Genomic DNA, 56,310 nt, shown 5'->3' on the forward strand with positions numbered 1-56,310 from the left:
ATGTCGCGCGCGCCCGGGGTGTTGTGGTCGTCCTTCTCCGGCAGCACGGTGCCGAGCACGGACACGCCGGTGCGCATCACGTCCATCGGGTGGGCGCTGGCGGGCACCCATTCGAGTGCGGCCTTGACGTTGGCGGGCAGGCCGCGCAGGGCCTTGAGCGTGGCCTTGTAGCCGGCGAGTTCGGCGCGGGTGGGCAGCTTGCCGTGCACCAGCAGGTGCGCGATCTCTTCGAACTCACAGGTCTCGGCGATGTCGAGGATGTCGTAGCCGCGGTAGTGCAGGTCGTTGCCGGTGCGGCCGACCGTGCACAGCGCGGTATTGCCGGCGGTAACGCCCGACAGGGCGACGGATTTCTTCGGCTTCGGGGTGTGCTGCTGGACCGGTTGCTGCTCTGGCATCGCGTCTCCTGTCTGGTCTCGTACCCGCGCCCGGCACGGGCTCGGCCCTGTGTCATGCGGCTGTGTCATGCGGTGCTATTCCTGGCGCATCGTGCAAACCGCGCGAAATGCAATCCAGGCGGCGTTCATGCAAAGAAGCGCTCCAGCACGTTGCCCGGCAGGGCGGCGCCGGTCGCATGCGCGCGCTGCAGCAGCGACCAGTAATAGCGATAGCTGGCGCGGTCGTGCAACTGGCCCTGGTGCCGGATCGGCGCCCAGCTGTTCTCATAGGCGGCCAGCAGGATCTCGCTGGCCGCGCCGATCTCCGTGCCGGCGGGGCGGAAGGCCGCCACGATCGGCTGGATCTGGCTCGGGTGGATGCTCCATTTGCGCAGGTAGCCGAATTCGGCGCGGGCCCGCATGGCATCGTCCCCGGCGCGCGCCGGCTGCTCGATATCGGTGCTGACATTGTGCGAGGGCACCTTGCCGTGACGATGGCAGGCAGCCGAAATCTCCAGCATGGCGCGCCGGATCAGCGGCTGTTCGAACTGCTGCGGCGAACGCATGGCCTCGCCCGGAATGGCGCCGTGGTGCGCGGACACGAAATCCATCAGCCCGAAGCTGAGGCATTCCACTTGCACCAGGCGGGCGATATCGAACACTTGCTCCAGTGCGGCGTGCGTCTCTATCAGCACATGAATCGGAATGTGGCGGGCGATACCGGCCGCGCGCGCGGCCTGGTTGACGCGATCGGTGACGCGCGCGACCTCGACCACATCGGTCACCTTGGGCACGACCACGTAGGCCAGGCGCGCGCCGGCGCTGCCGACCAGGATGTCGATGTCCTCGCGCCAGCTGGCATGGGTGGGGTCGTGGATGCGGACGCCGACGCGGTTGTAGCGGTTCAGCGGGCCGTTGATCAGGCGCGTGCACAATTCGGCGTGATCGCGCTCCAGGCCCACGGCAGCACCGTCTTCGCAGTCGAAGGTGATATCGAATACGGGCCCAAGCTCTTGCTGCAGGGCAAGCGATTTCAGCATCAGCTTTTCGCTGCCGGCATAGTGGTCGCAAACCGGCAACTGGGCCGGTATGGCTTCGCCCTGGAACAAGATCTCGGAAGGATGCACGTTTATAGGATCGGGTAGCGGTGGGAGGGCAGGGCGGCGGCGCGGCCATGAAAAAAGCCGGAGCCCGCGCCGATTCGTGAATCGTTGCGAGGCTCCGGCTTCATCATTGGCGCTTGCCTGGATCAGCCGAGCAGATGCTGCACGCCGGCACGCTCTTCTTCCAGTTCCTTGAGCGTGATGTTGATCTTCTCCTGGCTGTAGGCGTCGATTTCGAGGCCCTTGACCATTTCATACTTGCCGTTGGCGGTGGTCACCGGGAAGCCGAACATGGTATCCACGGGGATGCCGTAGGAACCGTCCGACGGGATGCCCATGGTGACCCACTTGCCGTTCGTACCCAGCACCCAGTCATGCACGTGGTCGATGGCAGCGTTGGCGGCCGAAGCCGCCGACGACAGGCCACGGGCCTCGATGATGGCGGCGCCGCGCTTGCCGACGGTCGGCAGGAACACGTCGTTGTTCCAGGCGTGATCGTTGATCATGTCCTTGACGCTCTGGCCGTCGACGGTCGCGTAGCGGTAGTCGGCGTACATGGTCGGGCTGTGGTTGCCCCACACGAACATCTTCTCGATCGCCGCAACCGGCTTGCCGGTCTTGGCGGCGATTTGCGACAGGGCACGATTGTGATCCAGGCGCAGCATCGCGGTGAAGTTTTCCTTGGGCAGGCTCGGCGCCGATTTCATGGCGATGTAGGCGTTGGTATTGGCCGGGTTGCCGACCACCAGCACCTTGATGTCGCGGGCGGCGACTTCGTCCAGTGCCTTGCCCTGCACCGTGAAGATCTGGGCGTTGGCTTCGAGCAGGTCCTTGCGCTCCATGCCCTTGCTACGCGGACGGGCACCGACCAGCAGCGCGACGTTGGCGTCCTTGAACGCAACCTTGGGATCGTCGGTGATCACCACGCCAGCCAGCAGCGGGAATGCGCAATCTTCCAGTTCCATCACCACGCCCTTGACGGCGGCCTGGGCTTGCGGGAGGTCGAGCAGCTGGAGGATGACCGGCTGGTCTTTGCCGAGCATGTCGCCATTGGCAATGCGGAACAGCAGGGAGTAGCCGATCTGGCCAGCGGCGCCGGTGACTGCGACGCGCATTGGGGCTTTAGCCATGAGTAATTCTCCGAACAAGAAGAGGGGGAAACTGGGCGGTGGCGAGCCGGACGGGGGTCCGGACGTCACCGGGTGCGGATTTGTCGCCACGGCGGCAGGCGGCAATCCACCGGCGCGCTGCTAGCGGTACCGACTGGAGAGAGCCACAACGGTTCATGGGGTGCGACAAGGTGTAAGTCTACTGCGAAGAGGGGTGTCGTATCCAGAGTGGATGCCGGCGTGTGAAACCTGCGGGAGTGTAGGCCGGCACCAATGTATTGTCAATTCATATGTCTTATATAAGACATAAGACGTTTGATGCCGGGCTGGACGCCCTTTGCCGTTTTGTGGTGAAATTCGTTTATGTCATCCCTGCCCCCGTCCCTCGCCGGCACTGCCGTTGCTGCAGTGCAGGAAAACGGCGCCGCCGCGCCCGGCGCCGGGACGCGGCCGTCCGCGATGCCGGCAGCCTCGCCGACCTTCAGCCCGCTCTACCAGCAGATCAAGGCGCTCATCACGCAGAGCCTGCAGTCCGGCGAATGGAAGCCGGGCGACATGATCCCCAGCGAGATGGACCTGGCGGCCCGCTACAAGGTCAGCCAGGGTACCGTGCGCAAGGCGATCGACGAGCTCGCGGCCGAGAACCTGGTCGCGCGCCGGCAAGGCAAGGGCACCTTTGTCACGACCCACCACGAAGATGGCGTAAAGTTCCGCTTCCTGCGCCTGGTGCCGGACGAGGGCGAGCCGCACTATGGCGCAAGCCAGGTGCTGGAATGCAAGCGCCTGCGCGCGCCGGCCGAGATCGCGCGCTTGCTGGACATCCGCACCGGCGATAGCGTGGTGCAGATCCGCCGTGTGCTGTTTTTCTCCGGCGAAGCCACCGTGCTGGACGAAATCTGGCTGCTGGGCACCAACTTCAAGGGCCTGACGGCCGAGAAGCTGACCGAATGGAAGGGTCCGATGTATGCGCTGTTCGAGGCCGAGTTTGGCACGCGCATGATCCGGGCCAGCGAGAAAATCCGTGCCGTGGCCGCCGATGCCGCCACCGCCGCGCTGTTGTCCGTAAATGCCGGCACGCCACTTTTGTCCGTCGAGCGCGTCTCGTTCACTTATGGCGACCGGCCCGTCGAGGTCCGGCGCGGGTTGTATGTCACCACCCGGCACTATTATCAGAACGATTTGAGTTGAACTGCCGTGTGGGAATCCTGGGGGATAATTGCTGGCGCCGTCCCGGCTGGCCTTGCCGTTGCGAAAAGCGGGGGAATATCCCCGCCCGGCATGATTGCGTGCGATTGTCGGGCACGCCATGTTGGTGCGCGATAGCAGAAAATTATTGGTGCGCCGCGCAACAAAGGCGCTAAAATTATCGGGATTTGCTCCGGCTGCATTCATTTGCATCCAGAGTGCTCAGTAGTTTCGTTTTTTGTTTACCGCAAAATGGGGTCTCGCATGGCTGAAGCCAAACAAGCCAGGCCGGAGTTCCGGAACATCCATGTGACGCAGCTGGCGCGTTACAGGTTGCCCTGGGCCGGCAAGGTGTCCATCCTGCATCGCGTAAGCGGTGCGATGATGTTTCTCCTCCTTCCTTTCGTCCTGTATCTCTTCGAGCAGAGTGTCACCTCCGAACTGAGTTTCGCAAAGTTCTCGGCGCTGCTGTCCGGTGGCTTCGTCAAGCTGGTTCTGCTGGCCCTGATCTGGGGTTACCTGCACCACTTCTGCGCTGGCATCCGTTTCCTGCTGCTCGACGTGCACGTCGGTGTGACCAAGCCCGCTTCGGCCAAGTCCGCCGTTGCAGTGCTGGTCATCAGCCTGTTGCTCACCGCGGTGTTCGGCCTGAAGCTGTTCGGCCTGTTCTGAGGAGAGAGTCAAGGTGGCAAATAATAATATCGGTCCCAAGCGTCTGGTCGTCGGTGCGCACTACGGTCTGAAAGACTGGCTCGCGCAGCGCGTCACCGCTGTCATCATGGTGGTCTTCACCATCGTGCTGGCAGTCGCCTTCCTGCTCTCGAACGGCGCTTCCTACGAAGCGTGGGCAGGTCTCTTCGCCAACCAGTGGATGAAGATCATCACGTTCCTGACCATCCTGTCGCTGCTGTATCACGCCTGGATTGGCGTGCGCGACATCTGGATGGACTATGTGCAGCCGATGGCCGTGCGTCTCGTGCTGCAAGTTCTTACGATTCTGTGGCTCGTCGGTTGTGCGGGCTACGCAGCTCAGATTCTCTGGAGGGTGTAATAAATGGTCGCAGTCAAGACAGGATTGCCGCGTCGTCGCTTTGACGTGGTCATCGTCGGGGCGGGCGGCGCCGGGATGCGCGCATCCCTCCAGCTCGCAGAGGCCGGCCTGAACGTTGCCGTGCTCTCCAAGGTTTTCCCGACACGCTCGCACACCGTGGCGGCGCAGGGTGGGATCGGTGCCTCGCTCGGCAATATGAGCGAGGACAACTGGCACTATCACTTCTACGACACCATCAAGGGTTCCGATTGGCTGGGCGACCAGGACGCAATCGAATTCATGTGCCGCGAAGCCCCCAAGGTGGTCTACGAGCTCGAACACTTCGGCATGCCGTTCGACCGCAACCCCGACGGCACCATCTACCAGCGTCCGTTTGGCGGCCACACCTCCAACTACGGCGAGAAGCCGGTCCAGCGCGCCTGCGCCGCGGCCGACCGTACCGGCCACGCACTGCTGCACACGCTGTACCAGCGTAATGTGCGGGCCAAGACGCACTTCTTCGTCGAATGGATGGCGCTGGACCTGATCCGCGACGCCGACGGCGACGTGCTCGGCGTGACCGCGCTGGAAATGGAAACCGGCGAGGTCTATATCCTCGAAGCCAAGACCACGCTGTTCGCCACCGGTGGCGCCGGCCGCATCTATGCCGCTTCGACCAACGCCTTCATCAACACGGGTGACGGCCTGGGCATGGCAGCGCGCGCTGGCGTGCCGCTCGAAGACATGGAGTTCTGGCAGTTCCACCCGACCGGCGTGGCCGGCGCGGGCGTGCTGATCACCGAAGGCGTGCGCGGCGAAGGCGGTATCCTGCGCAACAAGGACGGCGAGCGCTTCATGGAGCGCTATGCGCCGACGCTGAAGGACCTGGCGCCGCGCGATTTCGTCTCGCGCTCGATGGACCAGGAAATCAAGGAAGGCCGCGGCTGTGGCCCGAACGGCGACTATGTGCTGCTGGACCTGACGCACGTTGGCGCGGACACCATCATGAAGCGCCTGCCGTCGATCCGCGAGATCGGCGTCAAGTTCGCCAACGTCGACGCGATCAAGGAACCGATCCCGGTCGTGCCGACCATCCACTACCAGATGGGCGGTATCCCGACGAACATCAATGGCCAGGTGGTGGCGCCGAAGAACGGCAACCCGAACGAGGTCATCAACGGTTTCTACGCGATCGGCGAGTGCTCGTGCGTGTCGGTGCACGGCGCCAACCGCCTGGGCACCAACTCGCTGCTGGACCTGGTGGTGTTCGGCCGCGCGGCCGGCAACCACATCGCCGCAAGCGCGATCAAGCAGAAAGAGCACAAGCCGCTGCCGGCCGATGCCGCCGACCGCGCCATGTCGCGCCTGGCCAAGCTGCAATCGTCGACCTCGGGCGAGTACACCCAGGACGTGGCCAACGACATCCGCAAGAACATGCAGTCGCATGCGGGCGTGTTCCGTACGCAGGCGCTGATGGACGAAGGCGTCGAGCGTATCCTGGAGGTCACCGAGCGCGCCAACAATATCCACCTGAAGGACAAGTCCAAGGTCTTCAACACCGCGCTGGTGGAAGCCCTGGAAGTGGCCAACCTGGTGGAAGTGGCGAAGGCGACCATGATCTCGGCCGCTGCCCGCAAGGAATCCCGCGGTGCGCACGCGCATAGCGATTTCCCGAATCGCGATGACGAGAGCTGGCTCAAGCACTCCCTGTTCTACAGCGAAGGCAACCGCCTCGATTACAAGCCGGTGAAGATGAGCCCGCTGACGGTGGAAAGCGTGCCGCCCAAGGCCCGGACCTTCTAAGCACCGCCGTAGACGACCCACAGGACCCACAAAAATGAAGCGTATTTTCGAAGTCTACCGCTACGATCCGGACAAGGATGCTGCCCCCCGCATGCAGACTTACGAGGTCGAGCTCGACGGTCATGAGCGCATGTTGCTGGACGCGCTGGTCAAGCTGAAGAAGCTGGACGAAACCATCTCGTTCCGCCGCTCCTGCCGCGAAGGCGTGTGCGGTTCGGACGCGATGAACATCAACGGCAAGAACGGTCTGGCCTGCCTGACCAATATGCGCGAGCTGCCGGACCGCATCGTGTTGCGTCCGCTGCCCGGCCTGCCGGTGGTGCGCGACCTGATCGTCGATATGACGCAGTTCTTCAAGCAGTACAACTCGATCAAGCCGTACCTCATCAACGACGAGCCGCCGCCCGAGAAAGAGCGCCTGCAGTCGCCCGAGGAACGCGACGAGCTGGACGGCCTGTATGAGTGCATCCTGTGCGCAAGCTGCTCGACATCGTGCCCGTCGTTCTGGTGGAATCCGGACAAGTTCGTCGGCCCGGCCGGCCTGCTGCAAGCCTATCGCTTTATCGCGGACAGCCGCGATCAGGCGACCAGCGAGCGCCTGGACGACCTGAACGACCCGTACCGCCTGTTCCGTTGCCACAGCATCATGAACTGCGTCGACGTTTGCCCGAAGGGGTTGAACCCGACCAAGGCCATCGGCAAGATCAAGGAGCTGATGGTTCGCCGCTCGGTCTGATCCGTGCGGTAGATGCAGTAAGAAGCGGCGCGTCAGTCCGGGTGATCGCACTCCATACCCGACCGGCGCGCCGGAAGCAGGTACCTATGACCGAAAGTGTTTCCCCCAGTTTCTCCCACCAGGCCGATCCGCACCGGCGTGCGCGACTGCGCTGGCGCGCGCGGCGCGGCCTCCTGGAGAACGACATCATCGTCGAACGTTTTTTCAACCGTTATGAAGAAAGCCTCTCCGACCAGGATGTGGCCGCGCTCTCCGAGCTGTTCGAGCTGAGCGACAACGAGTTGATGGACCTGCTTCTTGCGCGCAAGGAGTTGGACGGTGAGCTCGACACGCCCCCGATGCAGCACGTGATTGCCCTGCTGCGTTCGGTCTGAGTTTCGTCAACATTATTAGTCTGCATTAGAAGGAACCGACATGACGCCGTCCGATGTGAAAGCCACGCTATCGTTTTCCGATGGTTCCCCCAGCGTCGAGCTGCCGATTTACACGGGTACCGTTGGCCCGGATGTGATCGATATTCGCAAGCTGTACGGACAAACCGGCAAGTTCACCTATGATCCCGGTTTCATGTCGACGGCTTCGTGCAATTCGAAGATCACCTATATCGACGGCGACAAGGGCGAGCTGCTGTACCGCGGCTACCCGATCGAGCAACTGGCGACCAAGTGCGACCACCTGGAAACCTGCTACCTGCTGCTCAAGGGCGAACTGCCCAACGCCAAGCAGAAGGAAGAATTCGTCGGCGCCGTGATGAACCACACCATGGTTCACGAGCAGATGCAGTTCTTCCTGCGCGGCTTCCGCCGCGATGCCCACCCGATGGCCGTGCTGACGGGCCTGGTGGGCGCCATGAGCGCGTTCTACCACGACGCCATGGACATCGACGATCCGCACCAGCGCGAAATCTCCGCGATCCGCCTGATCGCCAAGATGCCGACCCTGGTCGCCATGGCCTACAAGTACAACATCGGCCAGCCGTACATCTATCCGCAGAACGACCTGTCCTATTCGGGCAACCTCATGCGCATGATGTTCTCCACGCCGTGCGCCCCGTACAAGGTGAACCCGGTGCTGGAGCGCGCGCTCGACCGCATCTTCATCCTGCACGCTGACCACGAGCAGAACGCCTCGACCTCCACGGTGCGCCTGGCCGGCTCCTCGGGTACCAACCCGTTTGCCGCCATCGCCGCCGGCGTGGCTTGCCTGTGGGGCCCGGCCCACGGCGGCGCCAACGAAGCCGCCCTCAAGATGCTCGAGGAAATCGGCAGCGTCGACAACATCACCGAGTTCATCAAGCAGGTCAAGGACAAGAACTCGGGCGTGCGCCTGATGGGCTTTGGCCACCGCGTGTACAAGAACTACGACCCGCGCGCCAAGCTGATGCGCGAAACCTGCTATGAAGTGCTGAACGAGCTGGGCCTGCACAACGACCCGCTGTTCAAGCTCGCCATGGAACTGGAAAAGATCGCGCTGGAAGACGAATACTTCGTCAGCCGCAAGCTGTACCCGAACGTGGACTTCTATTCGGGGATCGTGCAGCGCGCGCTGGGCATCCCGACGTCGCTGTTCACCTGCATCTTCGCCCTGGCGCGCACCCCGGGCTGGATCTCGCAGTGGGAAGAAATGATTACCGATCCGGAGTACAAGATCGGCCGTCCGCGCCAGCTGTTCAACGGTGCGGCAAGCCGCAACGTGCCGGATATCGGCACGCGTTGAGCTTTTCGCCGCCGGGGCCTGGCCCCGGTGAGCGGCGCAGCAATACCAGACGCCCCGGCCCGCCGGGGCGTTTGCCGTTCTGGCCGGGCAGGATTTGTGCATCGCGGAAGAAAAGTTGCGTGAAAGGTGGCGAAGACGTCAGTTTTCGATGATTTGTGCCGTATTACTGCCAATTACATCCGCATTTGTTGTGCAAAATTGCCATCCGGCGCGGAGTTTGACCCTATAATGCGGGCTGCTTTGCCGACAGCAGCCGGGCCACCCTTCCGGACTGCGTTGAGGCGAGCGGGGCAGGCGAATCACCTGCGCAATTGAGAACGCATCAACGTTGTCATTCCGAACCAAGGTCCTCCGTTTTTTTGGAGGGCTGGCACATGCCGGGCCCCGCACACGCTTCAAGTCTTGCAGGCCCGTCTTCCGCGTCTCGGGCGTCTTTCAGGTTGTAGCTCGCGGGTGTTGTTCGATTGCGCAGGTCATGCCGCCTCAGCCCATGACCAAACCATATCGAGGAGCTCCTGATGACGCTGTCCCGTCTTACGTCCATCTCCCTGGCCACGGCCCTGGTTGCCTTCGGCGCCACCGCCAACGCGGAGACCATCAAGATTGCCATTGCCGGCCCCATGAGCGGCTCCGTTGCCCAGTACGGCGACATGGTCAAGGCTGGCGCGCTGACTGCCATCGAGCAGATCAACGCCGCCGGCGGCGCGGGTGGCAACAAGTTCGAAGTGGTGCTGATGGACGATGCCTGCGAACCCAAACAGGCCGTGGCGGTAGCCAACAAGATCGTCAGCCAGAAAATCCATTACGTGATCGGGCACGTGTGCTCGGGCTCGACCATCCCCGCCTCCGACATCTACGAGAACGAAGGCATCGTGATGGTGACCCCGTCCGCCACCGCGCCGCAGTTGACCGAGAACAAGAAGCGCAAGTTCATCTTCCGCACCATCGGCCGCGACGATCAGCAAGGCCCGGCCGCTGCCCAGTACATCATCACCAGGATCAAGCCGAAGAAAGTCGCGATCCTGCACGACAAGCAGTCGTACGGCCAGGGCATCGCCTCCTCGGTGAAGAAGGACCTGGAAGCCGCCAAGATCCCGGTGGCCGTGTTCGAGGGCGTGAACGCCGGCGATTCGGACTACTCCGCCGTGATCACCAAGCTCAAGTCGCAGGGCGTGGACTTCGTCTACTTCGGCGGCTACCACCCGGAAATGGGCCTGCTGCTGCGCCAGGCGCGCGAGCAGGGTGTCAAGGCGACCTTCATGGGTCCCGAAGGCGTGGGCAACAAGGACGTGACGGCCATCGCCGGCGCATCCTCCGAAGGCATGCTGGTGACGCTGCCGGCCGACTTCTCCGCCGATCCGTCCAACGCGGCACTGGTCAAGGCCTTTGCCGACAAGAAGCGCGATGCCAACGGCCCGTTCCAGATGCCGGCCTACGCCGCGGTGCAGATCATCGGCGACGCCATTGCTGGCGCCAAGAGCACGGATCCGGCCAAGGTCGCGGCCTATATGCACAAGAACGCCTTCCAGACCCCGATCGGCAAGGTTGAGTACGACGCTCAGGGCGACCTGAAGTCGTTCAAGTTCGTTGTGTTCACCTGGCACAAGGACGCCACCAAGACCGCTGCCAACTAAGCCGCACTCCGGCTTCGCACGCCCCGCTTCCGGTTTGAGCGGGGCGTTTTGGTATCGGGGTCCGGTTGCCTGGCCGGCGCGGCTTGTCCGCCACGTCCGGGGCCTGGGCACTTCCGGCAGAGAGGGGTTGGCCCGGCGCTCGCGCATTTCCTGCGGCGCCGGCTTCTCCAGCTTCAAAGTTATGGGGCTTCCCGCATGAACGAGTTCCTTCCACAGTTCACCCAGCAACTGGTCAACGGCCTGACGCTGGGTGCGATCTATGCGCTGATCGCCATTGGCTACACCATGGTCTACGGCATCATCGGCATGATCAATTTTGCCCACGGCGAGATCTATATGATCGGCGCCTACGTGGGCCTTGTGACGCTTACCGCGATCGGTGCAAGCGCCGGTTATCCGCTGCCGCTGGTGCTGGGCGCCGCCTTGCTGGTCTCGGTGCTGGTCACCGGGCTTTATGGTTTCGCGGTGGAGCGGGTGGCCTACCGGCCGCTGCGCGGCGGGCCGCGGCTGGTGCCGCTGATCTCCGCCATCGGCATGTCAATCTTCCTGCAGAACTATGTGCAGATCGGGCAGGGCGCGCGCGACATGTCCGTGCCGGTGCTGATCTCCGGCGCCATCGAGTTCCAGATGGGTGGCGACTTCACCGTGACCATGCCGTATTCGCGCCTGCTGATTGTCGGCGTGACGCTGGTGCTGATGATCGCGCTGACGCTGTTCATCGGCCACTCGCGCATGGGCCGCGCCTGCCGCGCCTGCGCCGAAGACATGCGCATGGCCAACCTGCTCGGCATTGACACCAACCGCGTGATCTCCTTCACCTTCGTGCTGGGCGCGATGCTGGCGGCGGTGGGCGGCGTGCTGATCGGCCTGACCATCGGCAAGCTCAATCCCTATATCGGCTTCGTGGCGGGTATCAAGGCCTTTACCGCGGCCGTGCTGGGCGGCATCGGCAGCATTCCCGGCGCCATGCTGGGCGGTGTGCTGCTGGGCCTCGCCGAGACCTTTGCTTCCGGCTATATGCCGGCCGAGTACAAGGACGTGGTGGCCTTCGGCCTGCTGGTGCTGATCCTGCTGTTCCGCCCGACCGGCCTGCTGGGCAAGCCCGACGTTGAAAAGGTGTGAGGACGCCATGACACAAGCTATTTCCACCCCAATCACTGTGGCGCAGGGCGCCCCGGCAGGGGAGACCCTGAAGAACGCCATCGTCGCGGCCGTGATGACGGCCATCCTGACCATTCCCGTGCTAGGCCTGCAGCTCAAGCTGGACGGCTACAAGGTGGTATTCGAGCCGCACTGGAAGCCGGTCTGGCTGGCGGTAGGCGCGGTCTTCCTGTTCCAGTTGTTCAAGCCCCTGTTCGTGCGCGCCACCGCCGGCGTCAAGGTGCCGAGCCTGCCCGCGCTGGGCGCCGGCCAGCAACGCAAGGTGATCTGGCTGCTGCTGGCGGTTGGCCTGGTGTTCCCGTTCTTCAGTTCGCGCGGCGCGGTGGACGTGGCCACGCTGGCGCTGATCTACGTGATCCTCGGGCTGGGACTGAACATCGTGGTGGGCTATGCCGGCCTGCTGGATCTGGGCTACGTCGGCTTCTACGCGGTCGGTGGCTATACCTACGCGCTGCTCAACCAGTACTTCGGCCTGACCTTCTGGGAGTGCCTGCCGATCGCCGCGTGCATGTCGGCGGCGTTCGGCTTCGTGCTGGGCTTTCCGGTGCTGCGGCTGCGCGGCGACTACCTCGCCATCGTCACGCTGGGCTTCGGCGAGATCATCCGCCTGCTGCTCAACAACCTGACCAGCCTCACCGGCGGCCCCGATGGCGTCTCGGGCATCCCGAAGCCGACCGTGTTCGGCATCGAGATGGCGCGCAGCGCCAGCGTGGAGGGCGTCAAGACCTTCCACGAGCTGCTGGGCTGGGACTACAGCGGTGCGCACATGGTGATCTTCCTCTACCTGCTGGCGCTGCTGCTGGTGGGCTTCACGCTGTTCGTCACCAGCCGGCTGATCCGCATGCCGATGGGACGCGCCTGGGAAGCCCTGCGCGAGGATGAAATCGCCTGCCGTTCGCTGGGCCTGAACCCGACCCGCATCAAGCTGTCGGCCTTCACGCTGGGCGCGGCCTTCGCCGGCCTGGGCGGCGCGTTCTTTGCAGCGCGCCAGGGCCTGGTCAATCCCGAATCGTTCACCTTCATCGAGTCCGCGCTGATCCTGGCGGTGGTGGTGCTGGGCGGCATGGGCTCGCAGCTGGGCGTGATCCTGGCCGCCATCCTGCTGACCGCGCTGCCGGAAGTGGCGCGCGGCTTTGCCGAGTACCGCATGCTGATTTTCGGCCTGGTGATGGTGCTGATGATGATGTGGCGTCCGCAGGGCCTGCTGCCCGCGAGCCGCCCCCATGTGGAGTTGCCGCAATGAGCCAAGTTCAACCAGCGGAACTGCTGAAAGTCTCCGGCCTGCAGATGCGCTTCGGCGGCCTGCTGGCGGTCGACGGCATTGATTTCGACGTGCGCCGCGATGAGGTCTTCGCCATCATCGGACCCAACGGCGCGGGCAAGACCACGGTGTTCAACTGCGTCGGCGGCTTCTACAAGCCGACCGCCGGCGAGGTCTCGCTGGACGGGCATTCGATCGCCCGACTGCCGAGCCACCAGGTGGCACGCCGCGGGCTGGTGCGCACCTTCCAGAACATCCGCCTGTTCAAGCAACTGACGGTGGTGGAAAACCTGCTGGTGGCACAGCACCTGCAGGTGCGCTCCGGCTTGCTGCACGGCCTGTTCGCCACGCCGGCCTATCGCCGCGCCGAGCGCGAGGCGCTGGAGCGTGCGTCGGCGTGGCTCGAGCGCATGGGGCTGCGCGGCGTTGCCAACCGCGAGGCGGGCACGCTGTCGTACGGCCACCAGCGCCGGCTGGAGATCGCGCGCTGCATGATCACCAACCCGCGCCTGCTGATGCTGGACGAGCCGGCCGCCGGTCTCAACCCGCAGGAGAAGGTTGAGCTGTCGCAGCTGATCGACCGGCTGCGGCGCGAATACAAGATCTCGGTGCTGTTGATCGAGCACGACATGAGCCTGGTGATGGGCGTATCCGACCGCATCCTGGTGATGGAGCACGGGCGCCCGATCGTGATCGGCAAACCAGCCGAAGTGCGCAACGATCCGCGCGTGATCAAGGCTTACCTGGGAGAGGACTGATGCTGAAGCTGGAACAGGTCCATACCCATTACGGCGCCATCGAAGCGCTGTCTGGCGTATCGATCGAAGTGAACAAGGGCGAGATCGTCACGCTGATCGGCAGCAACGGCGCCGGCAAGACCACGCTGATGATGACGGTGTGCGGCTCGCCGCGCGCGTCGAGCGGGCGCGTGATGTTTGAAGGGCAGGACATCACGCGGCGTCCCACGCACGAGATCATGCGTCTCGGCATGGCGATCTCGCCAGAAGGGCGGCGCGTGTTTCCCAGCCTGACGGTGCTGGAAAACCTGAAGATGGGCGCCTTCTTCGGCAAGCGCGACGAGATCGAGGCGGGCATCGAGCACGTCTACAAGCTCTTCCCGCGGCTCAAGCAGCGTTCCGCGCAGCGCGCCGGCACCATGTCCGGCGGCGAGCAGCAGATGCTGGCGATCGGCCGCGCGCTGATGAGCCGGCCCCGGCTGTTGCTGCTGGACGAGCCTACGCTCGGGCTGGCGCCGCTCGTGATCGCGCAGATCTTCGACATCATCCGGACCATTCGTGACGAAGGCGTCACTGTGTTCCTGGTCGAGCAGAACGCGAACAAGGCGCTGGGCGTGGCCGATCGGGGTTATGTGCTGGAGACGGGGCGCGTGGTGCTGGCGGACAGCGGCGCCAATCTGCTGGCCAACGACCGCATCAAGAGCGCTTACCTGGGCGGTTAGCTGCCCCAAGAACGGGCCGCCGATTTATCTGCCCGTTTTTGCATTTTTTCCTATTGTTTGACACACTCCTACTTATTGAAAAACGCTCAGTAGCGAGAGGAAAATGATGGGCACCAAAACCATAGACACGCCGAACGCTCGCCGGCTGGTCGAGGCCGCCGCCGTTCGGGGCGCGGCCATCATCGGCCAGCCTGGTGGCTGGTGCGTCATGTTGAAGATCGGCATGCAGGAAACCCCGCTAGGCACTCAGCGCACCGACAAGCCGCGCACCTGGCGCAGCTTGGATAGCTGCATGGAATACCTGCGCAAGGAGCTGCACATTGTCCGCATCGACGGCATCGACGGCAGCAACTACAGCGAAGCGGCCGTGCATCGGTCGCGCCGGCAGGATGCCGCCGAGCGCATGAAGGCCGCGCACGAAGCCGCCGCCTACAAAGATTGGCTGACGAAGGAAGTACAGGAAGCCATCGACGACCCGCGCCCATCCATTCCCCATGCCGAGGTCAAGGCCGAATTTGCCGAGCGCCGTAAGGCCCTGCGGCAGCGGATCGCGAAGCACGGGGGTAACGCTTGACGCTGGCGCTGCACTGGAAACCGAAGGCACGCGAGGATCGCGCCCGGATCATGGACTGCATCGCCCAGGACAACCCGGCCGCCGCGCTCGATCTAGATGAGCTGGTCGAACAGAAGGCCGAGACATTGCAGTTGAACCCAACAATAGGACGCATCGGCCGCGTGAAAGGTACGCGCGAGCTGGTGGCCCATCCGAACTACATCCTGATTTACCGAATTGTCGGCAAGGTCGTGGAAGTGCTGCGCGTCAAGCACGCAGCGCAGAAAAGGTCCTGACAAAAGCGAACGGCAAGGGGGGCTAGGCCCATCCTTGCTCCCGCTCGCCCGCGTGGCGGGGCGAGCGGGAGAAAGCCCACGGCCCAGGGTATTCCTCTCCCTTTTCGCCATCGGCGAAATCCCCCTTTCGCCAATCACATTACATTCCCGCCGCCGCGCGGCCCGGGCAGGGCCTGGCCGCGCACAATCGCTGTGGCATAATCGATTGCGAAGTCAAGCATCGCAGCAAGCCGCAGTGCATTGCCCGCATTCCGGCGAAAAAATCCCCGCAAACTACCGCGCGACGCCGCCAGCCGTGCAGTTCCTGAACGGTCCCGGCCCGCCCCCCCCTGCATCATGGCCAAGACGCTCTACGACAAACTTTGGGATGACCACACCGTGCACGTCGAGGAAGACGGCACGACGATGCTGTACATCGACCGGCACTTGCTGCACGAAGTCACCAGCCCGCAGGCGTTCGAAGGCCTGAAGCTGGCGCAGCGCCCGGTCTGGCGTATCAGCGCCAACCTGGCGGTGTCGGACCACAACGTGCCGACCACCGATCGCAGCCAGGGCATTTCCGATCCGGTGTCGAAGCTGCAGGTGGACACGCTGGACAACAACTGCGACGCGTACGGCATCACCCAGTTCAAGATGAACGACCTGCGCCAGGGCATCGTGCACGTGATCGGGCCGGAGCAGGGCGCCACGCTGCCGGGCATGACGGTGGTGTGCGGCGATTCGCATACCAGCACGCACGGCGCGTTCGGCGCGCTGGCGCACGGCATCGGCACTTCCGAAGTGGAGCACGTGCTGGCCACGCAAACGCTGCTGGGCAAGAAGGCCAGGAACATGCTGGTGCGCGTGGAAGGCAAGCTGCCGCGCGGCTGCACCGCCAAGGACATCGTGCTGGCCGTGATCGGCAAGATCGGCACCGCGGGCGGCACCGGCTACACCATCGAGTTCGCCGGCTCGGCCATTCGCGACCTGAGCATGGAAGGGCGCATGACGGTGTGCAACATGGCCATCGAGGCCGGCGCGCGCGCGGGCCTGGTGGCGGTGGACGAGGTCACGCTCGAATACGTCAAGGGCCGCCCGTTCTCGCCGCAGGGCGTGGAGTGGGAGCAGGCCGTGGGCTACTGGCGCACGCTGCATTCGGACACCGGTGCGCATTTCGACCACGTGGTCGAGCTGCGCGCGGAAGATGTCCGTCCGCAGGTGACCTGGGGTACCTCGCCCGAGATGGTGGTCAGCATCGAGGACCGGGTGCCGGATCCGGAGAATGAAAAAGACCCGAACAAGCGCAACGCCATGGAGCGCGCGCTGGAGTACATGGGCCTGCAGCCCAACGTGCCGGTGGACAGCATCAAGATCGACAAGGTCTTCATCGGTTCCTGCACGAACTCCCGCATCGAAGACATGCGCGCCGCTGCGTGGGTCGTGCAGAAGCTGGGTCGTCGCGTGGCGTCCAACGTGAAGCTGGCGATGGTGGTGCCGGGCTCGGGCCTGGTCAAGGAACAAGCCGAGCGGGAAGGCCTGGACAAGGTCTTCAAGGCCGCCGGCTTCGAATGGCGCGAGCCGGGCTGCTCGATGTGCCTGGCCATGAACGCCGACCGCCTGGAAGCGGGCGAGCGCTGCGCGTCCACCTCGAACCGCAACTTCGAAGGGCGCCAGGGCGCGGGTGGCCGGACTCACCTGGTGAGCCCGGCGATGGCGGCAGCGGCTGCCATCGAAGGCCATTTCGTCGATATCCGCCAGCTCGGCTGATTCGCGCGCAAGCCCATCATGAAACAAGCCCTGATCCTCATGCTGGCATGCCTTGGCATGCTGCAGCTGGCCGGCTGCAATACGACGGCCGGCCTTGGCAAGGACACTCAGGCCGCCGGCCGCTCGCTTGAGAGCGCGGCACGCAAGTAAGGAACCGACCATGGACAAGTTCACTGTACACAGCGGGCTCACGGTGCCCCTGGACCGCGAGAACGTCGACACCGACGCCATCATCCCCAAGCAATTCCTCAAGTCGATCAAGCGCACCGGCTTCGGCCCCAACCTGTTCGACGAATGGCGCTACAAGGACGTCGGCGAGCCCGGCCAGGACAATGCCAAGCGTCCGCTGAACCCGGATTTCGTGCTGAACCAGCCGCGCTACCAGGGTGGCTCGATCCTGCTGGCCCGGCGCAACTTCGGCTGCGGCAGCTCGCGCGAGCACGCGCCGTGGGCGCTGACGCAATATGGCTTTCGCGCCGTGATCGCGCCCAGCTTCGCCGACATCTTCTTCAACAACTGCTACAAGAACGGCCTGCTGCCGGTGGTGCTGACCGAATTGCAGGTCGACCATCTCTTCAACGAGACCAACGCGTTCAACGGCTACAAGCTGACGGTCGATCTCGACAAGCAGCTGGTGATCACGCCGGGTGGCGACAGCTACGCGTTCGATATCGCGCCGTTCCGCAAGTACTGCATGCTCAATGGCTTCGATGATATCGGCCTGTCGCTGCGCCATGCGGACAAGATCAAGGCTTACGAAGCAGCGCGCGTGGCCAGGATGCCATGGCTGAACAATCGCGTGGTTGGCTGAGGCTGGCTGGAACGCCGAGACACAACAAGGAAGACAAGCATGAAAATCGCAGTCCTGCCGGGTGACGGCATCGGTCCCGAGATCGTCGAGCAGGCCGTCAAGGTCCTGAACGCGCTCGACGAAAAATTCGAGCTGGAAACCGCCCCGGTGGGCGGCGCCGGCTACGAGGCCAGCGGCCATCCGCTGCCCGACGCCACGCTCAAGCTGGCCAAGGAAGCCGACGCCATCCTGTTCGGCGCCGTGGGCGACTGGAAATACGACAAGCTGGATCGCCCGCTGCGTCCGGAGCAGGCCATCCTGGGCCTGCGCAAGCACCTGCAGCTGTTCGCCAACTTCCGTCCGGCGATCTGCTATCCCGAGCTGACCGGCGCTTCCAGCCTGAAGCCCGAACTGGTGGCCGGCCTGGATATCCTGATCGTGCGCGAGTTGAACGGCGACATCTACTTTGGCCAGCCGCGCGGCATGCGCGAAGCGCCGGACGGTCCGTTCCAGGGCGCGCGCGAAGGCTTCGACACCATGCGCTACAGCGAGCCGGAAATCCGCCGCATCGCGCACGTGGCCTTCCAGGCCGCCGCCAAGCGCGGCAAGAAGCTGTGCAGCGTGGACAAGGCCAACGTGCTCGAGACCTTCCAGTTCTGGAAGGACGTCGTGATCGATGTGCACAAGGAATATCCGGACGTCGAGCTGTCGCATATGTACGTGGACAACGCGGCCATGCAGCTGATCAAGGCGCCCAAGAGCTTCGACGTGATCGTCACCGGCAATATGTTCGGCGACATCCTGTCGGACGAGGCCGCCATGCTGACCGGCTCGATCGGCATGCTGCCGTCGGCTTCGCTGGATGCCAATAACAAGGGCCTGTACGAGCCGTCGCACGGTTCCGCGCCCGATATCGCCGGCAAGGGCGTGGCCAATCCGCTGGCCACCATCCTGTCGGCGGCGATGATGCTGCGCTTCTCGCTGAATCGTGCCGAACAGGCCGACCGCATCGAGAATGCCGTCAGGAAGGTGCTGGCCCAGGGCTATCGCACCGGCGACATCCTGACGCCGGGTTGCAAGCAAGTTGGCACGCGCGAGATGGGCGAAGCGGTTCTGGCCGCGCTGCTGTAAGTTGTATCAAGTTGAAAAGGCGCCGCATGCGGCGCCTTTTCTTTCATTTGTCCCCGATTTCCCCTGTGTGGCAGCGCCGCAAAATCGTGTAGACTTTGCCGATGGTCCGAATCTTCCAGTCCCCCTCGACTGCCATCGCCGCCCCGGTTGCTACCCGCAGCCCGGTTGGCCTGGGTTCGCACGGCCACCCGCTTACCGCAACGACGATTAAAACCATTATTACCAAAACGATCGGCTAGATCGTCCGTCGTGCCTGCTCGTCTTCCCCGCGCAGTCACGTCGGGCGAGGAAAGCGCGGGGAAGTTCAAATCACATCCGAGGTAAGTCATGATTGTAGGTCTCGTCGGTTGGCGAGGAATGGTCGGCAGCGTCCTGATGCAACGCATGCAGGAAGAGCGCGATTTCGACCATATCGAGCCCGTATTCTTCAGCACGTCCAACGCTGGTGGCCAGGCCCCGGCCATGGCCAGGAATGAAACCAGGCTCCAGGACGCCAACGACATTGAAGCGCTGAAGAAGTGCGACGTTGTCCTCACGGCCCAGGGTGGCGACTACACCAACGAGATTTTCCCGCAGCTGCGCGCAGCCGGCTGGAAGGGCTACTGGATCGACGCGGCGTCCTCGCTGCGGATGAAGGACGATGCCATCATCGTGCTGGATCCGGTCAACCTCGGCGTGATCAAGGATGCGCTGGCGAAGGGCGTCAAGAATTTCATCGGCGGCAACTGCACGGTCAGCTGCATGATGATGGGCCTGGGCGGCCTGTTCCAGCACGACCTGATCGACTGGATGACCTCCATGACTTACCAGGCTGCCTCGGGCGGCGGCGCGCAGCATATGCGCGAGCTGCTGACGCAGTTCGGCACGCTCAACGCGTCGGTCAAGTCGCTGCTGGACAACCCCGCATCGGCCATCCTGGAAATCGACCGCACCATCCTGGCGACCCAGCACGGCCTGTCGGCGGATGAAACCAGGCAGTTTGGCGTGCCTCTCGCCGGCAACCTGATTCCCTGGATCGACAAGGACCTGGGCAACGGCGTGTCGAAGGAAGAATGGAAGGCCGGCGCCGAGACCAACAAGATCCTGGGTCGCGGCGAAGGCTTCCTGGGCGCGACCGGCGCTTCGCCGATCGCCGTGGACGGCCTGTGCGTGCGCATCGGCGCGATGCGCTGCCATTCGCAGGCACTGACCATCAAGCTGCGCCGCGACGTGCCGCTCGATGAGATCGAAGGCATGCTGGCCGAGAACAACCAGTGGGCCAAGGTGGTGCCGAATACCCGCGAGGCCAGCGTGACCGACCTCACGCCGGCTGCCGTGACCGGCACCCTGACCATTCCGGTGGGGCGCCTGCGCAAGATGCAGATGGGTGGCGAATACCTGTCGGCCTTCACCGTTGGGGACCAGCTGCTGTGGGGCGCGGCCGAGCCGCTGCGCCGTATGCTGCGCATCCTGATCGAAGCCTGAGCCAGGGACCGGCGCTGCGGACGGCCTTAGGCCATGTCTTGGCCCATGTCTTGCCGGCCAGGCCCCGGCTCCTCCAGGGTTTCGTTGCAGCAAGGCAACAGAAACCCCTGGCTTTGATGACAACGCCGCGCATGTGCGCGGCGTTGTCGTGTCCGGCTGCCTATTTTTCCCGGCGGTGCGTCACAATGCAGACGGCATATGCCGGGCTGTGGGGCGGTCGCCCGCACGTCCGTACGAGTTGGCGCGGGGCTCAGTCGGGACGCTAACTTGCTGCGCTAAACCATTGATGTTAAGTTAATTCCACTACTAGAACACAACGGAGCACAAGGTGAGTGTGAGCCAACATCGCCGGAAAGATGCGCCTGTCGTCCGCCAGCGCTGGTCAACGCTGGCCTTCACGGCACTCGGTTTGCTGCTCGCGCAGCCGGCCGCTTATGCCGCGGGGTTCGGGCAATTACGGGTACAGTCGAATCTGGGTCAGCCGCTGCAGGCGGAAATCGATATCAGTGGCGTCAGTGCGGACGAAGCGGACGGGCTTACCGTCAAGCTGGCGTCGCCCGATGCGTATGCCAGGGCCGGCCTGACCTATCTGCCGGCGGTAAGCAGCCTGCGGCTGCAGGTCGAGCGCCGCCCCAACGGCAGCTACGTGGCACGGGTCCGGTCAACCCAGCCGCTCAGCGAGCCGTTCGTCGACATCCTCGTCGACATGACATGGTCTAGCGGCAAGGTGTCGCGCGCTTACACCTTCCTGCTGGATCCGGCGGGTGCCAAGCCCTCCAACCAGACTTTCTCGCCCACCACCGTGGTGCAGGCCGGAACACCCGACGCGGCCCCGGCGGCAGCGGCGCCCACGCCAAGCGCGGCGCCGGTGTCCGGTACGGCATCGGCCCCGTCACCTGTGGCGGCCAGCCCGGCGCCACGGCCGCAAGCCAAGGCCCCGGCACCACGCCCGCACCGCGCCGCTGCGCGGGCAACGGCCGACGGCACCGGCACGTACACCGTGCAGCGTGGCGACAACCTCTCCGCCATTGCCAACGAGGCCTCGCAGGGGCAGGACGCGGTATCGCTCGACCAGATGCTGGTCGCGCTCTATCGCAACAATCCGAACGCCTTCGTTGGCGGCAACATGAATCGCCTCAAGGCTGGCGCCGTGCTCAAGGTGCCCAGCCAGCAGGACGCCCAATCGGTCGCGCCGCGCGAGGCTCGCCGCGAAGTGGTGGCGCGCACGCAAGGCTTCGCCGCCTACCGCGGCCGCCTGGCCACGGCAGCGGCCGGACGCTCGGTCGAGGCCGGCAGTGGCCGCGAGCAGTCAGGCAATGTCACCGCGCGCGTGCAGGAACAGGCTGCGCCGGCCACCGGCCCGCGCGACGAACTCAAGCTCAGCAAGCCCGACCGGGGCAACCAGGCTGCCGCCGCAGCGGCAGCCGAAGCCACTATCGCCAAGGAGCGGCAGATCAAGGAAGCCGAGGCACGCCTCGCGCAGCTTGAGAAGAATGTTAACGACATGCAGCGGCTGGTCGAGCTGAAGAACGCCGAGATCGCCAAGCTGGCCCAGGCCCGGGCGCAGAAAGACGCGGCCAACGACGGCGCCACCGCGCCGTCGGCCGCACCCGCCGTGGTGCCGGCCGGTACGGCCAAGGCCGATGCCGCCACTGCCGCCGCCACACCGGCCCCGGCAGAAGCCGGCGCCAGCGCCAGTGCTGCCGCTGCGGCCACCGCGGTACCGTTGGCCGGCTCGCCGGCCTCGGCGGCTTCTGCCACGGCTGGCGCCAGCAGCCCGAGCGCAAATGCAGCGGACACGGCGGTTGCCGCCGCCAGGCCCGCGGCAGCCTCCGCGCCGGCAGCCAAGCGCCCGCCGGTTGTGACGCAGCCCCAGCCGGTGGCTCAGCCGTCCTTCGTCGATGATCTGCTCGCCAATCCCATGCTGCTGCCTGGCGGCGGCCTGCTGCTCGCCTTGCTGGGCGGCTATGCCATCTATCGCCGGCGCCAGCAACAGAAGACCGGCGAGAACGCCGCCTTCGGGGACAGCATCCTGTCGCAGGAAAGCACCGTCATGGCGGGCGGCAATTCGCTGTTCGGCGCCGCGGGCGGGCAGAGCGTCGATACCTCGCAGCACAGCGTGTTCGGCGCCGATTTCCGCATTGGCAACAATGCCGCGGAAGCCAACGAGGTCGACCCGATCGCCGAGGCAGAGGTCTATATCGCCTACGGGCGCGATGTGCAGGCCGAGGAGATCCTGCGCGAAGCCCTGCAGCAAAACCCTGAGCGCCAGGCGATCCGCCTGAAGCTTATGGAGATCTACAACAATCGTCAGGATGTGGAAGGTTTTCGCGTGATTGCAGAAGAAATGTTTGCCCAGACGGGCGGACACGGGGCTGAGTGGCTACAGGCAACCGAGATGGGACGGCATCTCGATCCGGGCAACGCCTTGTACCTGAGCGTGTTGCCAGATACGGCTCCCGGCGATACCACCACCATGCCGGGCGACCAGTGGCGCACCCACGATCCTTCGCAAGATCCGGCGGCCGCGCCGCGCGAAGCCGCGCTGGCGGACCTGGCCGACCTGGCGCTGCCGCTGGACGGCTTCCCCGCGCCGGCGGCCGGTACGCCGATCACCGCGCCCGAGTCGGCCTCGCGCGTGTTCGCCAACGCCGACGAGTCGCTGTCGGGGCTCGCCATCCGGCTGGACGACGGCCTCGGCATGGATGTACCGGAGCCGCATGACCGCGACGGCCACGACGATATCCCTGCGCTGGATACGCCCACGCGCAGCCGTCCGCTCGATTTCGACATGTCCGGCATCTCGCTTGACCTCAACCCGGCGGGCCACGCCGACGCGCGAGCCGATAGCCTGGCGGACGCGCACGAAGAGACGCGCACATCCTATGGGGCATCGTCGCTGCCGGCGCCCACCATGCTGCGCGACGGCAAGTTGTCCGCACCGATCGACCTGTCCCGCGTGAGCGCGGAAAGCGGGCTGGATACGGAGCGCGGTATCTCTCCGAGCACCATGTCGGCCGAATCCGTCGATGGTGGCCGCGACATGCAGATCAAGTTCGATCTGGCCAGGGCCTATATCGAGATCGGCGATAAGGAAGGCGCGCGGGAACTGCTGCAGGAAGTGGTGGACCAGTCGCAGGATCCGCTGCAGACGGAGGCCCGCAGCCTGCTGCGCGACGTGGCCTGACAGGCCAGGCTGTATGATGGCGGGCTGTGCGCAAGCCATGCGCCCGGCCGCGCCACGGATGCGCCGGGAGCGTGGCTCCCGGCGCATTTGCCTTTTGCGGGCCTGAAATGCGGGCCTGAAAGCGCCGGCCTTGGCCGCTTTTTCGCCGGATTCGCCGGATTCGCCGGATTCGGCCCGTTTTCGTTCGCGTTTTGCCCATCCATTTCCGCTCGTCGATTTTTGCCTCATGACCCGCATTGCCCTCGGCCTCCATTACGACGGTACCGCCTTCTCCGGCTGGCAGTCGCAACCGCATCGCAATACGGTGCAGGACCGGCTCGAGGAGGCCATCGAAAGGTTTGCCGGCAGCCGCGTGCAGGCCACCGTGGCGGGTCGCACCGATACCGGCGTGCATGCGCTCGGGCAGGTGATCCACATCGACACCGATTTGTCGCGGGAGCCATTCTCCTGGGTGCGTGGCATCAACGCCTTCCTGCCGCCAACCATCGCGCTGCAATGGGCCAAGCCCGTCGATGAGAGCTTCCATGCCCGTTTCCTGGCCTTCGAGCGCATGTATTACTACGCGCTCTATACAGGCCCGCTCCGTGTGCCGCTGGTGCACGGCAGGGCTGGCTACCTGATGCTGCCGCCGGGCAAGGGCCTGGACGTCGGCGCCATGCGCGACGCCGCCGCCTGCCTGCTGGGCGAACACGATTTCTCCGCGTTCCGCGCCGCCGAGTGCCAGGCGAAGTCGCCCGTGAAGACCATGTACGACATCACCCTCAAGGCCGACGGCGACTGGCTGTTCGTGCGTTTCCGCGCCAATGCCTTCCTGCATCACATGGTGCGCAACCTGATGGGTTGCCTGGTGGGGGTAGGGCGGGGACGCCACCCGCCGGGCTGGATGGCTGAAGTGCTGGCCGAGCGCAGTCGCGCCAAGGCAGCACCCACCTTCATGCCCGACGGCCTCTACCTGGCCGGAGTGAAGTATCCTGAGCAATACGGGATCCCGGCCGCGGACGCGGCTGCCAGCCTGTTCCATGGAGTGTTTGCCAATGACCCAGTTGCCTGAACCGGGCAGCGCCGCGCAGCGCCGCACCCGCGTCAAGATCTGCGGACTCACGCGCGAGGAAGATGTGCGCGCCGCGGTCGATGCCGGTGCCGACGCGATCGGCCTGATCCTTTATCCGGGCAGCCCGCGCTTTGTCGAGGTGGCGCGCGCCGCCGCGCTGGCCGAAGCTGCCGGCCCCTTTGTTTCGGTGGTCGGGCTGTTTGTCAACGCGGACGCCGACGACATCGCCCATGTGGCCGAGCGCGTGCCGCTTACGCTACTGCAGTTCCACGGCGACGAGAGCCCGGAGGCCTGCGCCCTGGCGGCGCAGCGCTGCCGCTTGCCGTTTCTGCGCGCAGCACGCGTGCAGCCCGGCCTTGATTTGGTAGAATTCGCGGATCTGTATCGTGATGCCGCTGCCTTGCTGCTTGATGCCTTCGTCGAAGGCTACGGCGGTGGCGGGCACGTCTTCGACTGGACCCTGATACCCCCGGCATGGCTTCCGCCCACCCACAACCCGACCGCAAGCGCCGCTCCTCGGATCGTTTTGAGTGGTGGGTTGAACGCGCAAAACGTCGCTGGCGCGATTGAGCGCGTGCGGCCCTACGCCGTCGATGTAAGCAGCGGCGTGGAGGCCGGCAAAGGCGTGAAAGACCACGCCAGGATTGCCGCCTTCGTGCGCGCCGTGCGCAGCGCCGATGCCGGGTGAGACAGGTTGCCGTTCAGGCATCCAGCTTCCCGCATATCCTGCGCCTRCCCAGCACACGACCCTAACGTCATCGCGCCCCTGCCGGACCGGCAAGGGCCCTGTTCAGAAGAGCTGACTCATGTACGATCTGCCCGATTCCCGTGGCCATTTTGGCCCCTATGGTGGTTCCTTTGTCTCCGAGACGCTGGTGCACGCGCTGGACGAACTGCGCGAAGCCTATGCCCACTTCCAGAAAGATCCCGAGTTCGACGCGGAATACCGCCGCGAACTGAAGCACTTCGTCGGCCGGCCTTCGCCGATCTATCACGCGCAGCGCTGGAGCGAGATGCTCGGCGGCGCGCAGATCTATTTCAAGCGCGAGGACCTCAACCACACCGGCGCCCACAAGATCAATAACGTGATCGGCCAAGCGCTGCTGGCCAAGCGGATGGGCAAGCCGCGCGTGATCGCCGAGACCGGCGCCGGCCAGCACGGTGTGGCCACCGCCACCATCGCCGCGCGTTTCGGCATGGAGTGCGTGGTCTACATGGGCTCCGAAGACGTCAAGCGCCAGGCCGCCAACGTCTACCGCATGAAGCTGCTGGGTGCCACCGTGGTGCCGGTGGAAAGCGGCTCCAGGACGCTCAAGGACGCGCTCAATGAAGCGATGCGCGACTGGGTCACCAACGTCGAGAACACCTTTTACATCATCGGCACCGTGGCCGGCCCGCATCCCTACCCGATGATGGTGCGCGACTTCCAGTGCGTGATCGGCGAAGAATCCAAGGTGCAGATGCCCGAACTGACGGGCCGCCAGCCCGATGCAGTGATCGCCTGCGTGGGCGGCGGCTCCAATGCCATGGGCATCTTCTACCCGTACATCGAGCACAAGGACGTGCGCCTGATCGGCGTGGAAGCCGCCGGCGACGGGCTGGAGACCGGCCGCCATGCCGCCGCGCTGATCTGCGGCTCGCCGGGCGTGCTGCACGGCAACCGCACCTACCTGCTGCAGGATGCCAACGGGCAGATCATCGAGACGCATTCGATCTCCGCCGGCCTGGACTATCCGGGCGTGGGTCCCGAGCATGCCTGGCTCAAGGATATCGGCCGCGCGGAATATGTCCCGATCACCGATGAGGAAGCGCTCAAGGCCTTCCACGACTGCTGCCGCATCGAAGGCATCATCCCGGCGCTGGAATCCAGCCATGCCATTGCATACGCGTGCAAGCTGGCGCCGACGCTGCCCAAGGACAAGTTGGTGCTGGTGAACCTGTCGGGCCGTGGCGACAAGGACATGCATACCGTGGCCGAGCGTTCGGGGCTGAAACTCTGATGCGCGACTTTCTCCCGCCGGGCGCCGCTGAAGGCGGCGCCCCGTCCGTGCCCCTCGCCGCGCCGCAACTGACGCTTTACCAGGAAGATGTGCTGGAAGGCATCAAGCGCATTGCCGACGGCTCCATCGACCTGATCGTGGCCGATCCGCCCTATGGCCTGGGCAAGGACTACGGCAACGACTCCGACCGCCTGTCCGGGCAAGCCTACCTGGAATGGTCGGCGCGCTGGATCGACGCGGTGGTGCCCAAGCTGGCGCCGCGCGGCTCGCTGTATCTGTTTTGCACCTGGCAATACTCGCCGGAGCTGTTCGTGATGCTCAAGCAGCGCCTGACCATGATCAACGAGATCATCTGGGACCGGCGCGTACCCAGCATGGGTGGCACCACGCGCAAGTACTCCTCGGTGCACGACAACATCGGCTTCTTCGCCACGGCGCGAGACTACTACTTCGATCTCGACTCCGTGCGCGTGCCCTACGATGCCGTGACCAAGAAAGCGCGCAGCCGTCCGCGCTTCGAGGGCAAGAAGTGGCTCGAGGTGGGCTACAACCCGAAGGATCTGTGGAGCGTGCCGCGCATCCACCGGCAGGATCCGGAGCGTGCCGACCATCCCACCCAGAAGCCGTTGCATATCGTGCAGCGCATGGTGCTGGCCAGTTGCCCGCCGGGCGGGCTGGTGCTTGACCCGTTTACCGGCAGCGGCACCACCGCGGTGGCCTGCGCGCTGCACGGGCGGCGCTTCGTCGGCTACGAGATGAATCCCGAGTATGTGCGCGTGGCGCGCGAACGCGTCGCGGCGTGCATCAGCTCGCCGCAGGCCGCGCCGGCTACCCTGAACATCGCAGCAGCGAACGATGAGCCTTTGCTGGCCACGCCGTCCGCGCTGTTGCCCACTCTCGCTCAATGACCATGTCCCGCATCAAATCGACTTTCGCGGCGCTGGCCGCGCAGAACAAGAAGGGCCTGATTCCGTTCATCACCGCGGGCGATCCCGAGCCCGGCCTGACGGTCGCGCTGATGCACGCGCTGGTGGCGGGCGGCGCCGATGTGATCGAACTCGGCGTGCCGTTTTCCGACCCGATGGCCGACGGCCCGGTGATCCAGCGTGCCTCCGAGCGCGCGCTCGCCAATGGCGTGACCCTGACCCAGGTGCTGGCCTGGGTGGCCGAGTTCCGCCAGACCGATGCCGCCACGCCGGTGGTGCTGATGGGCTACGCCAACCCGATCGAGCGCATGGGCGAGGAGACCTTCGCCAAGGCCGCGGCGGCCGCCGGCGTCGACGGCGTGCTGGTGGTCGACTACCCGCCCGAAGAGTGCGAGTCTTTCGCGGCGCAGATGCGCATCCATGACATGGACCCGATCTTCTTGCTGGCGCCCACCTCCACCGACGATCGCATCGAAGCCGTGGCCAGGCTGGCGAGCGGCTACCTGTACTACGTGTCGCTCAAGGGCGTGACCGGCTCGGCCACCATCGACCTTGACAGCGTCGCCGCGCGCATTCCGCTGATCAAGCGCCATGCCAACCTGCCGGTCGGTGTGGGCTTCGGCATCCGCGATGCGCAGACAGCGCGCACGATCGGCAGCGTGGCCGATGCCGTGGTGATCGGCAGCCGCCTGGTGCAACTGCTGGAAGATGCGCCGCGCGAGCTGGCAGTACAATCGCTGCAGTCCTTTATCGCGGAAATCCGCCAGGCGCTCGACGCCTGAATGTGATTCGTATGGCACCACCCGTGCTGGCGCGCGGGCGGCAAAAGCGACAAAATGCATGATTTTGGCGGCCGTTGTGCCGCAACAGGCGCATAGCCCCGGCGGAACGGGGACTGCGGACTGCAGGCATGGTAAATTCGCGGCCTGACATGTTCCGCACATGTGCCGAAAGGAGCCTTTCATGAGCTGGTTGGATAAACTCCTCCCCCCCAAGATTCAACAGACCGACCCCTCCACCCGCAAGGGCATTCCGGAAGGGCTGTGGGTCAAGTGCCCGTCGTGCGAGTCGGTCCTGTACCGGACCGACGTCGAGGCCAACCTCCACGTCTGCCCCAAGTGCGACCACCATATGCGCATCCGCGCCCGCGCCCGCCTCGACGGGCTGCTGGACGCCGAAGGCCGCTATGAGATCGGCCAGGAGATCCTGCCGGTCGACGCGCTCAAGTTCAAGGACACCAAGAAGTATCCCGACCGCATCAAGGCCGCCATGGACGACACCGGCGAGACCGATGCCATGGTCGTGATGGGCGGTGCCATCCATACCATCCCGGTGGTGGTGAGCTGCTTCGAATTCGAATTCATGGGCGGCTCGATGGGTTCGGTGGTGGGTGAGCGCTTTGTGCGTGGCGCCCAGGCGGCGCTGGAGCAGAAGGTGCCGTTTATCTGCTTTACCGCGACGGGCGGTGCGCGTATGCAGGAGAGCCTGCTGTCGCTGCTGCAGATGGCCAAGACCACGTCGATGCTGAACCAGCTGTCGAACGCCAGGCTGCCGTTTATCAGCGTGCTCACCGATCCCACCATGGGTGGCGTGTCGGCCAGCTTTGCGTTCCTGGGCGATGTTGTTATCGCCGAGCCCAAGGCGTTGATCGGCTTCGCCGGGCCGCGCGTGATTGAGCAGACTGTGCGTGAAAAGCTGCCTGAAGGCTTCCAGCGGGCTGAGTTCCTGTTGCAGAAGGGCGCTATCGATATGATTATCGATCGTCGGAAGCTGCGGGCCGAACTGGCACAGTTGCTGGCCTTGCTGCAGAAGCAGCCGGCGGATGCGGTGGCGTAACGGTTGGGTTTGTTGATGTGATCAGGCGCGGACGGTTGTTCGCGCTTTTTCGCTTTTGGGGATAACTGCTTGACTTCAATGTCAAAGGCTTAAAGTCAAAGGCGGTTTCCCCTCCCCCTGCGGGAGAGGGCGGGCGTTTGCAGGAGCGAGTCCGTCCAAATAACGATTGGTAGCCGTGTGAAGCGCCCGAGGGGCGGGCCACACCGTCCCGCGATGCGAAGCGAGCCGTGCAGGTTTACCAGGCCGTATGGGGCGCCTCGGGGTGTCGCCCCATCCGGCGCGCCTTTTTTGCCTACTTTTTTGGCAAGACAAAAAAGTAGGTCGCCCCCCGCAGGGGGGTGAAACCGCCTTTGACTTTAGGCCTTTGACTTTAAGCCTTTGAAGTTGAAGTTGAAATTGAAGTTGAAGTTAGAGTTAACCGGCTCCAATTAAGCCAGACACCCGAACAACCTGTATCCCCATCATGCCCATCTTTGCCTCCCTCCCCGAATGGCTATCCCATCTCGAATCCGCCCATCCGGTCGGCATCGACATGGGCCTGGCGCGCATCACCCGCGTCAAGGAGGCTCTGGGACTGCGCATCGACGCGGTGGTGTTCACCGTCGGCGGCACCAACGGCAAGGGTTCCACCTGCGCCATGCTGGAGCGCATCCTGCTGGAGGCCGGCTACAAGGTCGGTTGCCATACCTCGCCGCACCTGATGTCGTTCAATGAGCGCGCGCGCATCAATGGCGAGTTCGCCACCGACGCGCAACTGCTGCCGCATTTCGAGGCGGTGGAGCGCGCGCGCACCAGCTTTGCCGATCCGGTGAGCCTGACGTATTTCGAATTCACCACGCTGGCCATCATCCATGCTTTCGCCGCGGCGGGGCTCGATGCGATGATCCTGGAGGTGGGTCTGGGCGGCAGGCTAGACGCGGTCAACGTGATCGACACCGATTGCGCCATCCTGACCAGCGTGGACATCGACCATACGCATTACCTGGGCGACACGCGCGAGAAGATCGGCTACGAGAAGGCGGGGATCTTCCGTCCCGAGGTGCCGGCCATCGTGGGGGATCCAATGCCCCCGAACTCGGTGATCGAACATGCCGAGGCCATCGGCGCGGACCTCTGGCTGGTGGGCCGGGACTTCCAGCATCAGGCGTCCAAGGGCCAGGAGCGCCAGCAGTGGGAGTGGAGCGGCCGCGGGCGCAAGCTCAGTGGCCTGGGTTATCCGGCGCTGCGCGGCGCCAACCAGTTGCTCAACGCCTCGGCCGCGCTGGCCGCGCTGCAGGCCATGCGTCCGCGCCTGCCGGTCAGCGCCCAGGAAGTGCGCAACGGGCTGGCCTTCGTCGAATTGCCGGGGCGCTTCCAGGTCTTGCCGGGGCGCCCGGCGGTGATCCTTGATGTGGCGCACAATCCGCACGCGGCCGCCGCGCTCGGCCAGAACCTCGAAAACATGGGCTTCTTCCGCTACACCTACGCGGTGTTCGGCTCGATGGAGGACAAGGACCTCGCCGGCGTGCTGCGCCATCTGGCCGACAAGGTCGACCACTGGTGCCTGTGCGATCTGCCGACGCCGCGCGCGGCCAGCGCCGCGGATCTGCTGGAGAAGCTGGAAGAGGGCGGTTTCCATCCCGGGCCCGATGCCACGGCGGCCTGCTTTCCCAGCCCGGAGGCGGCTTACCGGGATGCCCTCGGCAGAGCGACCGAGGATGATAGAATTCTGGTCTTCGGATCGTTCTACACCGTGGCCGGCGTGATGGCATATCGCGCCACCCGGGCAAATTGAGTCGCGCGGCCGCCGGGCAGTGATCCGGGGCTAACACCGGGGCAAATCGCCGCGCAATCTGAGCGCCAATTTCAACGGCCGGTTTTGCGGCCGTCGCACCGAACCAATCTATGGGCCTGCTTTCGCTGTTTTCTTCCCGCAAGGGCAACGCCCCGGCACCGGAGCGCACTCGCCGCTCGCGTTCGGATCCGGGTGCAGGCATCGCTTCGTCGCGACGCCTGGCCGAGGAGTACGCAGACGACACGCTCGACCCGGAATTCCCGCAGAAGCAGCGGGCGCGCCGGCGCCTGATCGGCGCGGTGGTGCTGATGGCGGCTGCCGTCATCGTGCTGCCGATCGTCTTCGAGACCCAGCCAAGGCCTGTCGTCGACAATGTCCTGGTAAAGATCGACGGTGGCCCGGGCGGCGCGGGCGACAAGGTGAAGCCCGATGCGCGCAAGGTGGATCCACTGCCGCCGGCGCCGCAATCCAGGCTCGATAGCCAGGCGCTCGATGCCGGCGAGGAACTGGTTGCCGAAGCTGCCGCGGCCAAGCCCGCCACCGCGGCACCTGCCGAGAAAGTTGCCGACAAGCCCGCCGCCCGCGCCGACGCCAAGCCGGAAAGCAGCAAGTTCCTGGTGCTGATCGGCGCTTTTTCCTCGGAGGAGAAGGCCAAGGGGTGGCTCAGCAAGCTCAAGGCAGCCAAGATCCCCGCCTATATGGAGAAAAAAGTCCTGGCCGATGGCGAGCGGGTGCTGTTGCGCGCCGGACCCTTCTCCGATCGCGGCGCGGCCGACGCTGCCGAGAAGCGGGTGCGCGACGTGGGCCTGACCGCCAAGGTGGTCGAACAGTAAAGGCCGGGGCCGGCTGGGCCAGACGCCAGCCGCCGCGCCGGAACATCGTATTACGCATGCAGCCGACCTTTTTCGATTACAGCGTTGTTTTCATCCTCGTCGCCTCGGGCCTGATCGGCGTGCTGCGCGGGCTGGTGCGGGAGGTGCTCGCGCTGATCGGCTGGGTGGTGGCGTTCCTGGTGGCCTACCATTTCGCGGGTACCGCGGCTGGCTGGATTCCCGATTCGGTACCCGGTGGCCAGCTGGCGCGTAGCGCACTGGGCTTCGGGGTGGTGTTCATCGGCACCGTGATTGCTGCCGCGCTGGCGGGCACGGTGCTCGGCCAGTTGCTCGAAAGGACCGGGCTCAAGCCCGCCGACCGTGGCCTCGGGCTGGTGTTCGGGCTGTTGCGCGGTGCGCTGGTGGTGATGTTCCTGGTGACCGTGGCCGGGTTCACCAAGCTGCCCGAGGAGGCATTCTGGCGCGACGCGCTGTCCCGGCCTTATGTGATGCAGGCGATGKAGTCGCTGCGGCCCTGGCTGCCCCCTGAAGTCGCCAGGTACGTCAAGACATGACATGAAGCCGGGCAGACCCGCCCGGCTGGTAGTACGCGGGCTCCTCCCTGCAGGGCGGGGCCGCACCCTGATTCAAACGCCTTTCCTGGGAGCTTGGCATGTGCGGTATCGTCGGTGTGGTTTCCTCCACGCCCGTTAACCAATTGATTTACGACAGCCTGCTGCTGTTGCAACACCGCGGACAGGATGCAGCCGGCATCGCTACCGCAAATGGCAGCACCTTCCACATGCACAAGGCCAACGGCCTGGTGCGCGACGTGTTTCGCACGCGCAATATGCGCGGCCTGCCTGGTGCCGCCGGCATCGGCCAGGTGCGTTACCCCACCGCCGGTTCGGCTTCGAGCGAGGAAGAAGCCCAACCGTTCTACGTCAATGCGCCCTACGGCGTGATCCTGGCCCACAACGGCAACCTGACCAACTGGAAACAGTTGCACGAGGAGCTGTTCAGCCGCGATCGTCGTCACATCAACACGCACTCCGACACCGAAGTGCTGCTCAACGTGCTGGCCGACGAGCTGCAACGCGCCAGCAGCGGCCTGGCGCTGGATCCGCCCACGATCTTCAAGGCCGTGGCCGGCATGCATCGCCGCGTGCGTGGCTCGTACGCCATTGCCGCGCAGATCGCCGGCTACGGCATGCTGGCCGTGCGCGATCCTTTCGGCATCCGTCCGCTGTGCCTGGGCAGCGTGGAAACGCCGACCGGCAAGGAGTGGATGGTGGCATCGGAGTCGGTGGCGCTCGAAGGCATCGGCTACAAGCTCGAACGCGACGTGGCGCCCGGCGAGGCCATCTTCATCGACCTCGACGGCCATCTCTACACGCAGCAGTGCGCCGATAACCCCGTGCTCACGCCGTGCATCTTCGAATACGTCTACCTGGCCCGCCCGGATTCGTGCATCGATGGCGTGCCCGTGTACGACGCGCGCCTGCGCATGGGCGATTACCTGGCCGAGAAAATCCGCCGCGAAGTCTCTGCCGGCGATATCGACGTGGTGATGCCGATCCCCGATTCCAGTCGTCCGGCCGCCATGCAGGTGGCCAACAAGCTGGGCGTGAACTATCGCGAAGGCTTCTTCAAGAACCGCTATATCGGCCGCACCTTCATCATGCCCGGTCAGGCCGTGCGCAAGAAGTCGGTGCGCCAGAAGCTCAACGCCATGGGCGTGGAGTTCAAGGGCAAGAACGTGCTGATCGTGGACGATTCCATCGTGCGCGGCACCACGTCCTTCGAGATCGTGCAGATGGCGCGCGAAGCGGGCGCCAACAAGGTGATCTTCGCCTCGGCCGCGCCGCCGGTGAAGTTCCCCAATGTGTACGGCATCGATATGCCTACCCGCAGCGAGCTGGTTGCCTACGGCCGCACGGATGAAGAAATTGCCCGCATCATCGGCGCCGACAAGCTGGTCTACCAGGACGTCGAAGCCATGAAGCAGGCCGTGCGCGACATCAACCCGAAGCTGAACGACTTCGACACCTCGTGCTTCGATGGCCGCTACGTCACGGGCGATATCGACGAAGCCTACCTGGCACGCCTGGAAACCGCGCGCAGCCAGGCGGATCGCGAAGGCAACGGCGGCCAGGGCGAGAGCGAGCGCTCGCAGCTGCACTTGCAGCGCTCGGGCGGCAACGAGTAACGGCAGCGGGTGGAGACGGGCACGCCGGCGGCAACGCCGTGGAGTTGACGGGAAGCGACGCCCGGCCGTAACATGGCCGGGCGTCGATTTGATTGTCAGCTTGCGGACGCGGGTCCTGCCGGAGGGTTATGCCGATTCCGGAACAGGAATTGCCCGTCACAGGGAAATGCCCGAAACAGCTAAAGCGGAACGCCGGCTTCCCGGTTGTGCGCAGCAACGGCACAATGGCAAGCCGGATTCCCGCCGCAGCGCGGGGCTTATCCCCACGAACACAAGCAGCCCGTCGATTCGGCCCCCGGCCACGGATCGCACGGGCTTTTTTATGGCTGCCACTAGTATCCTGAATCACAAATTCGTTGAATAAGTCTGCCGATAAGACGCGCGATCCGTCGTCACAAATGCTCGCAAGGCTCCAGCCTTGCTGCGCTTCGTTCCTAGGCTCGCACGCCTTCTCGGCACACTTATTTTCTCAACGAATTTCAGATTCRGGATACTAGCGGGCAGCGTGGCTGACACCTCTTACACGGATAACCGCGCGGGTACCACCGCCTCTCCATCATGAACGAACCGCTTCCTCTCGACTCCCTTGACATCGATACGCTCGGCGTGCGCGCCGGCACCATGCGCAGCGAGTTCATGGAGCACTCGGAGGCGATGTACCTGACCTCCAGCTTCTGCTTCAACAGCGCTGCCGAGGCCGCCGAGCGCTTCGCCAACTCGGAAACGGGCTTCACCTACTCGCGCTTCACCAATCCCACCGTGGCCATGTTCCAGAGCCGCCTGGCCGCGCTGGAAGGCATGGAGGCCTGCATGGCGACCGCGTCCGGGATGAGCGCGATCATGTCGATCGTGATGTCGGCGATGCAGGCGGGCGACCACCTGGTCAGCTCGCGGGCCATCTTCGGCTCGACCATGACGCTGTTCTCCAATATCTTCGGCAAGTTCGGCGTGGAGGCCACCTTCGTCGACGGCACCGACCTGGCGGCCTGGCGCGCGGCGGTCAAGCCGAATACCAAGCTGTTCTTCCTGGAGACGCCGTCCAACCCGCTGACCGAAGTGGCCGACATTGCCGCGGTGGCGGACATCGCCCACAACGCCGGCGCGCTGCTGGTGGTGGATAACTGTTTCTGTTCGCCGGCGCTGCAGCAGCCGATGAAATTCGGTGCCGACATCGTGGTGCATTCGGCCACCAAGCATATCGACGGGCAGGGCCGCGTGCTGGGCGGCGCGGTGCTGGGCTCGCACGATTTCATCATGGGCAAGGTGTTTCCCTTCGTGCGCACGGCCGGCCCGACGCTGTCGGCCTTCAATGCCTGGGTGCTGCTCAAGGGCATGGAAACGCTGGCGATCCGCATGGAGCGCCACAGCGCAAGCGCGCTGGCGCTGGCCGAATTCCTGGAGGCGCATCCGGCCGTGGCGCGGGTTTATCATCCGGCGCTGAAATCCCATCCGCAGTACGAAGTCGCCATGCGCCAGCAGAGCGGCGGCGGCGCCATCGTGTCGTTCGAACTCAAGGGCGATACGCCGGAGCAGCAGCGCGCCAATGCCTGGCGCGTGCTCGACAACACCCGGCTGTGTTCGATCACCGGCAACCTGGGCGACACGCGTACCACGGTGACCCATCCCTACACCACCACGCATGCCCGCGTCAGCCCGGAGGCCAAGGCCGCGGCAGGCATCGGCGAAGGGCTGATCCGTCTGGCGGTGGGGCTCGAATCCGTGGCGGACCTGAAAGCAGACCTGCTGCGCGGCTTGCAGGGCTGAGTCCAGCCGGGCCGCCGCCATGGCGCCCCTGGCGCGCCGGCGTCCTAGTCGCCGCTGCCGGCCGCCGCCTTCACGCCCGCCTTGGTCACGTCATAGGTCGTCTCGACCACCGTCGACCCCACACTGATCGCCGCCGAGCCGACCGTGGTCACGGTGGATACCGCGGCACTGCCCACCGCCACCGTGGCGCCTACCACGCTGCAGGCCGCCAGGCCGCAGCCCACGCCTAATATGGCCAATAGGGGCGCACCGCGGGCGACGCCGCGCATGCCTGCCGGCACGATATGCCACGTTGGCGTATCTTTTCCCTTGGGGGCAACCCCGACGGACATTCGAAATGGCATGGACATTGCCGGACCTCAGCGCAGCAGGCGCCGGCGCAGCAGCATCAGCGCGACCACCAGCGCCACGGCCGCGTAGCCGCCGAGCACGGTCAGGTGCAACGCCAGATTGTCGATCGGGCGCCCCAGCATGATGGGGCGGATCATTGCCACCGCATGCGCCAGCGGCAGCACCCGGGTGGCGGCCTGCGCCCCCGCGGGCAATTGCTCCAGCGGGAAGAACACGCCGGAGAGCAGAAGCATCGGCGTCATCACCAGCGTCTGGTAGAACATGAAGAAGTCATAGCTGGGCGCCAGCGCCGTGACGATCATGGCCAGGCTGGCGAAGGCGATGCCGGCCAGCACGATCACCGGCAGCGCCAGCAGCGCGCCCGGCATCCGGGCATAGCCCAGCGCGCCCGCCACCAGCATGATGGCCAGGCCCGACAGCACCGCCTTGCTGGCGGCCCACATGATCTCGCCCAGCACCACGTCGCCCAGGGTCAGCGGCGCATGCATGATGGCCTCCCAGGTGCGCTGCACATGCATGCGCGAGAAGGCGGAATACATGGACTCGAAGCTGGCCGACATCATCACGCTCGAAGCCGTGGTGCCGGCGGCGAGGAAGGCGATGTAGGACACGCCGTTGACCTGCCCCACCAGCAGGCCGAGGCCAAGGCCAAGCCCGAACAGGTAGATCATCGGATCGGCCAGATTGCCGATCATGGAGGGGATCGCCAGCTTCTTCCACACCATGAAGTTGCGGTACCAGACCAAGGTCCAGTTGCTCATGTTCATCGGCAGCAGCGGCTGCGGGTAATGCTGCTGCAAGGGGGCATGCCGCGGCGCGGCGGCGGCCGGCGTGGCTGCGGGGCGGGAGTCTTGTTCGCTCATGTTCATTCGTGTTCGGTCGCTGTGTTCGGTCGCTGTTCGTTGCGGCTCAGTCGCGCATCTCGCGGCCGGTCAGCTTGAGGAAGACGTCTTCCAGGTTGGCGGGCCGGTGCAGGTAACGCACGTCGCTGCGGCCATGCAGCGCGGCCAGCAGTTGCGCGGGCTCCTTCACATAGCAGAACAGCGTCTCGCCGCTCATCTCGGTACGCGTGGCGAGTGGTTGCAGCTTGCCGCGCAAGGGATCGAGGTTGTCGCCATAGACTTCCACCACGTCGCAGCCGATCTGGCTGTCGATCAGATCATGCGGCTTGCCTTCGGCGATCTTGCGGCCGCTGTCGATGACGCACAGGTAGTTGCACAGGCGCTCCGCTTCTTCCATGAAATGGGTGGTCAGCAGGATGGTCTTGCCGCTGGCCAGCAGCGATTTGAGGCGTTCCCAGATCAGGTGGCGCGCCTGCGGATCGAGCCCTGTGGTGGGCTCGTCCATCACCAGCAGGTCGGGGTCGTTGATCAGCGCGCGCGCCACCGTCAGGCGCCGGCGCATGCCGCCCGACAGGTCCCGCACCTGCGCCCCGGCGCGGCTTTCCAGTCGCGCGAACTCCAGCAGCGCGGGCACGCGGCGCTCGATCTCGGCGCGCGCCAGGCCGAAGTAGCGGCCAAAGATGCGCAGGTTTTCCACCACGGTGAAATCGGGGTCGAGGTTGTCGAACTGCGGCACCACGCCCACGCGCATGCGGGCCTGGGGCGCGCGTTGCGGAATCGGCTCGCCGCATAGCGTGAGCGTGCCCGAAGCCGGCGTGGTCAGGCCCAGCAGCAGGCGCAGCGTGGTGGTCTTGCCGGCGCCGTTGGGTCCCAGCAGGCCAAAGCACTGGCCACGCTGCACGCTCAGGCTGAGGTCGTCGACCACGACGGTGTCGCCGTATCGCTTGCTTACATTGCGTAGTTCGAGAATGGCAGTCAAGGCAGGAGCGTGGGTTGGGCGCACGGCGGGCGCAATATCCGCCATTATGCAGGCAGTGGCGCGGCGGCTTTGTGGCGCGCCGCAGCAAGAGTTCGCGGATGCGGTAGTCTTGCTGGTTCGCGCCTGCCACTTCGGCAAGAGTTACGGCAAGAATGACGGCGAGGGCAGGGGTCATCGGCCTGACCACGCAGATCGGCATCGCCGAGGGCCGCATAGTCGACACGCGGGGCAAGCTGTATGCTTACAGCACGACGACCTGCCTGGTGTTTCCGATGCCGGCAGGCTGACTTGCCTGTTCCAGCGGGGCGCCCCTCGGTGGTGTTCCGATCATCCTGCTGGTGATCGGCGATGCGCTTGCCCGTCGCGGCCGCGCGGCCCATGCCACCGTGGCGCCCGCGTTCAGTCGAAGGCCTGGTCGTTCGGCGCCGCATAGAGGCGCGTCAGTTCCGGGCTCATGGCGAACTGGAAGTTGATGTTCTTGGGCGGCACCGGGCTCATGAACCATTTGTCGTAGAGCTTGCGGATCTCGCCGCTTTTCATCACGCCAGACAGCGTGCCGTCCACCAGCTGTTTGAACTGCGGATCGTCCTTGCGCATCATGAAGCCGTAGGCTTCAAACGACTGCGGGGTGCCGGTGACGACCCAATCGTCCGGTTTTTGCGCCAGCGTGCGCGCCCCCGACAGCAGCACGTCGTCCATCATGAATGCCTGCACGCGGCCGGACTGCAACACCAGGAAGGCCTCGGCGTACTCCTTCGCACTCTGGATCTGCAGGTTTGCCTTCTTCTCATCGTTGAGCTTGCGCAGGATGCGCTCCGAGGTGGTGCCCGCCAGCGTGACCACCGCGTGGCCGTTCAGGTCGGGGAAGTCGTGCACGCCGCTATCCTTGCGCGTGAGCAGGCGGGTGCCCGCGATGAAAAAGGTGGTGGAGAACGCCACCTGTTGCTGGCGCGCCTTGAGGTTGGTGGTCACGCCGCACTCCAGGTCCACGGTGCCGTTCTGCACCAGCGTCATGCGGTTCTGCGGCGTGACCGGGATCATGTTGACCTGCAGCGCGGGTTTCTTCAGGCGCGTCTTGACCTCGTCGATCACCCGTTGGCAAAGGTCCTGTGAAAAGCCCACCACCTGCTGGTTCGCGTCGTAGTAGGAGAAGGGAATGCTCGACGTGCGGTGGCCGATGGTGATCTGGCCGGCATCGCGGATCTTCGTCAGTGTCGGGCCCAGGGCCTCCTCGGCATGTGCGCTTGCCGCGGCGCATGCCAGTGCGGCCGCGGCACTGATGAGTCCTGCTCGGATGAATCGCCTCATGCTTTCCTCTCTCCTGGTGGGTGGCGCCTTGGTGCCGCCTTCATGCCGGATTGGCTCGAAACCTGTGTCAGATGCCGGGGCTCGCGTGGCCGGTCACCGCTTGAATGGACTCGGCCAGGCGCGACGCAATGCGCTCGATGTCGGCCGAGGTGCAGATGAAGGGCGGGGCAAGCAGCACGTGGTCGCCGAGCTTGCCGTCGATCGTGCCTCCCATCGGATAGACCAGCAGGCCGCGCTCCATGGCATCGCGCTTCAGGCGGGCGTGCGTGCGCGCGTTGGGGGGCAGCGGCGCCTTGCTGGCGCGATCGGCCACCAGTTCCACGCCCACGAACAGGCCGCGGCCGCGGATGTCGCCCACGTTCGGATGTTCGCCCAGCAACTCGCGCAGGCTGCTCCGCAACTGCTCGCCGCGCGCCAGCACGTTGGCCAGCAGCCCGCGCTCGGCAATCTGCTGCTGCACCGCCAGCGCGGCGGCGCAGGCAATCGCGTGGCCGATATAGGTATGGCCATGCTGGAAGAAGCCTGAGCCGCCTACCACCGCCTGGTAGATGCGATCCGTCGCCAGCATCGCGCCGACCGGCTGGTAGCCCGCGCCGAGACCCTTGGCGATGACCAGCAGGTCGGGCACCACGCCGTCTTCCTCGCAGGCGAACAGGTAGCCGGTCCGGCCCATGCCTGACATCACTTCATCCAGGATCAGCAGCACGCCGTATTTGTCGCAGACCGCACGGATCTTGCGGAAATAGTCGCCCACCGGAGGGACCGCGCCCGCGGTGGCGCCGACCACGGTTTCGGCCACGAAGGCGCAGACCGAGTCCGGGCCCAGCGCGAGGATGCGGGCTTCCAGTTCGTCGGCCAGGCGCTGGGCATATTGCTCGTTGCTTTCATCCTGCAGCCGCTCGCGGTAGGCATAGCAGGGCGAGACATGCTCGGCGGGCACAAGCAGCGGCAGGAAGGGCTCGCGCCGCCACGCATTGCCGCCGATGGCCAGCGCCCCCAGCGTATTGCCGTGATAGCTCTGCCGGCGCGCAATGAAATGGCGCCGCTGCGGCTGGCCGATCTCGACGAAGTATTGCCGCGCCAGCTTGAGCGCAGCCTCGACCGCCTCGGATCCCCCGGACACAAAGTAGACGTGGTTCAGGTCGCCCGGCGCCGCATTGGCCAGCGTGGTCGCCAGCGTCTCGGCGACTTCGGTGGTGAAAAATGAGGTGTGTGCATAAGCCAGCGTGGCTGCCTGGCGCTGGATCGCTTCCACCACGCGCGGGTTGCCATGGCCGAGGCAGGAGACTGCCGCGCCACCGCTGGCGTCGAGATAGTGGCGGCCTTCGCTGTCGATCAGCTCGATGCCGCTGCCACCGGTTGCGGTGGCGAGTGTCTGGCGCGGGTCGCGGTGGAATACGTGGGACATGCTTTGCTTCCTGGGTGCTGGTCGATCAGCCATCTGGCTTGCAACGATTGTAGGGAGCGATCGCCGGCAATGCAACAAATGTTGCTTGAGTGCTTGTGGCAACATCGAATGATGTATATTTGTGTATCCGGAGTTTCATGGCGGAGCGTCACCAGCAGGACGCGCGCTTCTTGTACTATCCGGAGCGCATACAGGCGCAAGCGAGGAGGACGCTGATCATGCGTGAGGAGCAACAACAAGTGGCGGGCTTCGACGAGCTGATGGCCGCGCTGCGGGCGGAGTTCGCCACGTTGAGCCCCCAGTTCCAGCAGGGTGCGCGCTACCTGATGGATCATCCGGACGACGTCGCGGTTTCCTCGATGCGCTCGATTGCCACCAGCGCGGGCGTGCAGTCGTCGACGCTGGTCCGCCTGGCGCAGCGCCTGGGATTCTCGGGCTGGCCGGAACTGCGGGAAATCTTCGTTGCACGCGTGCGCGCCGTGCCTGAGGGCTATGCCAGGAAGGCCGCGTCACTGGCCCGGCAAACCGACAGCGGCGGCATGGTGGCGGAAATGTTCGAAGCCCAGCGCCTCAACCTGACCCAAACCGAGGCCAGGAACGTATCGCAGCTGGCGGCTGTCGCCAGGCTGGTTGCGCAGGCCCGGCATGTGCACGTGGCGGGCTTTCGTGCCTCGCATCCGATTGCCCACGCCTTCCACTACCTGTATCGCCTGTTCCGTCCCAGCGTGACGCTGATCGGCAGCCATGGCGGCGGCCTGGAGATGGACCTGCGCGGGCTGGAGGCCGGGGATGCGGTCGTGGTCGCCAGTTTCGCGCCTTATTCAAGCGAAGCGCGCCTGGTGGCGGAGGCGGCGCGTGCCGTCGGCTGCAAGCTGGTGGCGATCACCGATAGCCTGTTGGCGCCCATCGCGCTACATGCCGATGCCACGGTGCCGATCGCGGTGCAAAGTCCATCGTTTTTCCCATCGACGGTGGCCGGCGTGGCCGCGGTCGAGAGCCTGATCGAGTTGCTGGTGTCATGCCATGGCGTCGATGCGGTGCGGCGTATCGAGGCTGCGGAAACGCAGTTGTTCGAGCTGGGCGCCTATGATCCGGCTGGCCGCGCGGGTTGAAGCGTGCCAGGCGCATGACACCATGCGTGCAGGGGCCAGCCATGCATGCCAGGAGATAAATCGGGGGAGGGGGTCGCACCATGCGCTACAGGCGTGCGCGTGCAATACGCCGGCCGCGCTCGAACCGGATGGAACGACGGGCAGGGCGAAGGAAGGGCCGGTCGGCGGTGTCTGGTCCGCTAGGACCGGACAGCCGACGGCGCCGCTAAAACGAGAAATCCGCCAGGCGTGACTGGCGGATCTTGCGCGGCCGGCGGCAGGTCGCGTCAGAGCGCGCTTGCCGCTTGCGGTGCCGAAATCAGTACATCTTCTTCGGCAACATCTGCATGCGCAGACGCTTGCGAAGGCGCGATTCCGCAGCCTTCTTCTTGCGCTTGCGCTCGGTCGTGGGCTTCTCGTAAGCGGTACGGCTCTTGAGTTCAACGATCAGGCCGGTCTGGAGGATGGCCCTACGGAAACGCCGCATTGCAACTTCAACGGGCTCACCGGGTTTCAAGACGATCTTAGTCAATTCTGTCCTTTAGCATTGCCGCAAAGCGGCGGGTTCAAACGGGGGAAACATTGGCCGCTTCAGGACCCTTCTTGCCCTGTTGCGACTGGTATTGCACTCGCTGGTTATCTTGCAGCGGAGCACCCCCGCGAACCTGAGAGATGTGGACGAACAAGTCCTTGCCACCAGCGTCCGGGGTGATGAAGCCAAAACCCTTCTGGGCGTTGAAGAACTTGACGGTACCAGTTTCCATGGAAAAATCCTTTTTTGAGCGCAAAGAATGCGCGCACTTGCTTTTACACGTTTACGTAAATGCTGTCAAGAAAGCCTGCTGAAAACGCTTTGCAAATCCGCGAGAGTGGCGTATAGTGCGCCCCTCTGGCGCGAGGTGGAGCAGTTGGCAGCGCGTCGGGCGCATAACCCGAAGGTCGCAGGCTCGAGTCCTGCCCCCGCAACCAGGCATCATTTTACTCAAAAGCCCGTCCATAGTCCGGCGGGTTTTTTTGTCTTGCGTGCTGCGCTTTTTGCGTCACTGCGGCGCCTTGAAGCACGATCGCGCCCGCTCGTGCCGGCGGTGCCCCGGCCCTGCGTGCCGCCCGTGGCGTGCCGCATGATGCGGCGCCTGTAGAAGTGTTACTCTTTTGAGTGATGCCCAACAGGAGATCACCGTGAGCCGCAAAACCCCCATCGAGCGCTATCGGAACATCGGTATCAGCGCGCATATCGACGCTGGCAAGACCACCACCACCGAGCGCATCCTGTTCTACACCGGGGTCAATCACAAGATCGGCGAAGTCCATGATGGCGCGGCCACCATGGACTGGATGGAGCAGGAGCAGGAGCGCGGCATCACCATCACCTCGGCCGCCACCACGGCGTTCTGGAAGGGGATGGCCAACAACTATCCTGAACATCGCATCAATATCATCGACACCCCCGGCCACGTGGACTTCACCATCGAGGTGGAGCGTTCGATGCGCGTGCTCGATGGCGCCTGCATGGTCTACGACGCCGTGGGCGGCGTGCAGCCGCAGTCGGAAACGGTCTGGCGCCAGGCCAACAAGTACAAGGTGCCGCGCATCGCCTTTGTCAACAAGATGGACCGCGTCGGCGCGGATTTCTTCCGGGTGCGCGCGCAGATCGCTGAGCGGCTCAAGGGCACGCCGGTGCCGATCCAGGTGCCGATCGGCGCGGAGGACGGTTTCCAGGGCGTGATCGACCTGGTCAAGATGAAGGCCACCGTCTGGGACGACACCAGCCAGGGGCTTCACTTCGAGTATCGCGAGGTGCCGCCCGAACTGCTGGGGCTCGCCAGGGAGTGGCGCGAGAAGATGGTCGAGGCCGCGGCAGAGGCCAGCGATGAACTCCTGCACAAATACCTCGGCGGCGAGCCGCTGACCGAAGACGAAATCAAGGCGGCCCTGCGCAAGCGCACTGTCGCCAACGAAATCGTGCCAATGCTGTGCGGCAGCGCTTTCAAGAACAAGGGCGTGCAGACGCTACTCGATGCGGTGATCGACTACCTGCCGTCGCCGGCGGATGTGCCCGCCATTCTCGGCCACACGCTGGACGACAAGGAAGCGGAGCGCCATCCCAACGACGACGAGCCGTTTTCCGCGCTGGCATTCAAGATCATGACCGACCCCTTCGTCGGGCAACTGATTTTCTTCCGCGTCTACTCGGGCGTGGTGAACTCCGGCGACACCGTGTACAACCCGCTCAAGGAGAAGAAGGAGCGGCTCGGGCGGATCCTGCAGATGCACGCCAATGTGCGCAGCGAAATCAAGGAAGTGCGGGCGGGCGATATTGCCGCGGCGGTGGGGCTCAAGGAGGCCACCACCGGGGATACGCTGTGCGATCCCGATCACGTGATCGTTCTTGAGCGCATGAGCTTCCCCGATCCGGTGATCTCCCAGGCGGTCGAGCCGAAGACCAAGGCCGACCAGGAAAAGATGGGCCTGGCGCTGAATCGGCTGGCGCAGGAAGACCCGTCGTTCCGCGTGCATACCGACGAGGAATCGGGCCAGACCATCATCTCGGGCATGGGTGAGCTGCACCTCGAAATCCTGGTGGACCGCATGCGGCGCGAGTTCGGTGTGGAGGCCTCCGTTGGCAAGCCGCAGGTGGCGTATCGCGAGACCATCAAGCAGGCGGCGAAGGACATCGAAGGCAAGTTCATCAAGCAATCCGGCGGGCGTGGCCAGTATGGCCACGTGGTGCTCGATCTGGAGCCGCAGGCCCCGGGCAAGGGCTATGAATTTGTCGACGCCATCAAGGGTGGCGTGGTGCCGCGCGAGTTCATTCCTGCCGTCGACAAGGGCATTCGGGAAACGCTGGCGTCGGGCGTGCTGGCCGGCTACCCGGTGGTGGATGTGAAGGCCACGCTGGTATTCGGCTCCTATCACGATGTCGATTCGAACGAGAATGCCTTCCGCATGGCCGGTTCGATGGCGTTCAAGGACGGCATGCGCCGCGCCAAGCCCATCCTGCTCGAGCCGATGATGTCGGTGGAAGTGGAAACACCGGAAGAGTTCACCGGCAACGTGATGGGCGACCTGTCCTCGCGCCGGGGCATGGTGCACGGCATGGAGGACATCGCGGGCGGCGGCGGCAAGCTGGTGCGCGCGGAAGTGCCGCTGGCCACCATGTTCGGCTACTCGACGTCGCTGCGTTCGCTGACCCAGGGACGCGCCACCTACACGATGGAATTCAAGCACTATACGGAAGCGCCGGCCAGCGTGGCCGAAGCGGTCATCAATAGCCGGCACGCGCGCTAGCGTGCCGTGATCCGTTGAGATTGCCGCGGGCAAGCCGCGGCAAGTCCTGGGGCGGCCCATGTGGCCCGCCCTGCGCAGCCGCGCGCCTCGCGGCATCCGATCGACTCGATGGGAGAGTGCGATGGCCAAGCATTTGTTTCCACAATTCCCCGAAGATGAGCAAAGCGCAGTCGCAACCCTCTGCGCACGCCTGGGCTTCGCTCCGGAGGATTTCGAGATCAAGGATGAGGGGGGCGAGCCGGCCAATGGCGACGTGAGACCGCGGCAGGTCAGCGTGCGGCGGCTGGCAACGGATGCGCAGAGCATATATGACGCAAGCGAGGGCCCGGGCTGGATCGAGGAATTCGAGAGCGATCTCGAGTGCGGATTGTTCGGGAAGGCGTCACGGCAGGCGCAGACTTAGCCATGCCGTTTGGAGGAGCGCAAGGGGCGAGCCAATACCAACAGGCAATTGGCAGCAGGCAATAACAAACGAAAGTACAAATGGAAAAGGCCCGCAATTTCTTGCGGGCCTTTCACATTCTTTGGCTCCCCGAGCTGGGCTCGAACCAGCGACCTGCGGATTAACAGTCCGTCGCTCTACCAACTGAGCTATCAGGGAACAGCTGAGAAAAGGATTATAACCAGTTTCTCTTTTATTCGTCAACACCTGCGCGCTGACTTCTTGCCGCCGGTGCTGCGAAACTTCTGGTTCCGCCCCAGTGTTCCGAGGCAGGGCCACATTGTAGGCATTTTTTTGGATTTATGCCATAAAAATCGCCACGAAGCGCCTTTTTTGATGCTGTGTCCACTTGCGGGACGCAGCGCCTGGCTCAGTCGAACACCGGCGAATCGACGCCGAGTATCTTGTGCAGCTTCGGCGAGGTGGTGGTGTACTGCATGTGGATTTTCTTCTCGGGGAAGATATAGGGAGCGGCCCCGAAGGCGGCCAGCGCGGCTTCATGGAAGCCCGAGAGGATCAGCTTCTTCTTGCCGGGGTAGGTATTGATATCGCCCACCGCGAAAATGCCGGGGATGTTGGTCTCGAACTTCTCAGTGTCCACCTTGATCTGCTTGCGCTCCAGGTCCAGGCCCCATTCGGCGATGGGTCCCAGCTTGGGCGACAGGCCGAAGAACACCAGCAGGTCGTCCAGCGGCAGGCGGCGCGTGACGCCGTCGGCGCCCGTCACCTTGATCTCGGTGAGCAGGCCGTCCTTTTCCTCGTAGCCGCTGATCTGGCCCACCACGAACTGCATCTCCAGCTGCTCGCACAATTCCCTCATCTTGGCGACCGAGGCCGGCGCGGCGCGGAAGCCGTCGCGGCGATGCATCATCACCACCGACTCGGCCTTGCCGACCAGGTCCAGCGTCCAGTCGAGCGCGGAGTCGCCGCCACCGACGATGACGAGGTTGCGGCCATGGAAACGGCTCGGATCCTTGACGCGGTAGAACAGCTGCTTGCCGTCGAACTTGTCGATGCCATCCACCTTGACCGTGCGCGGCTGGAACGAGCCCACGCCCGCGGCGATAAAGATGGTCTTGGTGATGAAGCGGGTCCCGAGCGAGGTTTCGACGAAGAAGCGGCCGTCCGCGCGGCGCTCCACCACGGCCACTTCCTGGCCCAGGTGGAAGGTCGGCTCGAACGGCTCGATCTGCTTGAGCAGGTTGTCCGTCAGGTCCTGGCCAGTGCAGATGGGCACGGCCGGGATGTCGTAGATGGGCTTGTCCGGGTAGAGTTCCACGCACTGGCCGCCGACCACCTTGAGCGAGTCGATCACGTGCGCCTTGATTTCGAGCAGGCCCAGTTCGAAGACCTGGAAGAGTCCGACCGGGCCGGCGCCGACGATCAGCGCGTCGATTTCCAGCGGCTGGCCGCCACCACCGTTGCCGACGGCAACGTGGTGGTTGGCTTCGGCAACGGGGTTGGGGATGCTCAAGTCCATATTCGTCCTGATACGTTGTGGGGCACGGTCGTGCCCGGCATGACGGGAAAGCGCGCGGGTGGGGACGGCTTTCTGACCTGTCTTTTCAGCTCTTTTTCAGCGCTGCAGGTATTGCAGCTTGTCGGTCGTGTCCTTCCACTCCTCGGCTTCGGCCAGCGGGGCCTTGGTCTTGGTGATGGAAGGCCAGTTGCGTGCCAGTTCGGCATTCAGGTCGATGAACTGCTGCTGGTCGCCCGGCACGTCTTCTTCCGCGTAGATCGCGTTGACCGGGCATTCCGCCACGCACACCGCGCAGTCGATACACTCATCCGGGTCGATGGCGAGGAAGTTGGGGCCTTCGCGGAAACAATCGACAGGACACACGTCAACGCAGTCGGTATAGCGGCAACGGATGCAGGATTCGGTGACAACGTGAGTCATTTCGGTTCCAGAAAAACGGGATCGGCTTCGATGGGAATGTTGTTAGGCCACTTGTGCTGTGCTCGTCATGCCGATGGGGTTTGCCGTGGGGTTCACCATCCGCGGCGCGAGCGCTGGCCGTGGCCTTTCAAAGACCGATATTGTAGCTGAGCCACCTCCCAAGGGTAGTCGCTCTATATAGCCAGATAAGATAGTTTTCTTATTTCTTTATGTGCATTTGATCCAAGGCAGTCCGCATTGCGTCGGCGAATGTGCTTTTCTGGCCGGTGCCGCGATCGCGTTGTATGCTGGGCGGATCCGCGCGCCGCAGCGCCGCGTGCTTACTGAGGAGTGCGCCATGCCAAGACCTGTCCCGGAGTCGCCGCGCCGCGGCCGTCCGATGCGTCCGATCCGTCTGGCGTCCGCCTTGCTTTGCCTGGCGGCGCTGGCCATGCCGGCCGCGCAGGGGCAGACGCTGGCGAAGGCCGGTCCGCCGGACAGCGTGGTGGCCCGCCTGATGGCCTGGCGCACGATGAGCAAGCAGCCGGTATCGCTGGCGGCGCTGGCGCGCTTCGACTGGGATGACTTCGGCGTGGTGATCGAACCCGCCGGGGAGACCATGGCCAATTGCGGCCAGGCCGGCTTTCTGCCATGCGATGCCGATCTGCAGCCGGAGCGCGGTGCGCCGGTCCAGGTCCTGATCTTCCGCCTCGGATCCGCGCGGGTGTACCAGGAGCGCATCACAGCCCGCTCGGCGACCTTCGCGGTGCCGCTTCCCGTCGACGTGCCCCGCGCCCAGGCCACGCTGGTCGGCTGTCCCGGTTACCGGGGGCAGGTCCTGTGGTGCCTGCGCGGCAGCGCGCGAGGGCGCCAGCCCGATCCTTTCCTCGATGGCGCATGAGCCGCCCGGCGAAGTGGCCGGGCCTCGCGCCGCGCTTTCGGTTAGCATGTCGCACTGACTCGGCACTGCCGTCTGGCCCGACATGATCATTCCCTCATTGCTCGACACCGACCTGTACAAGTTCACCATGATGCAGGTGGTGCTGCACCACTTCCCCGCGGCACAGGTCGAATACCGCTTCAAGTGCCGCAACGCGGGCGTCGACCTGACCCCTTATGTCGACGAGATCCGCGACGAGGTGGCGAAGCTGTGCCAGCTCCGTTTCACGCCGGACGAGCTCCGGTACCTGCGCGAGCTGCGTTTCATCAAGAGCGATTTCGTCGACTTCCTGGGCCTGTTCCACCTCAACGAAAAATACGTGACCATCGCGCCCGCCGCCCCCGGCAGCGGCGAGATCGACATCATCATCCGCGGGCCCTGGCTGCACACCATCCTGTTCGAGGTGCCGCTGCTGGCCATCGTCAACGAGGTCTATTTCCGCCGCACGCAGCCGCAGCCGGACTGGGAAGAGGGCCGCAGGCGCCTGGAAGACAAGCTCGCCTTGCTGAAGATGCCTGCCCACGCCGATTGCGTGATTGCCGACTACGGTTCGCGCCGCCGTTTCTCGCGCGACTGGCAGGAGGAGGTATTGCAGACCATGCGCAGGGTGCTGGGCCCGCAGCTGGCCGGCACCAGCAATGTGCATTTCGCGCGCCTGCATAACCTGACCCCGCTGGGCACCATGGCGCATGAATACCTGCAGGCCTGCCAGGCACTGGGGCCGCGCCTGCGCGATTCGCAGGTGTTCGCGCTCGAGGTGTGGGCCAAGGAGTACCGCGGCGACCTCGGCATCGCGCTGTCCGACACCTACGGCTTCGATGCTTTCCTGCGCGATTTCGATCTCTATTTCTGCAAGCTGTTCGACGGCGTGCGCCACGACTCGGGCGATCCCTTCGCCTGGGGCGAGCGCATGCTGGCGCATTACGCCGCCAGCCGCGTCGACCCGCTGGGCAAAACGCTGATATTCAGCGACAGTCTCGACATCCCGCGCGTGATCGCGCTGTGCGAGCGCTTCGGCAGGCGCTGCCGGCTGGCGTTCGGGGTGGGCACCAACCTGACCAACGACCTCGGCTACACACCACTGCAGATCGTGATCAAGATGACGCGCTGCAATGGCCAGCCGGTGGCCAAGCTGTCCGACACGCCCGAGAAGACCATGTGCGACGACCCCGCCTACCTGACGTACCTGCGGCATGTATTCGGCGTCAAGGCACCAGCGCTCGAAGCCGTCTGACTCGTCTGACTCCCTGGCAACCCATTACCCGAAACAGTCATGGATACTACCTCCGCCCGCGATCGCATTTTTGCCCGCATCCGCGCCGCCCAGGGCCGCGCACCCGGGGTCAGCAACGGCGAGCGCGCGGCGGCGGCCGACTACCTCGCGCGCCACCCCGCCGGTCCCCGCCCGCCGGCGCCGGCGCAGCGCTGCGAAGCCTTCCAGGAACAGGCCCGGAAGTTGGCTTCCACGGTGGAGCGGGTGGCCGCGCTGGCCGATGTGCCGGCCGCCGTGGCGCGCTACCTGGACAGTCTCGGTTTGGTGCGCCGCGCCGTCGCCTGGGATAGCCTGGGCGCGCTGGACTGGCAGGCGCAGGGGCTGGCAGTGGAATGCCGCCCGCCCATCCGCGATGCCCAGGGCGATCACGACCACGGCGACCTCGTCGGCATCACGGGCTGCTTCTGCGCGATTGCCGAGACCGGTTCCCTGATGCTGCTCTCCGGCCCGCAGACGTTCGCATCTGCCGCGCTGCTGCCGGAGACGCATATCGCGGTGGTGCCGGTCTCCCGCATCGTCGAGGGTCTCGAAGACGCGTTCGCGCTGGTGCGCAGCGAGCGCGGTGAATTGCCCCGCGCCACCAATATCATCAGCGGCCCGTCGCGCACCGGCGACATCGAGCAGACCATCGTGCTGGGCGCGCACGGGCCTTACCGCGTCCACGTGATTCTCGTCGACCAGGACTGAGCGCGGCGCGCAAGCATGCGGCGTGCGCGGCCACGAGCGCCGCGGGCCGAACGGGCAGGACCGTGCGCAAAACGGGGTGTCGAGCGGCGATTGCTTTACACTTGAGGGCCTCGCTGCGTGTCCGCGGCCCGCCTGGCGGGCTTAGCGGGCTCGTGCGCTTTCTCCGCCCGCGGCTGCTGCCAGCCGTGGGTGCAGCCATCCGAAACAAGGAGATCCCGCCCGATGCGACGTGCCCACGCACTGCAATCTTCGCTGGTCCTGCTGTTCCTCACCCTTCTGCCCAACCTGGCCAGTGCCGCCGATCTCGATGGCGCCACGCTGTCCCCGATGTGGGCGTTGCCGTTTGCCGGCACCTTGCTGTCGATCGCGTTGTTCCCGCTGATCGCGCCGCGTTTCTGGCACCACCACTACGGCAAGATCATTGCCGTCTGGTCACTGCTGTTCCTGGTGCCGTTCGCGCAGGTCTTCGGTGCGCATGCCGCCGCCGCCAATGCCGTGCATGCGCTGCTGTCCGAGTACATTCCATTCATCGCCCTGATCGCCGCGCTGTACATCGTGGCCGGCGGCATCTGCGTGCGCGGCAACCTGCATGGCACGCCGCGCCTGAACACCGGCCTGCTCGCGCTCGGCACCGTGCTGGCCAGCCTGATGGGTACCACCGGCGCCGCCATGCTGCTGATCCGGCCCCTGTTGCGCGCCAATGACAACCGCCGGCATGTGGCCCACGTGGTGGTGTTCTTTATCTTCCTGGCCGCCAATGCAGGCGGCGCGCTGACGCCGCTGGGCGATCCGCCGCTGTTCCTGGGCTTCCTCAAGGGCGTGGATTTCTTCTGGACCCTGCACAACATCCTGCCAGAGACGCTTTTCATCTGCGGCGCGCTGCTGATGATTTTCTATTTTCTCGATCGCCACTACTACCTGAACAAGGAAGAGGAGTTGCCGGCGGCGGTGGATCCCACGCCGGATTCGCCGCGCATCCGCATCGAGGGCAAGCGTAATTTCGTGCTGCTGCTGGCAGTGGTCGGGCTGGTGCTGATGAGCGGGCTGTGGAAGCCCGGCATCGAGTTCGACGTGCTGGGCACCCCGGTCGGCCTGCAGATGATCGTGCGCGACGTCATGCTGGTGGTGGTGTCGCTGCTGTCCCTGCTGATCACGCCCGCCACCGCTCGCAGCGGCAACGAGTTCAACTGGGAGCCGATCCTGGAAGTGGGCAAGCTGTTCGCCGGCATCTTCCTGACCATCATCCCGGTGATCGCCATGCTCAAGGCGGGCACGGACGGCGCGTTCTCCGGCGTGATCCGGCTGGTCAGCGATGCCGGCGGCCAACCCATCGACAGCATGTATTTCTGGGCCACGGGCATCCTGTCGTCCTTCCTGGACAATGCGCCGACCTACCTGGTGTTCTTCAACACGGCCGGCGGCGACCCGGCCACGCTGATGACGAGCGGTGCCTCCACACTGGCGGCGATCTCGGCCGGCGCGGTGTTCATGGGCGCCAATACCTATATCGGCAACGCGCCCAACCTGATGGTCAAGGCGATTGCCGAAAGCCGCGGCGTGCGCATGCCCAGCTTCTTCGGCTATATGCTGTGGTCGATCTGCGTGCTGATGCCGCTGTTCCTGGTGATGACCTTTATCTTCTTCCGCGTGTGAGCATGACCAAGCCTTCCATTCTCGTTACCCGCGCCGTCTTTCCGGAAGTGATCGAGCGGCTCGCGCAATATTTCGACGTCGACGGCAACCAGCAGGACGTGGCCCTCGACGGCGCCGCGCTCAAGCAGCGCCTCGCCGGCAAGTCCGGCGTGCTGGCCAATGCCGCGGACCGTATCGATGGCGACGTGGTGGCCGGGCTGCCTGCGCTGCGCGCAGTCTGCAACATGGCCGTTGGCTACAACAACCTCGATGTGCCGGCACTGACCGCTGCCGGCATCGTGGCCACCAATACGCCCGATGTGCTGACGGAAACCACCGCCGATTTCGGCTGGGCCCTGTTGATGGCCACCGCGCGCCGCGTGACCGAATCCGAGCGCTGGCTGCGTGCCGGCAAGTGGGAGCGGTGGAGCTACGACATGCTCCTCGGCATGGACCTGTACCGCAGCACGCTTGGCATTCTCGGCATGGGCCGCATCGGCCAGGCGCTGGCCCGCCGCGCGGCAGGGTTCGGCATGACGGTGCTCTACCACAACCGCAGCCGCCTGCCCGAGGAGACCGAGCGCGCGCTCAATGCGCGCTATGTCAGCAAGGACGAACTGCTGGCGCAGTCGGATCACCTGTTGCTGGTGCTGCCATATAGCGCGCAGAGCCATCACAGCGTCGGCGCCGCCGAACTGGCGCGGATGAAGCCGACGGCCACGCTGGTCAACCTGGCGCGCGGCGGCGTGGTCGACGACGCCGCGCTGGCCGAGGCGCTGCGCGAGCGCCGTATCTTCGCTGCGGGCCTTGACGTGTTCGAGGGCGAGCCGCAGGTCCATCCCGGCTTGCTGACGGTGCCTAACGTGGTGCTGACCCCGCATATCGCCAGCGCGTCGGAGAAGACCCGGCGCGCCATGGCCGATCTTGCAGCGGACAACCTGATCGCGGCGCTCGATGCCGGTCCGCAGGCAGGCCATCCGCCTTCGGTGATCAATCCCGAGGTGATGGCGCGCCGCCGCTGATTCCCTCGCTGCACGCGCCGTGCCGCTTCCACGTGCTGGCCTTGCCAGTTCGCCGGTGCGGCACGGCATGCTTTCGCACTTCGAACATTCATGACACTGATTCCCCTGATTCCCCTGTTGACGCTGGTCTTCGCGCTGGTGGCGGTGCTGCTGCTGGTGATCCTGGTGCTGCGGCCACGTGGCGCGCAGGACGCCGCCAGCACGGAACTGCTGCGCCAGCTCGCCGAACTGCGCGCCGAAGGCGCACGTGGCAACGAGCGCCTGGAGCGCGAGTTGCGCACCGAGGTCACCGAGAGCGCGCGCGTTGGCCGCGGCGAAGCCGGGCAGCAGATGATGCGCTTCCAGCAGACGCTGTCCTCGCAGCTCACCAGCATCGCCACGTTGCAGAACAACCAGATCGACATGTTCGCGCAGCAGCTTGCCAAGCTGACCGAATCCAATGCCCAGCAACTGGAGCAGGTCAGGCAAAACCTGCTGCTGCAAGGCCAGCAGGCACGCGATGAGCAGGGGAGTGCCCTGCGCCGCTTCGGCGACATGCTGCAGCAGCAGCTGACGCAGATGTCCGAGGGCAACGAGCGTCGCCTGGGCGAGGTGCGCGCCACGCTGGAGCAGCGGCTCAAGGAGATCGAGGCGAACAACGCGGCCAAGCTCGAAGAGATGCGCCGCACGGTCGACGAGAAGCTGCACGCCACGCTCGAGCAGCGGCTGGGCGAGTCCTTCAAGCTGGTGTCGGACCGGCTCGAACAGGTGCATCGCGGGCTGGGAGAAATGCAGGCGCTGGCGCAAGGCGTGGGCGATCTCAAGCGGGTGTTGACCAATGTCAAATCGCGCGGGACCTGGGGCGAGGTGCAACTGGAGATGTTGCTCGAGCAGATGCTGACCGCCGAGCAGTATGCCAAGAATGTCGAGACGGTCCGCAATACCGGGGCGCGCGTGGAGTTTGCGATCCGCCTGCCGGGCAAGGACGCGGCAGGTGGGCAGGTATGGCTGCCCATCGACGCCAAGTTTCCGAAGGAGCAATACGAACGCCTGCTCGACGCGCAGGAGCGTGGCGATGCCGACGGCGTGGCCCAGGGCGGGCGCGAACTGGAGGTGGCGATCAAGCGCGAGGCGCAGACGATTGCCGAGAAGTATGTCTCTCCGCCTGCCACTACCGACTTCGCCATCCTGTTCCTGCCGACCGAGGGTCTGTATGCCGAGGTCTTGCGCCGCCCTGGGCTGGCCGACCTGCTCCAACGCAAGTACCGCGTCACGGTAGCGGGGCCGACCACGCTGGCGGCCTTGCTCAACAGCCTGCAGATGGGGTTCCGCACGCTCGCGCTGGAGCGCCGCTCAAGCGAAGTGTGGGAAGTGCTGGGCGCGGTCAAGACCGAGTTCGGCAAGTTCGGCGACATCTTGGCCAAGACCCGGGATACGCTGGAGCGGGCTGCCCGCAACATCGAGCAGGCCGAGGTGCGCACGCGCCAGATGGAGCGCAAGCTGCGCACGGTTGAGGCGCTGCCGGGCGAGAACGCTCAGGCCTTGCTCGGCCTTGCCGCGGAGCCGGACGAAGAGGCGCAAGAGAGGCAGGAGGGCGCGGCAGGCTGAGGAGCGCGGCGTTCGGTTGACGCCGCCCAAAGTAAAAAAGCGCATCGAATCGATGCGCTTTTATTCGGCAGGCGACGGCAGCTCAGGGCAGGTCGCGGATCGTCACCTCGATGCCGCCGAAACGCGCGGCCACCCAGTTGTAGGCCTTGCAGGCCAGCCAGAGCAGGCCGAAGCCGATCAGCGCATTGAGGATCAGTGCCGTGAAGACGGTGATGCCGGGCAGGTCGCCATAGCGGATGAAAGCCACGAACAGTCCCAGCGAGACGATAGGCACCGAAAAGCACAGGTACACGAGCACGAGCGCGCGGGCGGTTTTGACCGGGTGGAGGTACGCAATCTCCTGATTCATGACAGCTTGGGCAGTAGCAAAGTAATGTTGCGCAAGTGTATCGAATGGGGGAGGCGGCGCATAGTCCGCCACTCGCGGGCTATGGAAAACCGCCGGTCTGCTGGCTAAACGAGGGCAAAACTGCTGCGCAAAAACGACACAAAGGTGAAACCCGCAGACTGCGGCAGGCCTCACATCAGCCCGTCGAACAGCATGACCTCGACCTCGTCACCGGATGCCACCGTGCCTTGCTCATGCCCAAGCACGATAAAGCAATTGGCTTCGCTCATCGAGCGCAGCACGCCCGAGCCTTGCTGGCCGGTAATGCTCACCTGCCAGCCGCCATCCGGGGCCGGTGCCACGATGCCCCGCTGATATTCCGTGCGCCCGGGCTTCTTGCGGATCGCCTGCGCGCTGCGCACACGCATCAGTGGCAGGGGCGCCACCGTCGCGCCCATTTGCCGGTGCAGCGCGGCCCGCACGAAGTGATAGAACGTCACCATCACCGCCACCGGATTGCCCGGCAGGCCGAACAGGAGCGCCTCGCGGCCATGGGAGGCGATACGGCCGAAGGCCATGGGACGGCCGGGGCGCATGGCGATTTTCCAGAACGTCACATCGCCGAGCCGGGCCATGATCTGCTTGGTGTAGTCGGCCTCGCCCACCGACACACCGCCGGAGGTGATGACCGCATCGGCGTTCTCGCAGGCGCTGCGAAACGCCGCTTCGAGCGCCTCGGGATCGTCGCGCACCACGCCCATATCGATGAGATCCACGTTCAGCCGCCGCAACATGCCGTGCAGCGTATAGCGGTTGGAGTCATAGACGCAGCCCGCGTCGAGCGGCTCGCCGATCGAGCGGAGTTCGTCCCCGGTGGAGAAGAAGGCCACGCGCAGGCGGCGGCGCACCTTGACCTCGGCCACGCCCAGCGAAGCGAGCAGCCCGAGATCGGCTGGTTTCAGGATGCGTCCGGCGGCCAGCGCCGGCTGGCCGATCGCAAGGTCCTCGCCGCGCAGGCGGCGGTTGTCGCCGGCACGCACCGCGTGGGCGTCGAAGCGAACCTGCCCGCCTTGCGTTTCGACGAATTCCTGGGGGATCACGGTATCGCAGCCGGCCGGCATGATGGCGCCGGTCATGATG

General features: G+C 65.0%; 55 protein-coding genes and 2 tRNA genes (1 of these 57 only partly in view). 42 read left to right on the forward strand and 15 right to left on the reverse strand.

From position 1 onward, the window contains the following. The 3 genes from AC1DQ3_RS17840 to AC1DQ3_RS17850 all read right to left on the reverse strand — a co-directional run. A partial coding sequence (locus tag AC1DQ3_RS17840; protein ID WP_477121496.1) for a citrate/2-methylcitrate synthase occupies positions 1-398 on the reverse strand: 398 nt, incomplete at its 3' end. A gap of 125 nt (positions 399-523) precedes the next feature. After that, positions 524-1,504, reverse strand: coding sequence for an HpcH/HpaI aldolase/citrate lyase family protein (locus tag AC1DQ3_RS17845; protein WP_477121497.1), 981 nt, complete (start codon positions 1,502-1,504; stop codon positions 524-526). Positions 1,505-1,626: 122 nt separating this feature from the next. Then, the gene (locus AC1DQ3_RS17850; RefSeq protein WP_477121498.1) at positions 1,627-2,610 is read right to left on the reverse strand and encodes a malate dehydrogenase; all 984 of its coding nucleotides are present in this window, start codon (positions 2,608-2,610) and stop codon (positions 1,627-1,629) included. Between the two features lie 342 nt (positions 2,611-2,952). Between AC1DQ3_RS17850 and AC1DQ3_RS17855 the strand changes: the two genes are divergently transcribed. From AC1DQ3_RS17855 to AC1DQ3_RS18005, 31 genes are all read left to right on the forward strand, one after another. Beyond that, a complete protein-coding gene (locus tag AC1DQ3_RS17855) occupies positions 2,953-3,777 on the forward strand; it encodes a GntR family transcriptional regulator (protein ID WP_477121499.1) in 825 nt (274 codons plus the stop codon). A gap of 261 nt (positions 3,778-4,038) precedes the next feature. Continuing rightward, the gene (gene sdhC / locus AC1DQ3_RS17860) at positions 4,039-4,446 is read left to right on the forward strand and encodes a succinate dehydrogenase, cytochrome b556 subunit (protein ID WP_477121500.1); all 408 of its coding nucleotides are present in this window, start codon (positions 4,039-4,041) and stop codon (positions 4,444-4,446) included. A gap of 13 nt (positions 4,447-4,459) precedes the next feature. Next, positions 4,460-4,825: a succinate dehydrogenase, hydrophobic membrane anchor protein gene (sdhD, locus tag AC1DQ3_RS17865; RefSeq protein WP_477121501.1), complete on the forward strand. Its 366-nt coding sequence runs from the start codon at positions 4,460-4,462 to the stop codon at positions 4,823-4,825. A gap of 3 nt (positions 4,826-4,828) precedes the next feature. After that, on the forward strand, positions 4,829-6,607 hold the full coding sequence (sdhA, locus tag AC1DQ3_RS17870) for a succinate dehydrogenase flavoprotein subunit (protein ID WP_477121502.1): 1,779 nt from the start codon (positions 4,829-4,831) through the stop codon (positions 6,605-6,607). A gap of 34 nt (positions 6,608-6,641) precedes the next feature. Beyond that, on the forward strand, positions 6,642-7,343 hold the full coding sequence (locus tag AC1DQ3_RS17875; RefSeq protein ID WP_045242019.1) for a succinate dehydrogenase iron-sulfur subunit: 702 nt from the start codon (positions 6,642-6,644) through the stop codon (positions 7,341-7,343). An 86-nt stretch (positions 7,344-7,429) separates the two neighbouring features. Beyond that, positions 7,430-7,717 carry an FAD assembly factor SdhE gene (locus tag AC1DQ3_RS17880; protein WP_045242020.1) on the forward strand — a complete coding sequence of 96 codons (288 nt, stop codon included), beginning with the start codon at positions 7,430-7,432 and terminating at the stop codon, positions 7,715-7,717. 40 nt (positions 7,718-7,757) lie between these two features. After that, positions 7,758-9,059, forward strand: a complete 1,302-nt coding sequence (gene gltA / locus AC1DQ3_RS17885; RefSeq protein WP_477121503.1) for a citrate synthase — start codon at positions 7,758-7,760, stop codon at positions 9,057-9,059. A 518-nt stretch (positions 9,060-9,577) separates the two neighbouring features. After that, positions 9,578-10,693, forward strand: coding sequence for a branched-chain amino acid ABC transporter substrate-binding protein (locus tag AC1DQ3_RS17890; RefSeq protein ID WP_477121504.1), 1,116 nt, complete (start codon positions 9,578-9,580; stop codon positions 10,691-10,693). Between the two features lie 195 nt (positions 10,694-10,888). Further along, complete coding sequence (gene livH, locus AC1DQ3_RS17895) at positions 10,889-11,815, forward strand: high-affinity branched-chain amino acid ABC transporter permease LivH (protein ID WP_477121505.1); 927 nt, start codon at positions 10,889-10,891, stop codon at positions 11,813-11,815. Positions 11,816-11,822: 7 nt separating this feature from the next. Next, entirely contained in the window at positions 11,823-13,097 is a 1,275-nt protein-coding gene (locus tag AC1DQ3_RS17900) for a high-affinity branched-chain amino acid ABC transporter permease LivM (protein ID WP_477121506.1), read from the forward strand. Further along, positions 13,094-13,873 (forward strand): high-affinity branched-chain amino acid ABC transporter ATP-binding protein LivG, encoded by a 780-nt coding sequence (gene livG, locus AC1DQ3_RS17905; RefSeq protein WP_477121507.1) that lies wholly within the window; start codon positions 13,094-13,096, stop codon positions 13,871-13,873. The genes AC1DQ3_RS17900 and livG overlap by 4 nt, the downstream gene beginning before the upstream one ends. Next, complete coding sequence (locus AC1DQ3_RS17910) at positions 13,873-14,574, forward strand: ABC transporter ATP-binding protein (protein WP_477121508.1); 702 nt, start codon at positions 13,873-13,875, stop codon at positions 14,572-14,574. The genes livG and AC1DQ3_RS17910 overlap by 1 nt, the downstream gene beginning before the upstream one ends. Positions 14,575-14,677: 103 nt before the next feature. After that, positions 14,678-15,148 (forward strand): antitoxin PaaA2 family protein, encoded by a 471-nt coding sequence (locus tag AC1DQ3_RS17915; RefSeq protein ID WP_477121509.1) that lies wholly within the window; start codon positions 14,678-14,680, stop codon positions 15,146-15,148. Continuing rightward, positions 15,145-15,423 (forward strand): type II toxin-antitoxin system RelE/ParE family toxin, encoded by a 279-nt coding sequence (locus AC1DQ3_RS17920; RefSeq protein WP_477121510.1) that lies wholly within the window; start codon positions 15,145-15,147, stop codon positions 15,421-15,423. Before AC1DQ3_RS17915 ends, AC1DQ3_RS17920 begins: the two co-directional genes overlap by 4 nt. A 336-nt stretch (positions 15,424-15,759) precedes the next feature. Then, on the forward strand, positions 15,760-17,169 hold the full coding sequence (gene leuC, locus AC1DQ3_RS17925) for a 3-isopropylmalate dehydratase large subunit (RefSeq protein ID WP_477121511.1): 1,410 nt from the start codon (positions 15,760-15,762) through the stop codon (positions 17,167-17,169). An 18-nt stretch (positions 17,170-17,187) separates the two neighbouring features. Beyond that, the gene (locus AC1DQ3_RS17930; RefSeq protein ID WP_477121512.1) at positions 17,188-17,319 is read left to right on the forward strand and encodes an entericidin A/B family lipoprotein; all 132 of its coding nucleotides are present in this window, start codon (positions 17,188-17,190) and stop codon (positions 17,317-17,319) included. Positions 17,320-17,329: 10 nt separating this feature from the next. Next, positions 17,330-17,980, forward strand: a complete 651-nt coding sequence (gene leuD / locus AC1DQ3_RS17935; protein WP_477121513.1) for a 3-isopropylmalate dehydratase small subunit — start codon at positions 17,330-17,332, stop codon at positions 17,978-17,980. Positions 17,981-18,019: 39 nt separating this feature from the next. After that, positions 18,020-19,090, forward strand: coding sequence for a 3-isopropylmalate dehydrogenase (leuB, locus tag AC1DQ3_RS17940; RefSeq protein WP_477121514.1), 1,071 nt, complete (start codon positions 18,020-18,022; stop codon positions 19,088-19,090). Positions 19,091-19,417: 327 nt separating this feature from the next. Beyond that, complete coding sequence (gene asd / locus AC1DQ3_RS17945) at positions 19,418-20,554, forward strand: aspartate-semialdehyde dehydrogenase (protein ID WP_477121515.1); 1,137 nt, start codon at positions 19,418-19,420, stop codon at positions 20,552-20,554. Positions 20,555-20,882: 328 nt separating this feature from the next. After that, complete coding sequence (locus tag AC1DQ3_RS17950) at positions 20,883-23,741, forward strand: motility hub landmark protein FimV (protein ID WP_477121516.1); 2,859 nt, start codon at positions 20,883-20,885, stop codon at positions 23,739-23,741. 226 nt (positions 23,742-23,967) lie between these two features. Next, complete coding sequence (gene truA, locus AC1DQ3_RS17955; protein ID WP_477121517.1) at positions 23,968-24,792, forward strand: tRNA pseudouridine(38-40) synthase TruA; 825 nt, start codon at positions 23,968-23,970, stop codon at positions 24,790-24,792. After that, positions 24,776-25,480 carry a phosphoribosylanthranilate isomerase gene (locus tag AC1DQ3_RS17960; RefSeq protein WP_477121518.1) on the forward strand — a complete coding sequence of 235 codons (705 nt, stop codon included), beginning with the start codon at positions 24,776-24,778 and terminating at the stop codon, positions 25,478-25,480. Before truA ends, AC1DQ3_RS17960 begins: the two co-directional genes overlap by 17 nt. A 118-nt stretch (positions 25,481-25,598) precedes the next feature. Then, positions 25,599-26,792: a tryptophan synthase subunit beta gene (gene trpB / locus AC1DQ3_RS17965; RefSeq protein WP_477121519.1), complete on the forward strand. Its 1,194-nt coding sequence runs from the start codon at positions 25,599-25,601 to the stop codon at positions 26,790-26,792. Next, complete coding sequence (locus AC1DQ3_RS17970; protein ID WP_477121520.1) at positions 26,792-27,700, forward strand: DNA-methyltransferase; 909 nt, start codon at positions 26,792-26,794, stop codon at positions 27,698-27,700. The genes trpB and AC1DQ3_RS17970 overlap by 1 nt, the downstream gene beginning before the upstream one ends. 2 nt (positions 27,701-27,702) lie before the next feature. Next, positions 27,703-28,500: a tryptophan synthase subunit alpha gene (gene trpA, locus AC1DQ3_RS17975; RefSeq protein ID WP_477121521.1), complete on the forward strand. Its 798-nt coding sequence runs from the start codon at positions 27,703-27,705 to the stop codon at positions 28,498-28,500. A gap of 181 nt (positions 28,501-28,681) precedes the next feature. Next, positions 28,682-29,554, forward strand: a complete 873-nt coding sequence (gene accD, locus AC1DQ3_RS17980; protein ID WP_477121522.1) for an acetyl-CoA carboxylase, carboxyltransferase subunit beta — start codon at positions 28,682-28,684, stop codon at positions 29,552-29,554. Between the two features lie 463 nt (positions 29,555-30,017). After that, complete coding sequence (gene folC / locus AC1DQ3_RS17985) at positions 30,018-31,328, forward strand: bifunctional tetrahydrofolate synthase/dihydrofolate synthase (protein ID WP_477121523.1); 1,311 nt, start codon at positions 30,018-30,020, stop codon at positions 31,326-31,328. A 110-nt stretch (positions 31,329-31,438) separates the two neighbouring features. Continuing rightward, a complete protein-coding gene (locus tag AC1DQ3_RS17990) occupies positions 31,439-32,161 on the forward strand; it encodes an SPOR domain-containing protein (protein WP_477121524.1) in 723 nt (240 codons plus the stop codon). A gap of 56 nt (positions 32,162-32,217) precedes the next feature. Then, positions 32,218-32,715, forward strand: a complete 498-nt coding sequence (locus AC1DQ3_RS17995; protein ID WP_477121525.1) for a CvpA family protein — start codon at positions 32,218-32,220, stop codon at positions 32,713-32,715. A gap of 98 nt (positions 32,716-32,813) precedes the next feature. Then, complete coding sequence (gene purF, locus AC1DQ3_RS18000) at positions 32,814-34,349, forward strand: amidophosphoribosyltransferase (RefSeq protein ID WP_477121526.1); 1,536 nt, start codon at positions 32,814-32,816, stop codon at positions 34,347-34,349. A 558-nt stretch (positions 34,350-34,907) separates the two neighbouring features. After that, on the forward strand, positions 34,908-36,113 hold the full coding sequence (locus AC1DQ3_RS18005; RefSeq protein ID WP_477121527.1) for an O-succinylhomoserine sulfhydrylase: 1,206 nt from the start codon (positions 34,908-34,910) through the stop codon (positions 36,111-36,113). A 44-nt stretch (positions 36,114-36,157) separates the two neighbouring features. Here AC1DQ3_RS18005 and AC1DQ3_RS18010 read toward each other — a convergent pair whose 3' ends face one another. Genes AC1DQ3_RS18010 through nodI form a run of 3 tightly spaced genes read right to left on the reverse strand, consistent with a single transcriptional unit; the run spans position 36,158 to position 38,285 of the window. Then, on the reverse strand, positions 36,158-36,457 hold the full coding sequence (locus AC1DQ3_RS18010; RefSeq protein WP_477121528.1) for a hypothetical protein: 300 nt from the start codon (positions 36,455-36,457) through the stop codon (positions 36,158-36,160). A 15-nt stretch (positions 36,458-36,472) separates the two neighbouring features. Next, a complete protein-coding gene (locus AC1DQ3_RS18015) occupies positions 36,473-37,327 on the reverse strand; it encodes an ABC transporter permease (protein WP_477121529.1) in 855 nt (284 codons plus the stop codon). A gap of 46 nt (positions 37,328-37,373) precedes the next feature. Beyond that, a complete protein-coding gene (gene nodI, locus AC1DQ3_RS18020; protein ID WP_477121530.1) occupies positions 37,374-38,285 on the reverse strand; it encodes a nodulation factor ABC transporter ATP-binding protein NodI in 912 nt (303 codons plus the stop codon). A gap of 152 nt (positions 38,286-38,437) precedes the next feature. Here nodI and AC1DQ3_RS18025 point away from each other — a divergent pair, with 152 nt between their 5' ends. Then, entirely contained in the window at positions 38,438-38,572 is a 135-nt protein-coding gene (locus tag AC1DQ3_RS18025) for a hypothetical protein (RefSeq protein WP_477121531.1), read from the forward strand. A 112-nt stretch (positions 38,573-38,684) separates the two neighbouring features. On the opposite strand, the gene AC1DQ3_RS18030 is transcribed toward AC1DQ3_RS18025, so the two are convergent. Together AC1DQ3_RS18030 and AC1DQ3_RS18035 are read right to left on the reverse strand one after the other, a co-directional pair. Further along, on the reverse strand, positions 38,685-39,593 hold the full coding sequence (locus AC1DQ3_RS18030; RefSeq protein ID WP_477121532.1) for a glutamate/aspartate ABC transporter substrate-binding protein: 909 nt from the start codon (positions 39,591-39,593) through the stop codon (positions 38,685-38,687). A 67-nt stretch (positions 39,594-39,660) separates the two neighbouring features. Next, positions 39,661-41,001 carry an aspartate aminotransferase family protein gene (locus AC1DQ3_RS18035; protein ID WP_477121533.1) on the reverse strand — a complete coding sequence of 447 codons (1,341 nt, stop codon included), beginning with the start codon at positions 40,999-41,001 and terminating at the stop codon, positions 39,661-39,663. Positions 41,002-41,138: 137 nt separating this feature from the next. Between AC1DQ3_RS18035 and AC1DQ3_RS18040 the strand changes: the two genes are divergently transcribed. Beyond that, positions 41,139-42,113, forward strand: a complete 975-nt coding sequence (locus tag AC1DQ3_RS18040) for a MurR/RpiR family transcriptional regulator (protein WP_477121534.1) — start codon at positions 41,139-41,141, stop codon at positions 42,111-42,113. Positions 42,114-42,411: 298 nt separating this feature from the next. Here the strand turns inward: AC1DQ3_RS18040 and rpsU are convergent, their stop codons facing one another. Continuing rightward, positions 42,412-42,624, reverse strand: coding sequence for a 30S ribosomal protein S21 (gene rpsU, locus AC1DQ3_RS18045; RefSeq protein ID WP_006158571.1), 213 nt, complete (start codon positions 42,622-42,624; stop codon positions 42,412-42,414). Positions 42,625-42,658: 34 nt separating this feature from the next. After that, entirely contained in the window at positions 42,659-42,856 is a 198-nt protein-coding gene (locus AC1DQ3_RS18050; RefSeq protein WP_006158572.1) for a cold-shock protein, read from the reverse strand. Positions 42,857-42,985: 129 nt separating this feature from the next. On the opposite strand from AC1DQ3_RS18050, the gene AC1DQ3_RS18055 reads away from it, so the two are divergent. The 3 genes from AC1DQ3_RS18055 to AC1DQ3_RS18065 all read left to right on the forward strand — a co-directional run bounded on the left by AC1DQ3_RS18055 (position 42,986) and on the right by AC1DQ3_RS18065 (position 45,783). Then, positions 42,986-43,061, forward strand: a tRNA-Met gene (locus AC1DQ3_RS18055). A gap of 210 nt (positions 43,062-43,271) precedes the next feature. Further along, on the forward strand, positions 43,272-45,380 hold the full coding sequence (gene fusA / locus AC1DQ3_RS18060) for an elongation factor G (RefSeq protein WP_477121535.1): 2,109 nt from the start codon (positions 43,272-43,274) through the stop codon (positions 45,378-45,380). A 121-nt stretch (positions 45,381-45,501) separates the two neighbouring features. Beyond that, a complete protein-coding gene (locus AC1DQ3_RS18065) occupies positions 45,502-45,783 on the forward strand; it encodes a hypothetical protein (protein ID WP_477121536.1) in 282 nt (93 codons plus the stop codon). A 122-nt stretch (positions 45,784-45,905) separates the two neighbouring features. Here the strand turns inward: AC1DQ3_RS18065 and AC1DQ3_RS18070 are convergent. The 3 genes from AC1DQ3_RS18070 to fdxA form a co-directional block, all read right to left on the reverse strand. Continuing rightward, positions 45,906-45,981: transfer RNA gene (locus AC1DQ3_RS18070), tRNA-Asn, on the reverse strand. Between the two features lie 211 nt (positions 45,982-46,192). After that, positions 46,193-47,302 (reverse strand): NAD(P)/FAD-dependent oxidoreductase, encoded by a 1,110-nt coding sequence (locus AC1DQ3_RS18075; RefSeq protein WP_477121537.1) that lies wholly within the window; start codon positions 47,300-47,302, stop codon positions 46,193-46,195. A gap of 96 nt (positions 47,303-47,398) precedes the next feature. Then, entirely contained in the window at positions 47,399-47,722 is a 324-nt protein-coding gene (gene fdxA, locus AC1DQ3_RS18080; RefSeq protein ID WP_211952499.1) for a ferredoxin FdxA, read from the reverse strand. A gap of 337 nt (positions 47,723-48,059) precedes the next feature. On the opposite strand from fdxA, the gene AC1DQ3_RS18085 reads away from it, so the two are divergent. From AC1DQ3_RS18085 to AC1DQ3_RS18110, 6 genes are all read left to right on the forward strand, one after another. Continuing rightward, complete coding sequence (locus AC1DQ3_RS18085; RefSeq protein WP_477121538.1) at positions 48,060-48,602, forward strand: hypothetical protein; 543 nt, start codon at positions 48,060-48,062, stop codon at positions 48,600-48,602. 82 nt (positions 48,603-48,684) lie between these two features. After that, positions 48,685-49,875 (forward strand): nicotinate phosphoribosyltransferase, encoded by a 1,191-nt coding sequence (gene pncB / locus AC1DQ3_RS18090; protein ID WP_477121539.1) that lies wholly within the window; start codon positions 48,685-48,687, stop codon positions 49,873-49,875. A gap of 39 nt (positions 49,876-49,914) precedes the next feature. Further along, positions 49,915-50,601: a LutC/YkgG family protein gene (locus tag AC1DQ3_RS18095; RefSeq protein ID WP_477121540.1), complete on the forward strand. Its 687-nt coding sequence runs from the start codon at positions 49,915-49,917 to the stop codon at positions 50,599-50,601. A gap of 222 nt (positions 50,602-50,823) precedes the next feature. Continuing rightward, positions 50,824-52,254 (forward strand): sodium:proton antiporter, encoded by a 1,431-nt coding sequence (locus AC1DQ3_RS18100; RefSeq protein ID WP_477121541.1) that lies wholly within the window; start codon positions 50,824-50,826, stop codon positions 52,252-52,254. A gap of 2 nt (positions 52,255-52,256) precedes the next feature. Continuing rightward, the gene (locus AC1DQ3_RS18105; RefSeq protein WP_477121542.1) at positions 52,257-53,255 is read left to right on the forward strand and encodes a 2-hydroxyacid dehydrogenase; all 999 of its coding nucleotides are present in this window, start codon (positions 52,257-52,259) and stop codon (positions 53,253-53,255) included. Between the two features lie 99 nt (positions 53,256-53,354). Beyond that, the gene (locus AC1DQ3_RS18110) at positions 53,355-54,842 is read left to right on the forward strand and encodes a DNA recombination protein RmuC (protein ID WP_477121608.1); all 1,488 of its coding nucleotides are present in this window, start codon (positions 53,355-53,357) and stop codon (positions 54,840-54,842) included. A gap of 82 nt (positions 54,843-54,924) precedes the next feature. On the opposite strand, the gene AC1DQ3_RS18115 is transcribed toward AC1DQ3_RS18110, so the two are convergent. After that, positions 54,925-55,191: a hypothetical protein gene (locus tag AC1DQ3_RS18115; protein ID WP_043347933.1), complete on the reverse strand. Its 267-nt coding sequence runs from the start codon at positions 55,189-55,191 to the stop codon at positions 54,925-54,927. A gap of 170 nt (positions 55,192-55,361) precedes the next feature. Further along, on the reverse strand, positions 55,362-56,310 hold the 3' portion of the coding sequence (gene moeA, locus AC1DQ3_RS18120; RefSeq protein ID WP_477121543.1) for a molybdopterin molybdotransferase MoeA. Its footprint extends 329 nt past the window's final position; the window shows 949 of its 1,278 coding nt (coding positions 330-1,278); the start codon falls outside the window, past its right edge; it ends in the stop codon at positions 55,362-55,364.

Source organism: Cupriavidus sp. 01T418, from assembly GCF_056398885.1.

Coding starts and splice junctions, on each gene's coding strand:
- AC1DQ3_RS17850 (WP_477121498.1), bottom strand. CDS start 2,610: ATGGCTAAAGCCCCAATGCGCGTCGCAGTCACCGGCGCCGCTGGCCAG.
- AC1DQ3_RS17855 (WP_477121499.1), top strand. CDS start 2,953: ATGTCATCCCTGCCCCCGTCCCTCGCCGGCACTGCCGTTGCTGCAGTG.
- sdhC (WP_477121500.1), top strand. CDS start 4,039: ATGGCTGAAGCCAAACAAGCCAGGCCGGAGTTCCGGAACATCCATGTG.
- sdhA (WP_477121502.1), top strand. CDS start 4,829: ATGGTCGCAGTCAAGACAGGATTGCCGCGTCGTCGCTTTGACGTGGTC.
- AC1DQ3_RS17875 (WP_045242019.1), top strand. CDS start 6,642: ATGAAGCGTATTTTCGAAGTCTACCGCTACGATCCGGACAAGGATGCT.
- AC1DQ3_RS17880 (WP_045242020.1), top strand. CDS start 7,430: ATGACCGAAAGTGTTTCCCCCAGTTTCTCCCACCAGGCCGATCCGCAC.
- gltA (WP_477121503.1), top strand. CDS start 7,758: ATGACGCCGTCCGATGTGAAAGCCACGCTATCGTTTTCCGATGGTTCC.
- AC1DQ3_RS17890 (WP_477121504.1), top strand. CDS start 9,578: ATGACGCTGTCCCGTCTTACGTCCATCTCCCTGGCCACGGCCCTGGTT.
- livH (WP_477121505.1), top strand. CDS start 10,889: ATGAACGAGTTCCTTCCACAGTTCACCCAGCAACTGGTCAACGGCCTG.
- AC1DQ3_RS17900 (WP_477121506.1), top strand. CDS start 11,823: ATGACACAAGCTATTTCCACCCCAATCACTGTGGCGCAGGGCGCCCCG.
- livG (WP_477121507.1), top strand. CDS start 13,094: ATGAGCCAAGTTCAACCAGCGGAACTGCTGAAAGTCTCCGGCCTGCAG.
- AC1DQ3_RS17910 (WP_477121508.1), top strand. CDS start 13,873: ATGCTGAAGCTGGAACAGGTCCATACCCATTACGGCGCCATCGAAGCG.
- AC1DQ3_RS17915 (WP_477121509.1), top strand. CDS start 14,678: ATGATGGGCACCAAAACCATAGACACGCCGAACGCTCGCCGGCTGGTC.
- leuC (WP_477121511.1), top strand. CDS start 15,760: ATGGCCAAGACGCTCTACGACAAACTTTGGGATGACCACACCGTGCAC.
- AC1DQ3_RS17930 (WP_477121512.1), top strand. CDS start 17,188: ATGAAACAAGCCCTGATCCTCATGCTGGCATGCCTTGGCATGCTGCAG.
- leuD (WP_477121513.1), top strand. CDS start 17,330: ATGGACAAGTTCACTGTACACAGCGGGCTCACGGTGCCCCTGGACCGC.
- leuB (WP_477121514.1), top strand. CDS start 18,020: ATGAAAATCGCAGTCCTGCCGGGTGACGGCATCGGTCCCGAGATCGTC.
- asd (WP_477121515.1), top strand. CDS start 19,418: ATGATTGTAGGTCTCGTCGGTTGGCGAGGAATGGTCGGCAGCGTCCTG.
- truA (WP_477121517.1), top strand. CDS start 23,968: ATGACCCGCATTGCCCTCGGCCTCCATTACGACGGTACCGCCTTCTCC.
- AC1DQ3_RS17960 (WP_477121518.1), top strand. CDS start 24,776: ATGACCCAGTTGCCTGAACCGGGCAGCGCCGCGCAGCGCCGCACCCGC.
- trpB (WP_477121519.1), top strand. CDS start 25,599: ATGTACGATCTGCCCGATTCCCGTGGCCATTTTGGCCCCTATGGTGGT.
- AC1DQ3_RS17970 (WP_477121520.1), top strand. CDS start 26,792: ATGCGCGACTTTCTCCCGCCGGGCGCCGCTGAAGGCGGCGCCCCGTCC.
- trpA (WP_477121521.1), top strand. CDS start 27,703: ATGTCCCGCATCAAATCGACTTTCGCGGCGCTGGCCGCGCAGAACAAG.
- accD (WP_477121522.1), top strand. CDS start 28,682: ATGAGCTGGTTGGATAAACTCCTCCCCCCCAAGATTCAACAGACCGAC.
- folC (WP_477121523.1), top strand. CDS start 30,018: ATGCCCATCTTTGCCTCCCTCCCCGAATGGCTATCCCATCTCGAATCC.
- AC1DQ3_RS17990 (WP_477121524.1), top strand. CDS start 31,439: ATGGGCCTGCTTTCGCTGTTTTCTTCCCGCAAGGGCAACGCCCCGGCA.
- purF (WP_477121526.1), top strand. CDS start 32,814: ATGTGCGGTATCGTCGGTGTGGTTTCCTCCACGCCCGTTAACCAATTG.
- AC1DQ3_RS18005 (WP_477121527.1), top strand. CDS start 34,908: ATGAACGAACCGCTTCCTCTCGACTCCCTTGACATCGATACGCTCGGC.
- AC1DQ3_RS18010 (WP_477121528.1), bottom strand. CDS start 36,457: ATGCCATTTCGAATGTCCGTCGGGGTTGCCCCCAAGGGAAAAGATACG.
- AC1DQ3_RS18015 (WP_477121529.1), bottom strand. CDS start 37,327: ATGAGCGAACAAGACTCCCGCCCCGCAGCCACGCCGGCCGCCGCCGCG.
- AC1DQ3_RS18025 (WP_477121531.1), top strand. CDS start 38,438: ATGACGGCGAGGGCAGGGGTCATCGGCCTGACCACGCAGATCGGCATC.
- AC1DQ3_RS18030 (WP_477121532.1), bottom strand. CDS start 39,593: ATGAGGCGATTCATCCGAGCAGGACTCATCAGTGCCGCGGCCGCACTG.
- AC1DQ3_RS18035 (WP_477121533.1), bottom strand. CDS start 41,001: ATGTCCCACGTATTCCACCGCGACCCGCGCCAGACACTCGCCACCGCA.
- AC1DQ3_RS18040 (WP_477121534.1), top strand. CDS start 41,139: ATGGCGGAGCGTCACCAGCAGGACGCGCGCTTCTTGTACTATCCGGAG.
- AC1DQ3_RS18050 (WP_006158572.1), bottom strand. CDS start 42,856: ATGGAAACTGGTACCGTCAAGTTCTTCAACGCCCAGAAGGGTTTTGGC.
- AC1DQ3_RS18065 (WP_477121536.1), top strand. CDS start 45,502: ATGGCCAAGCATTTGTTTCCACAATTCCCCGAAGATGAGCAAAGCGCA.
- AC1DQ3_RS18075 (WP_477121537.1), bottom strand. CDS start 47,302: ATGGACTTGAGCATCCCCAACCCCGTTGCCGAAGCCAACCACCACGTT.
- fdxA (WP_211952499.1), bottom strand. CDS start 47,722: ATGACTCACGTTGTCACCGAATCCTGCATCCGTTGCCGCTATACCGAC.
- AC1DQ3_RS18085 (WP_477121538.1), top strand. CDS start 48,060: ATGCCAAGACCTGTCCCGGAGTCGCCGCGCCGCGGCCGTCCGATGCGT.
- pncB (WP_477121539.1), top strand. CDS start 48,685: ATGATCATTCCCTCATTGCTCGACACCGACCTGTACAAGTTCACCATG.
- AC1DQ3_RS18095 (WP_477121540.1), top strand. CDS start 49,915: ATGGATACTACCTCCGCCCGCGATCGCATTTTTGCCCGCATCCGCGCC.
- AC1DQ3_RS18100 (WP_477121541.1), top strand. CDS start 50,824: ATGCGACGTGCCCACGCACTGCAATCTTCGCTGGTCCTGCTGTTCCTC.
- AC1DQ3_RS18105 (WP_477121542.1), top strand. CDS start 52,257: ATGACCAAGCCTTCCATTCTCGTTACCCGCGCCGTCTTTCCGGAAGTG.
- AC1DQ3_RS18115 (WP_043347933.1), bottom strand. CDS start 55,191: ATGAATCAGGAGATTGCGTACCTCCACCCGGTCAAAACCGCCCGCGCG.